This is a genomic window from Desulfamplus magnetovallimortis, assembly GCF_900170035.1.
In the GTDB taxonomy this organism is placed as follows: Bacteria; Desulfobacterota; Desulfobacteria; order Desulfobacterales; family Desulfobacteraceae; genus Desulfamplus; species Desulfamplus magnetovallimortis.
The window spans coordinates 13,226-70,896 of the sequence record NZ_LT828549.1 but is presented as its reverse complement, the minus strand read 5'-3'; the positions used below and the strand labels follow the sequence as shown (position 1 = coordinate 70,896).

51 protein-coding genes (1 of these 51 cut by a window edge) are annotated in these 57,671 nt (G+C 42.3%); 11 read left to right on the top strand and 40 right to left on the bottom strand.

Annotation, left to right across the window (positions count from 1 at the left end):
- Window positions 1-742: the final stretch of a response regulator gene (locus tag MTBBW1_RS16210; RefSeq protein ID WP_080804873.1), read on the top strand. 3,119 nt of this gene lie to the left of the window's left edge; the window shows 742 of its 3,861 coding nt (coding positions 3,120-3,861); its start codon lies off the left edge, out of view; it ends in the stop codon at window positions 740-742.
- Window positions 743-1,374: 632 nt separating this feature from the next.
- Here MTBBW1_RS16210 and MTBBW1_RS16205 read toward each other — a convergent pair.
- Window positions 1,375-3,534, bottom strand: coding sequence for a SulP family inorganic anion transporter (locus tag MTBBW1_RS16205; RefSeq protein ID WP_080804871.1), 2,160 nt, complete (start codon window positions 3,532-3,534; stop codon window positions 1,375-1,377).
- A 440-nt stretch (window positions 3,535-3,974) separates the two neighbouring features.
- On the opposite strand from MTBBW1_RS16205, the gene MTBBW1_RS16200 reads away from it, so the two are divergent.
- Complete coding sequence (locus tag MTBBW1_RS16200) at window positions 3,975-5,210, top strand: MFS transporter (protein ID WP_245809431.1); 1,236 nt, start codon at window positions 3,975-3,977, stop codon at window positions 5,208-5,210.
- A gap of 51 nt (window positions 5,211-5,261) precedes the next feature.
- On the opposite strand, the gene MTBBW1_RS16195 is transcribed toward MTBBW1_RS16200, so the two are convergent.
- A complete protein-coding gene (locus MTBBW1_RS16195) occupies window positions 5,262-6,149 on the bottom strand; it encodes an NAD(P)-dependent oxidoreductase (RefSeq protein ID WP_080804869.1) in 888 nt (295 codons plus the stop codon).
- A gap of 290 nt (window positions 6,150-6,439) precedes the next feature.
- On the opposite strand from MTBBW1_RS16195, the gene nifU reads away from it, so the two are divergent.
- Window positions 6,440-7,015: a Fe-S cluster assembly protein NifU gene (gene nifU / locus MTBBW1_RS16190; protein WP_080804867.1), complete on the top strand. Its 576-nt coding sequence runs from the start codon at window positions 6,440-6,442 to the stop codon at window positions 7,013-7,015.
- A gap of 91 nt (window positions 7,016-7,106) precedes the next feature.
- Window positions 7,107-8,273 (top strand): cysteine desulfurase NifS, encoded by a 1,167-nt coding sequence (nifS, locus tag MTBBW1_RS16185; RefSeq protein WP_186441385.1) that lies wholly within the window; start codon window positions 7,107-7,109, stop codon window positions 8,271-8,273.
- 261 nt (window positions 8,274-8,534) lie between these two features.
- On the opposite strand, the gene cysK is transcribed toward nifS, so the two are convergent.
- The 3 genes from cysK to MTBBW1_RS16170 are packed head-to-tail and all read right to left on the bottom strand — an operon-like array spanning window position 8,535 to window position 10,777.
- Window positions 8,535-9,458 (bottom strand): cysteine synthase A, encoded by a 924-nt coding sequence (cysK, locus tag MTBBW1_RS16180; RefSeq protein WP_080804866.1) that lies wholly within the window; start codon window positions 9,456-9,458, stop codon window positions 8,535-8,537.
- On the bottom strand, window positions 9,442-10,443 hold the full coding sequence (locus MTBBW1_RS16175) for a serine O-acetyltransferase (RefSeq protein ID WP_425430016.1): 1,002 nt from the start codon (window positions 10,441-10,443) through the stop codon (window positions 9,442-9,444). The genes cysK and MTBBW1_RS16175 overlap by 17 nt, the downstream gene beginning before the upstream one ends.
- A gap of 7 nt (window positions 10,444-10,450) precedes the next feature.
- Window positions 10,451-10,777: a two-CW domain-containing protein gene (locus tag MTBBW1_RS16170; RefSeq protein ID WP_080804864.1), complete on the bottom strand. Its 327-nt coding sequence runs from the start codon at window positions 10,775-10,777 to the stop codon at window positions 10,451-10,453.
- Between the two features lie 892 nt (window positions 10,778-11,669).
- Here MTBBW1_RS16170 and MTBBW1_RS16165 point away from each other — a divergent pair.
- Both MTBBW1_RS16165 and MTBBW1_RS28465 read left to right on the top strand, forming a co-directional pair.
- Entirely contained in the window at window positions 11,670-13,322 is a 1,653-nt protein-coding gene (locus tag MTBBW1_RS16165) for a glutamate synthase-related protein (RefSeq protein WP_080804861.1), read from the top strand.
- An 11-nt stretch (window positions 13,323-13,333) separates the two neighbouring features.
- On the top strand, window positions 13,334-13,477 hold the full coding sequence (locus MTBBW1_RS28465) for a hypothetical protein (RefSeq protein WP_186441383.1): 144 nt from the start codon (window positions 13,334-13,336) through the stop codon (window positions 13,475-13,477).
- A gap of 41 nt (window positions 13,478-13,518) precedes the next feature.
- Here MTBBW1_RS28465 and MTBBW1_RS16160 read toward each other — a convergent pair whose 3' ends face one another.
- Window positions 13,519-14,913, bottom strand: a complete 1,395-nt coding sequence (locus MTBBW1_RS16160) for a sigma-54 interaction domain-containing protein (RefSeq protein WP_080804859.1) — start codon at window positions 14,911-14,913, stop codon at window positions 13,519-13,521.
- 279 nt (window positions 14,914-15,192) lie between these two features.
- Between MTBBW1_RS16160 and MTBBW1_RS16155 the strand changes: the two genes are divergently transcribed.
- Entirely contained in the window at window positions 15,193-15,975 is a 783-nt protein-coding gene (locus MTBBW1_RS16155; protein ID WP_080804857.1) for a hypothetical protein, read from the top strand.
- Between the two features lie 355 nt (window positions 15,976-16,330).
- On the top strand, window positions 16,331-17,134 hold the full coding sequence (locus MTBBW1_RS16150) for a LolA family protein (RefSeq protein WP_080804855.1): 804 nt from the start codon (window positions 16,331-16,333) through the stop codon (window positions 17,132-17,134).
- Between the two features lie 552 nt (window positions 17,135-17,686).
- Here the strand turns inward: MTBBW1_RS16150 and MTBBW1_RS16145 are convergent.
- From MTBBW1_RS16145 to MTBBW1_RS16065, 18 genes are all read right to left on the bottom strand, one after another.
- The gene (locus MTBBW1_RS16145) at window positions 17,687-18,283 is read right to left on the bottom strand and encodes a hypothetical protein (protein ID WP_080804853.1); all 597 of its coding nucleotides are present in this window, start codon (window positions 18,281-18,283) and stop codon (window positions 17,687-17,689) included.
- 216 nt (window positions 18,284-18,499) lie between these two features.
- Window positions 18,500-18,703, bottom strand: coding sequence for a 2-hydroxymuconate tautomerase family protein (locus MTBBW1_RS16140; protein WP_080804851.1), 204 nt, complete (start codon window positions 18,701-18,703; stop codon window positions 18,500-18,502).
- 289 nt (window positions 18,704-18,992) lie between these two features.
- Window positions 18,993-19,235 (bottom strand): transposase, encoded by a 243-nt coding sequence (locus MTBBW1_RS16135; protein WP_245809430.1) that lies wholly within the window; start codon window positions 19,233-19,235, stop codon window positions 18,993-18,995.
- A 335-nt stretch (window positions 19,236-19,570) separates the two neighbouring features.
- The gene (locus MTBBW1_RS16130; RefSeq protein ID WP_080804849.1) at window positions 19,571-19,879 is read right to left on the bottom strand and encodes a helix-turn-helix domain-containing protein; all 309 of its coding nucleotides are present in this window, start codon (window positions 19,877-19,879) and stop codon (window positions 19,571-19,573) included.
- Between the two features lie 10 nt (window positions 19,880-19,889).
- Window positions 19,890-20,246 (bottom strand): type II toxin-antitoxin system RelE/ParE family toxin, encoded by a 357-nt coding sequence (locus tag MTBBW1_RS16125; protein ID WP_080804847.1) that lies wholly within the window; start codon window positions 20,244-20,246, stop codon window positions 19,890-19,892.
- Window positions 20,247-20,438: 192 nt separating this feature from the next.
- Complete coding sequence (locus MTBBW1_RS30395) at window positions 20,439-20,657, bottom strand: group II intron maturase-specific domain-containing protein (RefSeq protein ID WP_222424078.1); 219 nt, start codon at window positions 20,655-20,657, stop codon at window positions 20,439-20,441.
- Window positions 20,632-21,615 carry a reverse transcriptase domain-containing protein gene (locus tag MTBBW1_RS16120; RefSeq protein WP_222424077.1) on the bottom strand — a complete coding sequence of 328 codons (984 nt, stop codon included), beginning with the start codon at window positions 21,613-21,615 and terminating at the stop codon, window positions 20,632-20,634. Before MTBBW1_RS16120 ends, MTBBW1_RS30395 begins: the two co-directional genes overlap by 26 nt.
- Window positions 21,616-21,927: 312 nt before the next feature.
- Window positions 21,928-22,479 carry a reverse transcriptase N-terminal domain-containing protein gene (locus MTBBW1_RS16115; protein ID WP_245809429.1) on the bottom strand — a complete coding sequence of 184 codons (552 nt, stop codon included), beginning with the start codon at window positions 22,477-22,479 and terminating at the stop codon, window positions 21,928-21,930.
- A gap of 695 nt (window positions 22,480-23,174) precedes the next feature.
- Window positions 23,175-23,543 carry a toxin-antitoxin system TumE family protein gene (locus tag MTBBW1_RS16110; protein ID WP_080804845.1) on the bottom strand — a complete coding sequence of 123 codons (369 nt, stop codon included), beginning with the start codon at window positions 23,541-23,543 and terminating at the stop codon, window positions 23,175-23,177.
- On the bottom strand, window positions 23,540-23,803 hold the full coding sequence (locus tag MTBBW1_RS16105) for a hypothetical protein (RefSeq protein WP_207688541.1): 264 nt from the start codon (window positions 23,801-23,803) through the stop codon (window positions 23,540-23,542). Before MTBBW1_RS16105 ends, MTBBW1_RS16110 begins: the two co-directional genes overlap by 4 nt.
- Before the next feature lie 405 nt (window positions 23,804-24,208).
- Window positions 24,209-25,840 carry an IS1634 family transposase gene (locus MTBBW1_RS16100; RefSeq protein WP_080805151.1) on the bottom strand — a complete coding sequence of 544 codons (1,632 nt, stop codon included), beginning with the start codon at window positions 25,838-25,840 and terminating at the stop codon, window positions 24,209-24,211.
- Between the two features lie 336 nt (window positions 25,841-26,176).
- Window positions 26,177-26,833 carry an HNH endonuclease gene (locus MTBBW1_RS16095; RefSeq protein WP_080804840.1) on the bottom strand — a complete coding sequence of 219 codons (657 nt, stop codon included), beginning with the start codon at window positions 26,831-26,833 and terminating at the stop codon, window positions 26,177-26,179.
- 144 nt (window positions 26,834-26,977) lie between these two features.
- On the bottom strand, window positions 26,978-27,262 hold the full coding sequence (locus MTBBW1_RS16090) for a hypothetical protein (RefSeq protein WP_080804839.1): 285 nt from the start codon (window positions 27,260-27,262) through the stop codon (window positions 26,978-26,980).
- On the bottom strand, window positions 27,259-27,693 hold the full coding sequence (locus MTBBW1_RS16085; RefSeq protein ID WP_186441381.1) for a transposase: 435 nt from the start codon (window positions 27,691-27,693) through the stop codon (window positions 27,259-27,261). Before MTBBW1_RS16085 ends, MTBBW1_RS16090 begins: the two co-directional genes overlap by 4 nt.
- Before the next feature lie 82 nt (window positions 27,694-27,775).
- Window positions 27,776-28,018: a hypothetical protein gene (locus MTBBW1_RS16080; RefSeq protein ID WP_080804836.1), complete on the bottom strand. Its 243-nt coding sequence runs from the start codon at window positions 28,016-28,018 to the stop codon at window positions 27,776-27,778.
- A gap of 2 nt (window positions 28,019-28,020) precedes the next feature.
- On the bottom strand, window positions 28,021-28,494 hold the full coding sequence (locus tag MTBBW1_RS16075; RefSeq protein ID WP_080804834.1) for a type II toxin-antitoxin system VapC family toxin: 474 nt from the start codon (window positions 28,492-28,494) through the stop codon (window positions 28,021-28,023).
- Between the two features lie 186 nt (window positions 28,495-28,680).
- Window positions 28,681-28,962: a transposase gene (locus MTBBW1_RS16070; protein ID WP_245809428.1), complete on the bottom strand. Its 282-nt coding sequence runs from the start codon at window positions 28,960-28,962 to the stop codon at window positions 28,681-28,683.
- A gap of 245 nt (window positions 28,963-29,207) precedes the next feature.
- Window positions 29,208-29,873, bottom strand: a complete 666-nt coding sequence (locus MTBBW1_RS16065) for a nitroreductase family protein (protein WP_080804832.1) — start codon at window positions 29,871-29,873, stop codon at window positions 29,208-29,210.
- Between the two features lie 535 nt (window positions 29,874-30,408).
- Between MTBBW1_RS16065 and MTBBW1_RS30390 the strand changes: the two genes are divergently transcribed.
- Window positions 30,409-30,561 carry a phage integrase N-terminal SAM-like domain-containing protein gene (locus MTBBW1_RS30390; protein WP_087881784.1) on the top strand — a complete coding sequence of 51 codons (153 nt, stop codon included), beginning with the start codon at window positions 30,409-30,411 and terminating at the stop codon, window positions 30,559-30,561.
- 66 nt (window positions 30,562-30,627) lie between these two features.
- Here the strand turns inward: MTBBW1_RS30390 and MTBBW1_RS16055 are convergent, their stop codons facing one another.
- From MTBBW1_RS16055 to MTBBW1_RS16025, 7 genes are all read right to left on the bottom strand, one after another.
- A complete protein-coding gene (locus MTBBW1_RS16055; protein WP_080804830.1) occupies window positions 30,628-31,323 on the bottom strand; it encodes a peptidoglycan DD-metalloendopeptidase family protein in 696 nt (231 codons plus the stop codon).
- A gap of 266 nt (window positions 31,324-31,589) precedes the next feature.
- Window positions 31,590-34,151, bottom strand: a complete 2,562-nt coding sequence (locus tag MTBBW1_RS16050) for a radical SAM protein (RefSeq protein ID WP_080804828.1) — start codon at window positions 34,149-34,151, stop codon at window positions 31,590-31,592.
- A 241-nt stretch (window positions 34,152-34,392) separates the two neighbouring features.
- A complete protein-coding gene (locus MTBBW1_RS16045; RefSeq protein WP_080804826.1) occupies window positions 34,393-34,737 on the bottom strand; it encodes a hypothetical protein in 345 nt (114 codons plus the stop codon).
- Window positions 34,738-34,803: 66 nt separating this feature from the next.
- Window positions 34,804-35,901 (bottom strand): ABC transporter ATP-binding protein, encoded by a 1,098-nt coding sequence (locus tag MTBBW1_RS16040; protein ID WP_080804824.1) that lies wholly within the window; start codon window positions 35,899-35,901, stop codon window positions 34,804-34,806.
- 95 nt (window positions 35,902-35,996) lie between these two features.
- Window positions 35,997-37,157: an extracellular solute-binding protein gene (locus MTBBW1_RS16035; protein ID WP_080804822.1), complete on the bottom strand. Its 1,161-nt coding sequence runs from the start codon at window positions 37,155-37,157 to the stop codon at window positions 35,997-35,999.
- A gap of 126 nt (window positions 37,158-37,283) precedes the next feature.
- Window positions 37,284-38,084, bottom strand: a complete 801-nt coding sequence (locus tag MTBBW1_RS16030) for an ABC transporter permease (protein ID WP_080804820.1) — start codon at window positions 38,082-38,084, stop codon at window positions 37,284-37,286.
- A gap of 39 nt (window positions 38,085-38,123) precedes the next feature.
- Window positions 38,124-38,990, bottom strand: coding sequence for an ABC transporter permease (locus MTBBW1_RS16025; protein WP_080804818.1), 867 nt, complete (start codon window positions 38,988-38,990; stop codon window positions 38,124-38,126).
- A gap of 466 nt (window positions 38,991-39,456) precedes the next feature.
- On the opposite strand from MTBBW1_RS16025, the gene MTBBW1_RS16020 reads away from it, so the two are divergent.
- Window positions 39,457-39,705 carry an AbrB/MazE/SpoVT family DNA-binding domain-containing protein gene (locus tag MTBBW1_RS16020; protein ID WP_080804816.1) on the top strand — a complete coding sequence of 83 codons (249 nt, stop codon included), beginning with the start codon at window positions 39,457-39,459 and terminating at the stop codon, window positions 39,703-39,705.
- Window positions 39,702-40,097 carry a type II toxin-antitoxin system VapC family toxin gene (locus tag MTBBW1_RS16015; protein ID WP_080804814.1) on the top strand — a complete coding sequence of 132 codons (396 nt, stop codon included), beginning with the start codon at window positions 39,702-39,704 and terminating at the stop codon, window positions 40,095-40,097. The genes MTBBW1_RS16020 and MTBBW1_RS16015 overlap by 4 nt, the downstream gene beginning before the upstream one ends.
- Before the next feature lie 43 nt (window positions 40,098-40,140).
- Here MTBBW1_RS16015 and MTBBW1_RS16010 read toward each other — a convergent pair whose 3' ends face one another.
- The 9 genes from MTBBW1_RS16010 to MTBBW1_RS15970 all read right to left on the bottom strand — a co-directional run.
- Window positions 40,141-41,631, bottom strand: a complete 1,491-nt coding sequence (locus MTBBW1_RS16010) for a sigma-54 interaction domain-containing protein (protein WP_080804812.1) — start codon at window positions 41,629-41,631, stop codon at window positions 40,141-40,143.
- A gap of 138 nt (window positions 41,632-41,769) precedes the next feature.
- The gene (gene trhA / locus MTBBW1_RS16005) at window positions 41,770-42,423 is read right to left on the bottom strand and encodes a PAQR family membrane homeostasis protein TrhA (protein ID WP_080804810.1); all 654 of its coding nucleotides are present in this window, start codon (window positions 42,421-42,423) and stop codon (window positions 41,770-41,772) included.
- Between the two features lie 240 nt (window positions 42,424-42,663).
- Window positions 42,664-44,439, bottom strand: a complete 1,776-nt coding sequence (locus MTBBW1_RS16000) for an amidohydrolase (protein ID WP_080805146.1) — start codon at window positions 44,437-44,439, stop codon at window positions 42,664-42,666.
- Window positions 44,440-44,668: 229 nt separating this feature from the next.
- On the bottom strand, window positions 44,669-45,610 hold the full coding sequence (locus tag MTBBW1_RS15995) for a DUF1573 domain-containing protein (RefSeq protein ID WP_080804807.1): 942 nt from the start codon (window positions 45,608-45,610) through the stop codon (window positions 44,669-44,671).
- A 217-nt stretch (window positions 45,611-45,827) separates the two neighbouring features.
- On the bottom strand, window positions 45,828-48,602 hold the full coding sequence (gene fdhF / locus MTBBW1_RS15990; RefSeq protein WP_080804805.1) for a formate dehydrogenase subunit alpha: 2,775 nt from the start codon (window positions 48,600-48,602) through the stop codon (window positions 45,828-45,830).
- 67 nt (window positions 48,603-48,669) lie between these two features.
- Window positions 48,670-49,113, bottom strand: coding sequence for a hydrogenase iron-sulfur subunit (locus MTBBW1_RS15985; RefSeq protein ID WP_080804803.1), 444 nt, complete (start codon window positions 49,111-49,113; stop codon window positions 48,670-48,672).
- 40 nt (window positions 49,114-49,153) lie between these two features.
- The gene (locus MTBBW1_RS15980; protein ID WP_080804801.1) at window positions 49,154-53,893 is read right to left on the bottom strand and encodes an FAD-dependent oxidoreductase; all 4,740 of its coding nucleotides are present in this window, start codon (window positions 53,891-53,893) and stop codon (window positions 49,154-49,156) included.
- A 1,122-nt stretch (window positions 53,894-55,015) separates the two neighbouring features.
- Entirely contained in the window at window positions 55,016-56,122 is a 1,107-nt protein-coding gene (locus MTBBW1_RS15975) for a proline racemase family protein (protein WP_080804799.1), read from the bottom strand.
- A gap of 246 nt (window positions 56,123-56,368) precedes the next feature.
- Window positions 56,369-57,671: AAA family ATPase (locus MTBBW1_RS15970; protein ID WP_080804797.1), on the bottom strand; the 1,303-nt coding region annotated here is incomplete at its 5' end.

Sequence of the window (57,671 nt, the reverse complement as noted above, 5' to 3'; positions counted from 1 at the left end):
GCATCTCAATAAGCCCATTGATGTCGAAAAACTATTTGCCACACTACTGAAATACATCAGTAAAAAATGCGAGGCAAAAGCAGTGCCCGGTGAAGTGGAACTGGAAGAGGATTCAGACAGTGAAATGAAAGAGAATCCAGACGGTGAAATGAAAGAGAATCCAGACGGTGAAATGAAAGAGAATCCAGACGGTGAACTTAAAGAGAATTCAGACGGTGCAGTGCCTGATATGCTTCCTGATATGATTCATGTCGATACCCGGGCCGGTCTCTCAAGGATCATGGGTGATGCAACTCTTTATAAAAAACTGCTAAGTGATTTTGCTAATAATTATAGCACATTGAAAACATCTCCACAAAAGGAGGATTTTAAGAGACTCATCCACACAATCAAGGGACTCAGTGCCGCCATCGGTGCAGAAAAGCTCAGTGAGATATCTAAAACCTTAGAAGATGATCCCAATGTTGAAAATCTCAACGCCTTTCAGGAACAATTGAGGCTGGTATGTGATGAGATCGTAGGGACAGTTAAGTTCAAAGAAGATGTAAGGATTCAAGAACCTCTTTCCACAGAACGTGAGGTGGAATTGCTGCAGGAACTCAAAACTGCACTGCAATCCAGGCGGAAAAAAACCTATGCGCCCTTGCTTGAAGAACTGGCCGGACACAAGGAGTTAAAAGCGCTGGTCAAACGGTACAAATTTAAAGAAGCATTGGAGATATTGGAAAAGGAAACGAACTGACCCAGGGCAAATGATTGAACATTTACATTTGCAATGGATGCTCGTAAGCCAAAACAAAAAGTTCTGTTTTATTGCATATTGATAGGGATTGTCACAGTACCCTTTATTTTACTACATTGTCGTTTCGGCATTGTTGGCGATTATCCTGAGTGGTAGAGTTTTAATCGATTATGCCTCTTTTTTACCTAAACCACAAAATAAATTAGAATCAGCGTTTTTCAAATCTGTCAAGGGCCTTGAAAAAGAAAAGTTATTTCATGCCCATTTATGAACTCAAAGCCGACACCTATGATCTTTTGAGCCTTGTCAACATTGTCTGAATCAGGATGTCCAAGATTAACAAGATAAGGCAGGATTATTTATTTATCCTGAGCATCCTTTTCATCCTGGTTATCCTGATTCAGACAAATTCAATAACTGCTCAAAAAGCAATAAGGTGTCGATTTTGAGTATGAATAACGACCATGGCAGCTCCCATCTGCCACAACGAAAAGTGAAAGTCCTTAAGCGCCTTAAAATACAGTAGTTTTCTTATAAACCTCCATGTTTTATGACGCATCACAACGAAACATGAAAGTCGTTGTATATCAGCATGTTATGGAGACTTTCTAATAAAAATAGTACAAAATCAATCAGGGAAGATAGATACACTCTTTAAGAGGACAGGTGGTGCAGTCACCCTGATCATGAATCCTGCGATGAATAACCTGAAGCGCTGTTCCTGCATCAGGATAGATATTGTCCTCACCAATTTTTTCAATCAGATGTGTCCTGGTGAGTACATCAATTACACGCTCCTTGACACCACAGAACGAAATCTCCCTGCCACTGCCCCGCACTGTATCAATAAGTATAGACAATGCATCTTCACCTGATGCATCAATGTCATTAATACCACTTGACTCAATGAGAATATGAAGCAGTGCCGGCTTTTCAGTTATATACTCCAGCACCTTATCCTCAAGATATGTGGCATTTGTGAATATAAGAGAGCCATCAAATCTTACAACAGCAATATGGTCACACTCCTGAAGGCCGCATTTTACAGCGCTTTTCAAGGTTTTGTCTTCGCTTCTGGAAAGAAGTGCAACCCTTGGTCTGAGGTTTTTGTAGATAAAAAGTCCAAATGTAAGAGCAACACCTACCATAATGCCCTCCTCAAGGTGAGGGGCAAAGTAGAGGGTGCATACAAATGAAATAACAGAGATGATACCATCGGAACGTTTGGCTTTCCAGGCATGGACAAATCCGTTGGTATTAACAAGCCCTATAACTGCCATCATGATAACAGAGGCAAGAACAGCCTGGGGAAGATGATATAAAAGCGGAGTAAAGAAGAGCAGTGTCAAAGCAACCATAATGCTTGTCACAACCGAAGACATACCGCTTACAGCATTGGCCTGGAGGTTTACAGCAGAACGTGAAAATGATCCGGAAACAGCATAACTCTGCCCAAAGGAACCGATAATATTTGCAAGCCCCTGTCCTATAAGCTCCTGGTTTGGATCAAGCTTCTGGCCTGTTTTTGCTGCCATTGACTTTGCAATTGCAATTGCCTCCATGAAACCGAGCAGGGAGATGATTACTGCAAACGGCAGAAGCTGGATAAAGGCTGCAAAATAGGATGTATTTTCCGGAGCTTTGGGGATACCTACTTTAAGTCCCTTTGGAATCTCTCCCACGATTGCTCCACCACCGATCATATTGATTTTTTTAACGTCAATAACCTTGTTGCCAACCTTGACTCTCCATTTATTTCCGTCTGTTTCAGCACCATCCGGAAGCGAAGGCCCTACGTAAAATTCGGGGGTTTCACCTGGATTGTCGGCTGTGGCAAAATGGATAAGCCTGAGAAGTTCTCTTTTTTCATGGGCAGATGCCTTGGCACGATCAATCTGGGAATTTATCACCACAAGACTGTGTTCAATTTCTATCTGCCTGTCAGACGGGAAGTGATGGCCATTTGCCTTTGACTCCTCAAGGGCGGCCTTCAGCTCGTTGTTAAGCCCTGCCCTTTTTGCACCCAGCTCTTCTATGAGCATAATGTCACTGTTGAACTCTTCAATTGTTTTAACAACTTCCGGATTCTTTATATTTTCAATGGGTACTGTCCGATCATTGTTGAAACCCATAAACAGAGAAAGTGTTGTGGTTACAGCAACTGCAACAAGGACATTTGGTATCCTGGGATTATACCTTTTCAGACCCACCATTATGGCAATGGCAAGCACTCCCATGCCAAGAGTTGGAAAATGGGTATAATGGAAAGCTGATTTGCAGACATTTATAATGGTCTGGTAGTGGTGGGGGGCTTTGTCAACATATACGCCAAACAGCTTTGAAAACTGAGATGAGGCGATAACAATGGCAGCAGCATTTGTAAAACCGTTTACAACCGGATGGGACAGAAGATTTACAACAAGACCCAGTCTGAACACACCAAGAAAAAGCTGAAATGTTCCCACGGTAAATGCCAAAATTATCGCATATGCAATAAACTGGGGACTTCCCGCTGTTGCAAGGGGTTCAAGGGAGGCTGCCGACATAAGCGATACAACCGCAACAGGACCTGTTGCAAGCTGACGGCTGGAGCCGAACAAAGAAGCAACCATGGGTGGCAGAAAAGCTGCATAAAGACCATAATATGCCGGAAGACCTGCAAGCTGAGCATAGGCCATTGATTGAGGAATAAGTACCATTGCCACTGTAATACCGGCAACAAGATCTGCTCTCATTTTCTCCCCGTTGTAATCCTTGAACCAGAGCAGAAACGGAAAAATTTTAGTTAACATTGGATTCTCCCTTTGTTAGTTTGAGGTTCCCGCAAAAGCCAGACTTCAGGATTTTTTGCGCCGCACACCATTGAAATTATGAATAACGATTCCGGCATTTCCAACTGTTTACGAGACCATCAGGTTTGATACATCGATTAATTAAATTTCCAAAAACTCACTTACTTTCAAAAAATACACTTGACTTGTGACTTTATGTGGCCAAGCAACCACTTATATTCAATCTTTAATTGATACAAGTATCAGTAAATATATGAGCTTTGTTTTTTTGTCAATGGTAAGTTAACAAGAGAAGAGTCACATTTATTTCACCAGATATATCATGTAGCTGAAGATCAAAAATCAATGCAATTACCATTTTTTTTAAGGGTCATGCGGAAAAAAGAAATTGAGGTTTTTAATATTGCAAATCCTCTGTAAAGTGGATATATAGAGGCCCCATGGAGCCTGAACTGAATTACATCGGGAGGCTCAGGGACATTATGTCCATGACTATCCCCTCCTCCCACAAAAAAATTTTTCTTACCCTCTTTTTCATCATTTTTTCAACAGTTACAGGTGTTGGAATTGTGGTGCCCCTTCTACCAATCTATGCAAATGATCTTGGAGCTTCAGGAATTTATGTGGGTCTTATTTTCGGCTCTTTTTCATTTTCCCGAACCATTTTGCTTCCATACTTTGGCTCTCTCTCTGACAAAAAAGGACGAAGACCATTTATATTTATCGGTCTTGCAGGATATGTAGTTGTATCAGTTGCCTTTATCATAACATCAAGCGTATCTTCTCTTATAATTATTCGGTTTGTACAGGGAATTGCATCATCCATGATTATGCCTGTTGTCCAGGCATATGTGGGGGAAATTACGCCGGAAGGAAGAGAAGGTTACTCCATGAGCCTGTTTAACATGTCCATGTTTTCCAGCTTAAGTCTTGGCCCCATAATGGGAGGTATAATACATGACATATGGTCATTGGATGCAGCTTTTGCATGTATGGGGATTCTTTCATTTATTGGCATGGGGCTTTGCATATTATTTCTTCCCCCAACTGACCAGGAATTTATAAAACACAGGGACAGGCCACCCATTCCATGGCACTTAATAGCAAGGGAACCGAAGCTTTTCGGCCTTTTTTCGTACAGATTTTCCTACACTGCATGTATCGGGATAATATGGTGCTTTCTTCCAATTTTCGCCCAAAGCCGCGTACCTGAACTTTCAGGCTCTTCAACAGGCATTCTGGTGATGTTAGGGGTCTTTATAAGCGGCATCCTTCAGCTTCCAATGGGATATCTTGCAGATCGCATGAACAAAACCATTCTTGTTGTTACAGGCGGAATAATCTGCGCTGTTTCAATGCTAATGATCTATACATCCACATCTTATTTCAACCTGCTGCTTGCTGTTTCAGTTTTTGGAATCGGCGGGGGGATATCAATGCCTTCACTGATGGCTCTGACAGTAATTCACGGAAATGAAAAGGGAGCTATGGGCTCTGTAATGTCAATTGTTACAGTTGCTCACAGTCTGGGAATGATGGCAGGCTCAATGGGTGCAGGGTTTGCAATGGACTACTTCAGCCTCGACGTTGTATTTCCATGCGGAACCCTGCTTATGGGGGCTGGACTGATTTTTTTCTGGGGAGTTACTTTCCTTTCGTTGAAAAAGCAACAATAGTCTTACAAAAATTTCAAAAACAGAAATCAGACACATCAACCTATCACAATTTTATAATCGCCCTACAACAAGCTTATAAAGTGCCTGGGTGCCGTCATTCTCACATCCTGAAGCTGCGAGTTTTTCGTAAAGTTTTCTGGCAAGTCCAAGACCTGGAAGCTCAAGCCCCATCTCATTTGCTGACTCAATGGCAATTTTCATATCTTTTATAAAGTGTTTGACATAAAATCCAGGTTCAAAATCACCTTTAATTATACGGGGGGCAAGATTTTTGAGCGACCAGCTTTCGGCAGCACCCCCTCCAATACTTTTAAGAACCATATCAGGGTCAAGCCCTGATTTTTCAGCATAGGCAAGGGCTTCGCATACTCCCATCATTGTGGATGCTATGACAATCTGGTTAACCATTTTTGTATGTTGACCGCTTCCTGCTTCTCCCTGAAGAAATATGTTGCTGCCCATAAGCTCCAAAATGGGCATAGCCATGTCAAATGCATCCCTGTCTCCACCTGCCATTATTGAAAGAGTGGCGTTCCTTGCACCGATATCTCCGCCAGAGACAGGTGCATCAAGGGCTCTTATATCCAGCTCAACAGCCTTTTGATGGATTTTGCGTGCAAGTGCAGGGCTTGATGTTGTCATGTCTATTACAAGGGTTCCTGGTGCAGCATTTTCAAGGATTCCTCCATTTTCAAGATATACCTGATTAACATCATCAGGAAATCCAACCATTGTAATGATAACATTGCTTTTTCCTGCAAGATCTGCAATGCTCTCCTCCCAGATAGCACCTTTTTCACATAATGTTTCTGCCCTTGAACGGGTCCGTGTATATAGATGAAGTGGATAGCCGGCTTTTAGAAGGTGTCCGGCCATGCTGTTACCCATAACTCCAGTTCCAATAAATCCTATAATGATACCATCAGATGCCTTGTTCATTATCCCTCCCTTTTACCTGTTAAAGATAAACACATAAGTGGTGAAGAGTTGACAAAATGCCACTATGTAGTATTTTATTTTTCGGCAAACTTTTAAAAAAATCTTTTATTGTATTCATGTGAAATAAAAAAATGGTAAATTAGGAAGCTCTGACTCCCTTAAAGCTGAAACCATGATACACCAATAAACGGACACGATTGCGTATCAATCACCCCCAAGTATAAAAATGATAATCATGTTCACGGTAAAAAAATAACACTCATTAACTTTTTTATTAAGGAGTAAATTATATGTGGGAATACAATGATAAAGTCAAGGATCATTTCCTGAACCCGAGAAACGTTGGAGAAATGACCGAACCAAGTGCAGTGGGGGAAGTTGGCTCTCTCTCATGCGGTGATGCATTAAAACTCTTTCTTAAAATCAATAAAAGTGGACGTATTGTTGATGCAACCTTTATGACATTTGGATGTGCAAGTGCAGTAGCCTCTTCATCTGCCCTGACAGAAATGGTAAAGGGTCTTACACTGGATGAGGCGGAAAAATTAACCAACGATGATATTGCAGACTATCTTGATGGACTTCCAAAGGAAAAAATGCACTGTTCCGTCATGGGACAGGATGCCTTAAGAAAGGCAATCAGATCCTACAAGGGCATTGAAATTCAGGAAAAACCCGGAAATGTGGTATGTGAATGCTTTGGAGTGACAGATCTTGAAATCATTGACACTGTCAAGGATAACAACCTGAAAAATGCCGAAGATGTCACCTTTTATATCAAGGCTGGTGGAGGATGCGGCAAATGCGTTGAAAAGATCGAAAGCATTGTGGAATCTCTCCTTTCAGAAGCTCCTGTAACACAATAAAAGGGCATGACTGTCTATCAATGCCCCCAAGCATAACTACAAATGGATGGAAAATACCTGTAAATAAAAAAATCCCGGGAGAGATAATATAATGAAAATTGTATATACTGACAACAACGCCACAACCCAGGTTGCACCGGAAGTGCTGGAAGAGATGCTGCCATATTTTTCTGAAAATTATGGCAATCCATCAAGTATGCATACTTTTGGTGGCAGTGTGGGGAAAAAGATTCAGGAAGCCAGGGCAAAAACTGCTGCATTGATAAATGCTGAACCCAATGAAATAATTTTTACAAGTTGCGGAACAGAAAGTGACAATGCAGCCATTATGGCAGCCCTTGAAATGAATCCTGAAAAAAAACATCTGATTACATCAGCAGTTGAACATCCTGCAATTCGTAATCTGTATAAATATCTGGAAACAAAAAAAGGATATCAAGTATCTTTTGTTTCTGTAGATGAAAAAGGCATACTTGATCTTGATATGCTATACAGCATCATGACCAACAATACAGCCATTATATCCCTGATGTGGGCAAACAATGAAACAGGGGTAATATTTCCTGTGGAAGAGGTTGCACAAAAAAGCGCTGAAATGGGCATACTTTTTCATACAGACGCTGTTCAGGCAGCAGGTAAAATTCCAATTGATATTAAAAAAACATCAGGCGTTGACATGCTCTCCCTTTCCGGCCACAAAATCCACGCCCCAAAGGGAATTGGCGCTCTTTATGTAAAAAATAGTATCAAATTTCCACCATTTTTAAAGGGAGGGCACCAGGAAAAGGGGCGACGTGGAGGCACCGAAAACACAGCATCAATTGTGGGTCTTGGAAAAGCGTGTGAACTTGCCTCAACCCACCTTGAGGATATGGATCAAAGAGTTCGAGGATTGAGAGATCACCTTCAAAAATCGCTTCTTGAAGCAATTCCTGCATCTTCTGTGAATGGCGATCAGGCTAACCGCCTTCCAAACACTCTAAGTATTGGATTTAATGCAATTGAAGGGGAATCAATACTACTTCTGATGGATCAGGCAGGAATTTGCGCATCATCTGGTTCTGCATGTACATCTGGCTCACTTGATCCTTCCCATGTACTCATGGCCATGAAGGTGCCTTTTGAGTCAGCACATGGAACAATCAGGTTCTCTCTTTCAACATATAATACAAAGGAAGAGATGGACTATATAATTGAGAAGATGCCACCTATTATAAAGCGGCTGAGGGATATGTCTCCGTTTTGGAATAGGCGGTAGTATCTTGTCATGAATTAGTTTAGGACTTGTTTTTTAATAACTTGCCCATTTACCTAACCACCCGAAGCCCCTCTCAATGGCTGGAGAGGGGTGTAAAAACAGAAAATTATTTCGTACCAATTCCTTAAGTACTTTTAGGAATGGGCTTTAAACAACGTGCCCATTTTATTTCTGGGAACGCGGGCGTCTCGCCCGCTTCATGTAAATCAGAATGGAAAAGTTATTTCGTGCTCATTCCTTAGATATCTGGTCTATTCGGGGCTATTTCATGAACAAATCAGTACTTATATATCTCTCCCCTGTATCAGGAAGCACAACAACAATCGTTTTGCCCCTACTCTCCTGCCTTGATGCCACAATCATGGCAGCATGAAGGGCAGCACCGGATGATATCCCGCAGAGAATCCCCTCTTTGCGGGCAAGTTTGCGACCGGCATCCATTGCATCTTCATTGCTTACAGCTATCACTTCATCTATTATATCTATATTTAAAACATCAGGAACAAACCCTGCCCCGATTCCCTGAATTTTATGAGGCCCAGGCTTTCCACCAGAAAGAACAGGAGAGCTTGCAGGCTCCACCGCTACAGCTCTGAACAATGGATTTCGTGCCTTGATAACCTCTGAAATACCGGTAATTGTCCCCCCTGTACCAACGCCAGCTACCAGAATATCTACATTGCCGCCGGTATCACTCCATATCTCCTCAGCGGTTGTTTTTCTGTGTATTTCCGGATTGGCAGGGTTTTTAAACTGGTTTGGCATAAAGGCTTCAGGATTATCTTTGAGAATCTCCTCTGCCTTTCTTATTGAACCTTTCATCCCCTCAGCAGCGGGAGTCAATATGATTTCTGCGCCAAGATGAGCCATCAGGCTGCGCCTTTCAATGCTCATACTCTCCGGCATGGTTAATATAAGCCTGTAACCTCCAGTTGCGGCCGCAAGGGCAAGTCCAAGACCTGTGTTACCGCTTGTTGGCTCAATTATCAATCCACCGTTTTTCAGTACTCCGCGCTTTTTTGCATCATCAACCATGGCAAGCCCTATGCGATCCTTTACGCTGCCCATGGGGTTAAAAAATTCAGCTTTTGCAACTATTTTTCCAGGTAAATCAGGGGCTATTCTTGAAAGAGAAATCAGGGGGGTGTGCCCGCAGGATGTTGTTATGCTATTTAATATGGCCATCGGGAATACCTCCATTTTCATATTTATAGATAAGTTTGGGGATTTCCATAAAAACTTTTGTGTCAGGCGGAACAGAGCTTGTCAGCCAAACATTGCCGCCTATTACAGATCGGGCACCAATAACAGTTTCACCACCAAGTATCGTGGCTCCGGAATATACTATGACATCATCTTCTATTGTGGGATGGCGCTTGGCATCCCGTAGTTTTTCACCAGCTCCTGGGGGTAAAGAGAGCGCACCTATGGTAACATTTTGATAAATACGGACATTGTCACCTATAACGCTTGTCTCGCCAATAACAATACCTGTGCCGTGATCAATAACAAAACGTTTTCCAATTGCAGCTCCCGGATGAATATCTATGCCTGTAATGCTGTGGGCATGTTCTGACATGATTCGCGGCAATTGAGGCACATTAAATCCATGAAGGAGATTGGCAATTCTGTAAACCGTAATGGCGTATATCCCCGGGTAACTGAATATTATCTCATCATGGCTTTTTGCAGCAGGGTCTCCTTCATAGGCACCTTTTACATCCTCTGAAAGTAATCTTCTCAAACGAGGAATTGACTCTATAACCTTAAGAGCTGTTCGATACCCATTTGCTTCGCATTCACTGCATTGCATATCATAACGAAGACAATCGTGTCGTAAGACATGAGTAATCTGGGCTGCAAGAATATCATGAAGCCTTGATATGGTCTGGCCCATTGTGTATTTCAGGTTTGCTCCGTCAAGTTTCTCGTTTGAAAAATAACCCGGAAAAAGTATCTCCCTGAATTTATCAATCATCTCCTTTATTGATGTAGTAAAATGTATAGGTTCATCCCCAATGTGGGCAAAACAGTTCTCATCGTCAATCTGGCCGAGAATACTATCAATGACATCCGGAAGGTTTTTTCTGTGTGCACAGATCATCTCATTGCCATTTTTGCATGTTGCATTCTGTTTTTCCAGCGTGCAGGCTTTTCTGTTTGAATACATAACACCACTACTCCTGATCAAAAAAATGATTAAACACTCTGCAACTCTTGCATAAAGCAATTTTTGTCTTCCAGTCTTTAAGTGGTTTACCGCTGCAAATGGTTCCGTTGATAAACCAGCACATGTCTCCGCAGTTAAATTCCCATGCAGGACAGTTTTCCCGTCTCTCATCAGGACAATCTATGATATCCCAGCATTTTTTAACATCCTGTTTTTCAGGGTCCATTCTTGAAAGAATAAAAAGCAGTTGCCTTTCCACATGATGAGGTATAGTCCTCCAACCCTGTTCATAACTGTGGATTGCTTTCAGGGAAGTACCCAGTATCTGTGCCATCTCTTTCTGGGTTTTACCAAAAGCAGCTCTTATTTTTTAAACTCTATATTGTTCATGATAAAAATTCTTTCTTTTTTTATGGTTGCCTTGATTAATGAGCGACTCCTGCATCTTTCATATCGAAACAAAAGCAACTTACACTCTCAGGATTAAGATTCCCGAAAAATGGGCATGGTATTACGTTAAGGTTAAGCGGCAAATGAAGGATGCCACGGTTCCAAAGAAGTTTCTCATTGAATAACAATTCTTGAAATAAAATTGAAGAAGAGTTGAGCAGGTTGAAAAGTATGCCACAAAATGCGGGTTGTCAATGATAACAATCTCACTTTGTGGTAGTAAAACTGATGTTCGTTTCAGCCCCAGGAGATAGCTTTCATATTTAATACTCAAAATCGACATCTTATTGCTTTTTTGCAGTTGCGGAATTTTCTTATAAAAGGTTACTCATTTTAAAAGAATAATTGACAATCAATAATGATTCTGAAATAGTAACTTCCTGATTCTGGCATGGAAACCTGTTCTGGTTTTTCATGTCAGGCGTGAAGCTCTCCTTAAGGCCATGATGCACCATGCATCGCAATCAAAAAGATGAAAGTCTTTATGGCATTCTTCATATCATCCCAAAAGTACATTACGCTTTTTTCGGGATAGTACACTTTTCTCGGGAAAGAGTTCGCACAAATTGGCATAGTGCCCCGAAAAGTGTAAGGCGGTAAACGAAGGATGCCGTCTTTATATTGTGTTTTCGATTATTTTGAAAATACTATGTTTGGTACTCACAGAGAGATAATTTTTTGACTGATGAGTTTAACATTAGGAAATTACTAATGCTATGCCAGACCCAAAGTGGGTAAATTTCCAGAAACCTCAATTTTAACAAGGATGACAACAAATGAGATTTTCCAAAAAAAACGATGTAATTGGAACTGCCAACCGTGGTGATGCAACTGAATCAAGTCTATGCACTCTATGCCGAGCCGACTGCAAGGGAAAATGCGAAACATGGCTCTCAAGTATGGTAGGACGTAAACTACTCTACCCCAGAAGTTTCGGACTTGTGACAGCAGGGGCAAACAATACAACCCATGTAGGTGTCTCATACAACTCATTGAGAATTCAAGGATATGCATATGGAGCCCAGGGCCTGACAGAAAATCTTACCAACAGCCCCGACGACTGTATCTTTCCAAATGTAAGCCTGGAAACCCAATTTGGCAATCAGGTAAAAACAAAGGTTCGCATGCCCTTGATGACAGGAGCGCTTGGTTCCACATTCATTGCACAGAAATATTGGGATTCATTTGCAATTGGTGGAGCTCTTGTGGGTATTCCTGTTGTAATAGGTGAAAATGTTGTTGGAGTTGATAGAAATTCCCAGATTAATCCAGGCGACAAAAAACAGGGTAAAATTGAAGTAGCTCCTGAGCTTGATCGCAGAATAAATACATACCTGCGCTATTATGACGGCTATGGTGCCATCATTGTTCAGCTCAATGTTGAAGATACCCGTAACGGAGTGGCTGAGTATGTTATTAACAAATATGGAAACAAATGCATAATTGAGCTTAAATGGGGGCAAGGAGCCAAAAATATTGGTGGAGAAATCCAGGTTAGAAGCCTTGACTATGCAAGATTCCTTAAAGACAGAGGCTACGTAGTTGACCCTGATCCATCCATACCTGAAGTTCAAAGGGGTTTTGAGCAGGGTGCAATTAAATCCTTTGCCCGTCACAGCAGACTTGGAGCAACAAACCTCAATTCCGTTGAAAAGGTTCGGGAAGATTTCATGAGTACAGTTGAATATCTCAGAAGCCTGGGTTTTGATAGAATTACCCTCAAGACTGGCTCATATGGAATGGAAGAACTTGCCATGGCCATAAAATTCTCCACAGATGCTTCCCTTGACCTTCTTACAATTGACGGTTCAGGCGGTGGTACCGGCATGAGTCCATGGAATATGATGCAGAGCTGGGGAGTTCCATCAATCAACCTTCACTCCAAGGCATATGAGTATGCCAATGTTATCTCTGCAAAGGGCAAAAGGGTTGTTGACATGTCATTTGCAGGTGGATTTGCACTTGAGGATCACATATTCAAGGCACTTGCACTTGGTGCACCATATACAAAGCTTATATGCATGGGAAGAGCCATCATGGTACCGGGATTCCTTGGTGCAAATATTGAAGGTGCAATCTATCCTGAAAGAAGGGCAAAGGTAAATGGAAACTGGAACGAGCTTCCCAAGACAGTGCTTGAGGTGGGCAAAACCGCAGACGAAATATTTGTTGGATACCACTCACTTGAGGAAAAAATCGGAAAGGATGAGATGAAAAACATTCCTTACGGTGCAATTGCTTTCTACACATTGGCCGACAAGCTGGGATGTGGTTTACAGCAGCTCATGGCAGGGGCCAGAAAATTCTCGCTCAGCCAGATCTCCCGACATGACATCTTTTCAGGAAACAGGGAAACTGCAAGGGAGACCGGTATTCCACATGTTTCTGATGTAAACGATGAATCTGCAAGGAAAATACTGAACTCATAAAGAAGATTGCCTTGTCGGAAGAATGCAATGCTGAACTCATAACGAAAATTGACTGGCCAGAAAAATGCAATGCTGAACTCATAACGAAAATTGACTGGCCAGAAGAATGCAATGCTGAACTCATAACAGAAATGAACTGGCCGGAAAAAGTCTGAAACAGAGATGTCTGTGTTGATTTTCATGTCCAGGCAGAGGCTCAGTAACGATAAACTTCAATATCTCCGGCATCAGGAAATCTGTCCAGAAAACGATACAGGGTTGCCCTACCCACACCAAGGTAACGGGCAGCCCTTGCTTTATTACCGCCTGTAATCTCAAGGGCATTTTTAACCGAATTCCTGTCAAGTTTGCCATGGCTTGCACTTCCTGCCCCACGGTCACTCCTTGAGTGAGGAGTATCGTTGTTTCCCCCATTATGCTCCAAAACCATATTCAAAAGCTCCATGGGCAAATCAGATGGCATTATTTTCTCCTGTTTGCACCTCACTATGGCAAATTGCACTGCATTCTGAAGCTCCCGCACATTGCCCGGCCAGGAATAATCCATCATTATACTCAATGCTTCCTTTGAAAACTCAGGAATCGCATCTTCATGATCATCTCGGGCTACTTCAAGAAAATGAGACACAAGAAGAGGAATATCATTTTTTCTGTCCCTTAAAGGCGGAAGAGTTATGGGAATTACATTAAGCCGATAATAGAGATCCTTTCTGAATGTACCTTTTTTGACCTCTTCTGCAAGATCCTTATTTGTAGCGCTTATGATTCTGACATCCACCTTTATGCTCTTTTCCCCTCCAACCCTTTCAAGGGAGCCCTCCTGCAAAAAACGCAGCAGCTTTACCTGAACCTGCTTGGGAAGCTCTGCTACTTCATCAAGAAAAAGAGTTCCCCTGTGGGCAAGTTCACACCGCCCTTTTCTCTCCTTTACAGCACCTGAAAATGCTCCTTTTACATGTCCAAAAAGTTCACTTTCTACAAGCCCCTCGGGAATTGCACCGCAATTAACAGGAACAAAAAGAGCACCTGCACGCTTACTTTCATTATGAAGAGCTGCTGCAACCCTCTCCTTTCCGGTTCCTGTCTCTCCATTGATATGAACAGGATAGTCATATGGCGCCACATCCCTTATCTGCTGAAAAAGATGAAGCATCTCCCTGTCCCTGCCGATTATGCCGGAAAATGATGTCATCTCCTGTGCTCTTGCAAGTAGAGCATCATGTTCTGTCATATCTCTGAAAGAGGCAATAACTCCCTTGAGAACCCCTTTGTCCATTATACCGGTCACGCACATCTCGATCCGGCGAATCTCTCCATCCTTTGTTGTTATTGCCACAGGATATTCTATCTTTCTGTTAAAATCCGGAAGGCTTTCACTGCTGCAAAAAGAGCATCGTTCTCCGCAGAAAGGAGCTTCAAAGACAAGATGGCAATCTTTTCCAAGAACATCTTTTTTGCTGTAGCCGGTTATTTTTTCCGCCTCCTTGTTGAAAAAAAGAATTCTTCGCTCCATATCATGGGCAATAATACCGTCCCTGAGATTGTCCAGTACCAGTTCGAGATTTTTCCGATCCAGGATGAATGTATCCATATAAATAGTACCCTCCGGATATAATTGTGCAACTCTCTTTTCAGATACAGATGTGTATCACATAAAAAAAGCAATTGCCACAAAATATTTTATCCCGTACTATATGGCTTTTGCCGTGGAAATAGATACAAATTTCCATATTCGGGAGTGACTGAATGCCGACCATGACCATTTACAAAGAAAAAAGTGTCCTTGGGAGGACTTGTCCATACCCACTTGTTTTTGAAGAATAAAAATGGAAATACCTATACCATGAACTTACATAAAGGAGATTTTAAGATGAAAAAATTATTTTTAACTGCAATATCCATGTTTTTAATGACAACAGCAAACATATCCGCCCAGGAGTTTTCAGCAGACATGGAGACAAACTCTTCATTAATGCAGGAGACCGGAAAAATATACCATAAAAACAGTGATATATCCCGAACTGAAATGATGGGAATTATTACCATTATGAAACGCCCAAAGATCTATCAGATTTTTGATGATACAAAAAAATATTATATTTCAGATATTAACGAGGTTAAAAAAAATAACCCGATTGCAAACATGGATATTACTGATTTTAAAACATGGGCAACACATAACAACATGAAAAAAATCGGAAATGAAAAAATTGAAGACTTTTCATGTGACATATTTGAGGGCAATGTCAAATTTGAAGAGAGTCAGCCCCCGGTACACATGAAAGTCTGGTATTCTGACAAACTAAACTACGCATTAAAAACAGTCATGGTTCTGCCAGACCCTGCCGGAACAATCTCAAATCTTGCCAAAAACATCAAAACCGGAAAACAGCCGGATTCTCTTTTTGAACTTCCTGCCGGATATACAATGGCAAAAAGTATGGAAGAGGCAATGGGAATACCTGACATGAGCTCCCTCATGCAAGGAGCCCCAGCCGGCATCATGGAGACTGGTAACATGCCTTCAATGGACGACATCAATTCCATGCAGAAAAAAGGCGGGCAGTCAATTCCCACACCTGAAGAAAGAGAAAAAATGATAAAAAAGATGCAGGAGATGATGAAACAAATGCAGCAGCAACAGCAGCAATGATAGGCTATCTCTGAGAACCTTCAATAAGACAGTTACTTTGTAGTGTTCTTTCAAGGTAGGTTTGATTGTCGGGTAATGTTTCTGACATTTCAAAGGTTCAAAGCGTTTTATACTCAAAGTCGAAACCTATGATCTTATAGGCCTTGTCAACACTGTCTGAATCAGGATTCCAAGATTAACAGGATAAGGCAGGATTACCTATCTTGAACATCTTGGTTATCCTGGTAACCTGATTCAGACAAATGCAATAACTTCTAAAAAAGCAATAAGATGTCGATTTTGAGTTTATACCTGACAATCTTCCTAAATCCTTTTCATCATGGTTCAAAATTTTTAAAAAGAGGAACGAACAGAAATGATAACAAGCTTCATCCGTAAATTTACCATAGTTTTTTATATCTCAATCATGATCTCTTCATATGGAATTTTTTTTCCTCTATACGTGATGGCAGCTCAAAATGAACCTGACACAACAAACATTTCTGTTCTTTCCCAAAAACAGGAAAACAACATGGATTTGCCCCAAGGCAAGGCAAAACAAGATGGTGATCAAAAACTTGTATCAACTTCCTTTTCAAGTGAAAAGGAAGAGGCCATAGTTTCTGCCATTGAAAAGCTCTACTCCAGAAGCAATTTCAGTTGTGCCTATCATCAAAGATCAACCCTTAAAGCACTTGGAATATCAGAAGATGCCTGGGGCCGTGCATTCTTCAGCCACCCTGGAAAAATGCGATGGGAATACAAGGAACCTGAAATACACAAAATAATTTCAGATGGCAGAAATCTATGGATCTACAGGCCGGAGGAAAAACAGGTATTACAAGGCGATGCAGCAGTTTTTTTCAGAGGTGGTGCAGGTGGAGCTTTTCTTTCCGACATAAGTTCAGTGCGGGAGGACTATACGCTGTTTGTCAGTGAAAATAATTTAGATACAACAGCTATTTACCTTACCATGGTACCCAAAAATGAAACCCCGGACATTGCATCCATAAAGATCAGGGTGATAAAGGATAGTTATATTATACAAAAAGTTACCACAACAAATGCATATGGAGATACAACAGAGATAACTTTCAGCGAAATTGAATTTGGTGAGCTGGATGATTCCCTGTTTCACTTCACTGTGCCTGAAGGGGTTGATGTTATCCCTATGGGGTGAGCCACAGTCTAATGCATTGTCAGCACTGAAATTTTAGGGTTACTATCTTCCGGACATTCTCGTCTGACAAGCGCGTTAAAAATCTCACAATCCTAATTTTTAGTTTTAACAATGCACTAAGTCCTGAAGTGCAACAAAGACGCCTTTTATGTAAAGAAGGCACTTTATCACGCTCATGTGGGGAAATTCCTGATTCTAATTTTTTTTGTGCTCAGGTACTACATCCCGACATAGAAGTTAAGATTGGCAAATTATGTAATTTATTTTAATGATAAACAAACCGATTTAACTTGTAAATTGGAGAGGAACTGTTAGCGTTTTGGACGATTATGCCTCGTTTTTGACTAAACCACAAAATAAATTAGAATCAGGATTTTCCGCTTTATGTAATAGAACAAAGGCCAACGCTGAATTCACCTGCCGTAACGGAGCGCAGCGAAGTGGAGGTCAGGTGAAATGGCTGGCCATGTAATTGTTTTTTACAATTGGTTGCATAAAACTACTTACCTACAAATTCAAGCATTTTTTTTGATAAATACCAACCTGCAATTATCAGGCAGTATATGGCCCTGTTTTTGGTTTTTTATGAAAGACGCAATGTAGCGGATTATCTGGATTAATCCACAGGATACACCTACCGCCATCTCCTATTCTTTCATCCAGGAATTGATTCGCTTCTTCTTCTCTACTGCAGGCAACCATCTTTACAATGATGGGCGTTACCTGATACGCTACCCCTTGGTATTCAAACTCACAGAGTATCCTTGATGCCCAGAAAGTATTCCTGATTAAATTACCGTCTGTATCAATATCCTCAAACTCCTGGACTTCCCTATCAATGCATTTTCCTTCAACTGCAACAAATTTCCCGTACAAATCACGCCCTGCAATAAAGCGACTACTCATAAGTAATGCTAATCCTGTCACCATTATGGAAATCCCAACCCATACTGGAAAACGTTGATAACTAAATGTAAAAGGCCCACCGAAAAAGCAGAAAAAACCTGCAATAATTGCAAACCAGGCAAGTGGACTGCCGGGATTATACATCTCCAACTTGCCCTCAGGTTGCCATGGAATATGCTGAATTCTCCAGCCGCTGTTTCTGATGTTATCCTGAATTTTTCTCAGTTTTTTTTCGCCAAACATATTATTTCTTCATCACTATTTGCGAGTATTATTTATGCGTCCGTTCTAACTCGATTATTTTTGGCTTAGGTTTCAACATGTCTCAAATCATAATATTGCCTGTCAGCTTCCCAGAAAGCCGTCAGCTTATTAGATGAAGCGAAAGCTTTGAATTGCGCAACCTGTTGAAAAGGCGAGCTTTCTGGGTCAGCTGCACTGGCTGGTTATGAGCAATATTTATTGTCCTTTATTTCTTCTTACAGTAACACTCTCGCCTCCAATACCCCAGTTGTCTGTATTGACTTCATCAATTACCACAACAGTGGTCTCGGGGTTTTTACCAAGAGTTTTTTGTAGTAATTCTGTAACACCCTTAATCAATATAGATTTTTTTTCAGGGGTTACATTCTCATTGGTAATTTTTATATTCACATAAGGCATTATTTGTTTCCTTTTGACTTAGGAATTGATTTTTAAAAGTTCCTCATAGCATTTCCAAAATCTATTTGTTGTTGATGATTTCATAGTAGATTCAGATCAACCGGAGTTGTTTTACCTCTTCGCTTTTCGTTAATAGCTTTATCTGCGGGTATTATCTGCGGTATCTGCGGGGTCGGGCCACCATAATAACTTGAAATCATTTACAATTAAGTCCAACAGTACATATTTTCAAGGGATATATCTTCTTTTTTAGACCACAAATTGAAGTCATAGGGGTATGTTTCTTCTCTCAGCTCATATTACTCAGGTGTCTCCCACTTTCAATGGCGGCTGCATGGTAACGATATTCCCAATATGCACCTTTGCGTTTTTTTCGAAGATTGTATTCCTGGGCACAACGTCCTGCTGTCAACTGTATGGATTTCGGTATGGTCTCACGGACTCCATCATCGACCACCAAAAGATGAATATGGTTGGAGGTCACCACGTAATTCAAAATGGTCAACCCATAACGTCGTTTGGATTCAAACAAACATTGAATTCATACCCTTTTGTCTTTGGCAAATTTCAAAAGAAATTCTCGTTGGTTACAGCGGTGGTTATGTGCCACAACTGGCCAGGAATATAATGTCTTTTTGCTCGTGCCATTTTCTGATTTCGGTGTCAAAAAGTTCGATATAAGCCCTTTATATTGAGGCAAATAGAGAGATTTCTCAATGATTATGATCTGTTATGATGGCCCGACCCCGCTCTCTCATTAAAACCCGGATTACAAAAAGTGCCTGCGGCTTTTGTCAGGTGCATTTTGGGGTTTGGCATCCGGTTTTTGCCTATTAGTGGCCTAGAATATCTAAGGTCAGCTATGTTTTAAATTATATCTATTCCGGTAATTTTTGACTTTCCTTCTTTAAAAATTGCTTTAATTTCAAGATGTCCTCCTAAAGCTTCAACATAGCGTTGCATTGCATTTAAGGTAATATTAGGACGCCTTTCGAGTTCTGACAATGCCGACTGTGACAATCCCATCGCTTTTGCCAGTTCTTTTTGTGTTATATTATATGATTTTCGAACTTGTTGTAAACGAATTGATGCAATTTTCTCTTTAGATTTCAGCCGTATTTCGGCTCTTTCCTTACTTGAAAAATTTTCTTGAATTATATTATCTAAATTTTTCATAATATCACCATTACTTGTTTTGGAGTGATTTTATATGATTTTCAAAAACAACTTCAGCTTGAGCAATAAGCTGTTTGTAAAATTGATCCTGATTCTTCCCCTTTTTATCTCCACCACTTAACATGATAGCCTTACGTTCTGGATCAAAGGCAAAGAGGCTCCTATAAACATGGCCAGGAACTTTTGTTCGCAATTCTTTTAAATTCTTGAATTTAGAACCCTTAATTTGATCTACGTGAGGCCGCCCAAGCATTGGCCCAATATCTCGCAACACTTCTAAATCTGTTGCGATGGCAACCTTGTGCCTTTGAGGTAACTTTTTGAACCAACTTTCGTATTCCTCGCTGAATAATATTTCCCAAGTCATGAATACAAATATAATGTTTATACGATATTAAGTCAAATAGAACAGCAATTCTAATTTTGGAGTCAGATGCGTTTAAAACCAAGAAAATGATAATTTTCATCAATGTGATTTCAGATAGTTACACGCCAAAGGAATTGATTAAAAGTCATAATTAGAATTGCTGCAAATAGAAAAAACTAGTTGCAATTTTTTTTAATAACTCGTGCACTTTGATTTTGAAAAGCCGAACCCATAAGTGAGCGGTGGCGGGGACAGATTTAATTTAACGAGCATTCTGGCACGCCGTGTCGGATAGCCGGGGAGTGTTACCACTCCCAAGCCTCCTAAATTGGGATGCCTTCTGCGACTCCAACGCCATGTAAAATTCCATATTGCATGATCAATCTTACCAAATACTTCTGAACTGACCACATGACGGTAAATCAAATCCCTCGTCAATATGAGTAATCAGGGTCTTTTCTGCTGACAAAGTCAATCCTCTTTCCTTAAGGAATCGCACCAATAGAGGTTTTACAGCGTATTGAAGCAGTTCTTTGGAGTTTCCGGTTATTACAAAGTCATCCGCATATCTAACCATATGGATTTTCTCTTGTCTCCTGAAGTTGCGTTTCAGCAATTCCTCCATTCCATCAAGTGCCATATTGGCCAGTACAGGTGAAATAATACCACCTTGCGGAGTACCTTCCTTTGTGGGATGAAACATTCCCCTTTCAAGATAACCGGATTTCAGCCATATTTTGAGTTTTTGTTTGTGCATCGGGATGTTATCAAGCATCCATTCATGGGAGATACAATCAAAGCAACTTTTAATATCCCCCTCAAGTACCCAGTCTGCACTGCCTTTACGCCTTAAAGCGTTATAACAGGCTCCCATGGCGTCTTGAGTGGATCTCATTTTACGGAATCCATAAGAGTGACAATCTGCCTTGCATTCTGACACAGGGTCAAGTCCTTGTAATTCCAGGGCTTGCTCCGATCTGTCTTTCATGACAGGAATGCCCAGCGGCCTTTTCTTTCCGCTCTTTTTGGGGATATATACTCGTTTTAATGGCTGGGAGTGATACCCTGCACGGTTTAAAGTTAAAACCTGATGCAGTTTCTTCTTTGCCGAGTCAAGTAGTCGATTATCGACACCTGGTGTCCGCTTACCCTTGTTTTCTGATACCCGTTTTACTGCTAATACTTTAGCTGAAAATGACATGGATAACAGACGTTGCAGGCTGCGAACTTTTTCCTTGCTCCCTTCCTTTACTGCCTTCACGATACGTGCCTGTAAACGATTTACATTGTTTTGCATAGCTTTCCAGTTAATGGATTTCCACGCAAAATCAAAGTTCTTAAGGCCGTCAATGGCTATAGCAGTCATCATCTATCCTCACCATTAAGATACAATCATCCAAACATTTCCCGTGATTCAACACCTGCCGGAAGTCTGCTCACTTTCGTGATAAGGGATAACCCTCTATACGCTACATTACATAACGGCATTTGCTTTCTCCGACCTCCTTTACCCACTTGCCTATGGGCTCACCTTGCGGCTTGCTTTCCATACTTAAATGGAGACAATTGGGCTTACCCTGTTCCACTGATATTACACGATGGGTTAGCGTCCGTCTATCCGCCGGGGGAATTTTAGATCACGTATGATGAAACCCGAGCATCACAACCATACCCCTTACCATCATTGTGCCGATGTTGTACGACCCAGACATATAAAGCATTGCTCCATTGCATCTGCTGTACTTCGGCATTCCCTGAAACCATAAGAATTGGGATCTGCTTCCATTTCGGCTATGGGATCTACCGCTAATTTCCATAGTGCCTGCATGGCTCTATCTTTCATGGTCGGTATCCCAAGCGGCCTTCTTTTACCATTGCTCTTTGGAATATAAATTCTTCTGAGTGGGTTTACTTTGTATCCTTTCTTTCTTAATTCTTGAACCGCTTCTGTTTTCTGTTTTGGGGTATTCCAAAGTTCTCCGTCAATACCCGCTGTTCTTTTGCCTTTGTTTTCTGTTATACGCCTGACTGCCAGGGCACGGCCGCCAAGCGAACAGGTCAGGATATATTGCAAGGCTCTGACAAGCCTGTGCTTCCCTTCCTTAAAAGCCTTCACAATACGCACCTGTAGGCGACGCACGTTTCGATGGGCACAATTCCAGTTGATGGTGTGCCATTCTATTTCCATCGAATTACTCAGGCTCGCGCCAACAGCTTTCATGGCTGTTCCCAATCTACGATTTCCTGTTTCTGTGCCGTTCTCAGGCTATCTTGTGATGAAAGACCATCCGGAAGTCTGCACCCTTTCAGGTTTGGGCAAAGTTTGAACCCATATCCACACCATTACAGCATGGCATTCGCTTCCTCCGAAATCCCATACCCGCTTGCCCATGGCCTCCCCTTACGGTTCGGTTTCCACATCTATTAAGATATGGAGACAATCGGGCTTACCACGTTCCGCATAAATACCTTACAAGTGACTTAGGCTCCACTTTTCGACCGACGGTACTACATCTGCGTCGGGACAAAGCGCACGTCCCGAACCTGACCGCTTACCATTTTGGTTCAGGCATATCAGCACCTTTTGTCTGTTTTAGCTGACGATCTTTATCAGTGATTCACATATGTTAGCCATATCACTCAATCCTGGCTCCCGACCGCATTGGTGCTCGCAGTCGCCACCGCCCCTCACGGTTTGGTGACCATCCGAAGATGAGGCTTCCTCTGTCCCCACGCTCTTTATTCAGTGGGTAGGATACTGATGGCAGAACATCAGGTTATATCATGAAGTTATTCAAGTATAACAAATATTTATGCGACTTCGTGTCGCACACGCTAAGCTAACCGGCGCAAAAGGTTGGAGGGAGCGCTAGCGACCGGAACCCTTTTGCGTCCGAGTTCAGCGCCGGGTTAGCCTGCTGTATTTTGCTATTTTCGTTGAATTCCGGCAATCTCAGTAAGTACGTCAGAAAGTGTAGGTTCACCACTCTCTTTAATCTCTTCTTTTTCATGTTTATGGTGAGGAAAAGTATTAATATTGGAATGATGAGGAGCATTATCATAGCGGAAAATTTGTTCCATTAATTCGTTCATATACTGATAACGGTACTTTATTTTGGATTTTAAATCGGTATTTCTGACTTCTGTAAAATCCAGTCTATAACCGTTTTCAAAGATGACTGATCCTGTAATATACCCCTGCCTGGTATTATAAATCTTTTTCTTCAGAGTAAGAGATCGAATATTCGAAAATTGCTGAATAATATGCTCAAGCTGTAAAAAATATTTTTCGATCATATCAGTTCACTGAGTTTTTTCTCATTTTCACAGAACATTTCATAGATTCCCGACCACACAATAAAATCTTCGTCATCTCCAGATATGCCCTGCTCAAATTTATGATAAAATTCGTCAGATGACATTCTGTATTTTTCTTCGAACTCTTTCATATCCAATCGGAGATTCATTATACCTTTCTGTAATTCCTTAATCTGATATTCAATAATATTCTGAACAAATATTTCCTCATCCTGGGTGTATGTCAGAATTCTTTTCAATCTTTTTTCAGTCTGGGGCTGAATATTCAGTTTTAAATTCAACATATATCACCATACTTTCTTTATATTTTTGGAAGGCTGATCTCAAACTAAAAAATCAGACTTCGTAAGTTATTAACGTTGTTCTGCTTTTCAAATCAAATGATATATTTTGATAGAACATCATTTACCTATATTGAGCAGGTAGCCTCATCCTTTTTCTGAATTGTTCGTTAATTTCTTTTGATAATACATTTGAATATAAATAACCTTTTTAAAATTAAATTTCGACTATCTTATGTATCTCAATCAAACAGGCATTCTTCAATCATAACCATTTAAAATTTAAAAAAATGATAATTTTTTATTTTCAAGATTCGTTGATTAACTTTTGTAATCAAATAGCCACAAAGAGCCATTAACTCTTTACAAAGCCATCTCAACTCGAGGCTTTACTTGATATATTGCTGCAACAGAAGTCCCTAATAATGATAATATTCTTCTGCGTAACTCATTGAGGCCTTCTAACATTACTTTAATCTGCTTCCCCTCCCTTATCACAACATGATTGATCCCCTCCAAAAGTTGAAAAATCCATCTCATAGTAGGACGCTTGCTGGGCTGCTTAATCTGATTGGGAATAGTTTCATCCACGTGATCCAATGCTGTTCTCAAGCGCCTCTGTGCAGTTGTGTAAACAAGTAGAGCTAAAGTCATTACCATTATCAAAGCTTCGATTCTGCTTGCTTTTTCCAGAAAAAATGATGAGGCAAAACATAACGGGCTTTTTATAAATCCGAAACCTTTCTCAACATGATCCTGCCCTTGATAGCCTTGAAGCACTTCAAGATCGTCTAATTCAGTTTGTGGAATATTGCTACCAATTATAAAACAGGCCTTTTCTTTTATGATTTTATCGATTCGTTCCAAATCTTTCTCTACTTTACACTTAATCATATACTCAAGTTCAAATGGACTGTTTTTAGCAGGTCTGCCTGTACTCAAATACTTTTTGTGTTCTTCAATTTCAACCTCTTGCAGAACGTAATATTTCCACGGTTTACATATTTTTTTCAGAGCCTCAAGGGCTTCTGTCTCACTTTTAAAGCGTTGTGCGTGTAAATGATAGAGAGCCTTGTCAATCTTGGTTTTTTCTTTGATACTGGCTTTTTCCACGGTGTTTTCAGAACGATTCAAAGCGGCTTTTGAAAAAACAACAATCCAGCGTTGCCCAATGCCATAATGCTCTATTTCAAAACAGGTGTATTTTCTATTTTCATCCCAAATTACCCAGTTATCCTGATTCAAAGCATCACTAATGGTTGCCTTGGCAGGGGCATTTGTCTCTGGAATTCGAGTGATAAAATTCAACGATTTCAAATTGATAGCATTGTTTTGGGTATAGCCCTTTGAATCCATAATAAGGTATCGTGGATTTTCCGCATCCTTCCAGGCTTCTATCAGCTCTTTGGCTCGATGCTGGAAAATACTATTATCATCAGCATTGCCACTCCAGCATTTCATTAAAAGTGGAATTCCCCCATCTTGAGAAACCATCAGCTCCAGGACGACTTGTTTCAAATCAGGCCTGTGATCTTTGGAATATCCATGGGTGATCGTGATCGCCCCAATATCTTCATCAGGCAAATGTTCACCGGTAGTGGAAAAACTCGTCGTGTCCTCGCACCCAAAACTACAATCTACTTGTTCCTGACGACACACTGATGCAGCAAGGAGACCAAATAGTGCTTCACACCCATAAGCATGAACGCTGTCCAGAGTACGCCCAAGTTTAAAACGATTGAAATGTTCCGCCCGAACTCCCGGACGAAATAGTAGCTCCAGCGGTTTGTTTTCAAAAAATTGAGGGGTTAAGGAAATCGGTCGGTCTGTAAAACCAAGACCATTGAGAATCATACCGGCAATGGCTTCTCCATGGCTGATCTCCGACTGTTCATGGACTCCCAGCAGGTTATCTATTTGTTCTACCAGCTTCAGATCTTTGATAACACCGGCAACGATACCATAGTGATCTAATCGACTTATTTCTAATTCCATCTTCATCTTTATCGCTTTCTCTGTAGTGGTTTAAAGACAGTGAGATTGTAAATCATTTTTTTATAAACGGAATGGCTGTGACTCAGCCACCCCCGAATATGAAAATTTGTGTATCCATTTTCACGGTAAAAATCACCTGCTCAATGTGGGATTTATATTAAAAACTCAAGATTAAAACAAAAAACTGAGCTTAAAAATTGCAGCTTATACAGGATTAACAGAATGATATTAAAGATAAATCTGTTAATTCAATAGATTAAGCAGGCTAACGGAAAGCTCACCGGCGGCAATGGAGCTTAGCGGAATTGCCGTCCGGTGCAGCGCCTGGTTAGTTGTTTAGATTCTGTTCCCTTTCGATAGGTTACAGCGTTCACAAAGCAGCTGAAGGTTTCGGACGGTGTTACTTCCGCCTTTTGAAAAAGGCACTATATGGTCGAAACATAGCTTTGCTTTTGAATTACATTCGACGCACTGACCACCATCTCTTTGCCAAACCTCTCTTTGGACTGCGCGAGGTATGGCTTCCCTCCTAGGTTTTTTCGGCTTAGGTTTTGGCATAGCCGCTATATCGACACGAATCAAACTATCTTCTGAAACGGGCTCCGTTGATTCTTCAGGAGAAGGGATAGCTTTAAACTCTGGAAGTGGGCCAAAGGTTTTGAATGCCTTTATATAACTTATTAAATCATCGAGTTCTTCATCACTGGTTACGATCAGTTTTAATGCGGGTCTTCCCCTTTCAAGGCCTGGTGATGGGTATGTGTTGCTGTGGCGACCTGATTCAGCGGCATACTCAAGGGCGATTTCTGGTAAGGATTCTGAATCTGGCGGGTACGGTAACCATACAAATGCCTGATTTTCTTTGTTTGGCTGGTCTGTTTGTACCACCACACCCAGGTCTTCCCCTACATCCCAAGCTGTAACTTTCACAGTTTCTCTAGCTGGGCTTCCAAACTCTTTTGTTATTCTTTCGATAACCTGGTTCTTAAACATTTGCCTTCCTTTGACAACCTGATACAGCTAACGTTGAGTACACAGAACGTTGAGTACACAGTCAGCCGCAAAAGCCTGGGATACATCCACAGCCCTAATCGGCTGACTGTGGTACGATTTGTTATATGAAGCCGAATTTTATCTTCAGCCCCCGCAAATCAATGTTTTTCCCATCAGTGGCACATTGTTTGCTAATAGAAAAACTATATTTCCTGTACTATCCAATGCACAGCCCGTCAACAAATTCCGGCATGAATTCGGCTTTTCCATGCTCATTTTGTCCGGAAAACCTGCAAAATCAGGGGCAATCCCCATCCGGATATGCTTTCTCTCATTGAAAATTGCCTTTGAACTAACACCACCCCATTCACTTTCACGACATCGTGAAGATGCTCCGGGATTGTACATGACTGATGGCTGTCCAATCATGATGAATTCATCACCTCCACAGTTTTCCTGACGTAATTTTGCTGCCTTTCCCTTCTGATTTCAATGAACTCTTCGGCATCTCCATTGAGGATGTTACCGCACCCGTCCATGGAGGCCAGCTCTTCCGGAAAGTTCAACTCGCCCCGGCAAAAGGCATCTTCCAGCCCGGAAATGAATTTACCACGGAAAACCCTGGACAGTGCCTTGACCGGATAGAGAAAATTGTTGCGCTCATACTTGTGATGAATCCACTCTCCGGTGGCTTCATCATAGGCTCCGCCGGGGATCACGCAATGAATATGAGGATGCACAGGGCTGCTGACCCCAGGTGTGAAGCACCATGAAAAACCGATTTTTCCTCCAGCCCATTTTGGCTCATGTCCAAATGCTAGCAGGGTGTCTGCAACGCTTCTGAACAACAGATCGTACACCACCTTCTGATTGAAAAGACAAAAAGGAAAAATCCGGTTGGGAAGTGTGAACACACAATGAAAGTACGGTACCACGGCAAGCTCAGGTGTGCCGCCCACAGCTTTCGCGGGAACCGCTCCCGTTCTCAGCGTCCCCTGGAGTGCCTTGTTGTGCAACATTATGTACTATAATTTTTGTTCTTGCGGGAAAAGAGAACAACTTCTTTCCTGGAACACTTTGTCTTTTCATAATATCCTTAAATATAGCATCTGGATCATTATTAAATTTATTTGCGTATTGCTCTCGTAATGCACGTGTTTCAGCAACTATAGGATCTTGCCACATTTTTAACTCTCCATTAATTCATCTGGTGTACATATTAAGGCAGGCTCATAACCCATTGCTCTGCAAGTTAATTCAATTTTTGGACGCATATGAGCATTGGCTATTTGAGTGCAATTCCATGTAAGCAGGTATTCAATTCCATTTACAGTTGCAACAGCCACATGGTAGGCATCAATTTTAGCTTTTATGGGTAAGGCTTCGGATTTCAAAAGCTCATTCCCAAGTATTTTAACATCATTAGTCACCTTGAGTTCCATAATATTTTCCAATACTGCAAGGCGACGTTTTGATGCTTCAGGGTCTCCCAAACTGGCTTCAGCAATAACGAATTCAGAGATTACAAGATCGTATTTCTTACGCTGCGTATCCCACCACTCAGCAGTAGCATTTTGTCTTGCCATAGCACGGAGGTCATTACTTGGTCGTGCTGTTAAATAACTTACTACCGATGTTTCAATATAAACTTTAGGCTTCAATGTTATCCCTTCTGTTTTCCAGAGCTCAACGGTTTCAGTGGAATCTCCAATTTTTTTTTATCTGCGGGGTCGGGCCACCATAATAACTTGAAATCATTTACAATTAAGTCCAACAGTACATATTTCCAAGGGATATATCTTCTTTTTTAGACCACAAATTGAAGTCATAGGGGTATGTTTCTTCTCTCAGCTCATATTACTCAGGTGTCTCCCACTTTCAATGGCGGCTGCATGGTAACGATATTCCCAATATGCACCTTTGCGGTTTTTTCGAAGATTGTATTCCTGGGCACAACGTCCTGCTGTCAACTGTATGGGTTTCGGTATGGTCTCACGGACTCCATTATCGACCACCAAAAGATGAATATGGTTGGAGGTCACCACGTAATTCAAAATGGTCAACCCATAACGTCGTTTGGATTCAAACAACCATTGAATCCATACCCTTTTGTCTTTGGCAAATTTCAAAAGAAATTCTCGTTGGTTACAGCGGTGGTTATGTGCCACAACTGGCCAGGAATATAATGTCTTTTTACTCGTGCCATTTTCTGATTTCGGTGTCAAAAAGTTCGATATAAGCCCTTTATATTGAGGCAAATAGAGAGATTTCTCAATGATTATGATCTGTTATGATGGCCCGACCCCGCTCTCTACCATATATGGTGTTTCTACTTTCCGTATCTTTTGATCTGTCCAAGATCATGATAAAATTCTTATTTTGGATATCCAACACTTTGAGCAAGAATGATCTTCTGGTCTTCTCTAAGATTAATTTTTGCTGCAAGTGATGGTCTATCAATCCAGTCACGCACGACTGTTCCCAAGCCAAAAGCAACACAATAAAGATACACGTTCTGGCTTATGAATCCGGTATCTGCGGCTGAATAAAACATTTTCTTGTCATTATTTTTGTTTCCTAATTTCGAGAAATCAGCAACATAGATTAGATTCAGTGGAGCGTGCGCTACGAAGCCTTGTGTTCCACAAAAGCTACGGATATCTTCAGTTGAAAGTTGCACCAGCTGATGAAAACGGGCATCATACAAAAATAGCCCATTTACTGTGACCACATATATTTCAATTTCTTGACTGCTCATGGGTGAAGGTGCAGTTCGATCTCCTGTTTCCGGTCGGTTGACTCCAAAAGCTGCCCAGAGAAGATCAGACAAAACTTGTTGAGGCAATGGTTTATTACTGAATGATCGTGTGGATTTGAGGTTTTTCAATGCAGACATCAATGATTTACTTCCACCGATTGAAGGTGACGGCAATATTTCAAATTCTTTTTGTGCTGCAAAAAGCCCTGATGGTTTTAATACAACCAAGGCTGTACTGCTCGCCGCCGCACTGAGAAATTTTCTTCTGGTTACATCAGACATTGTGTTACCTTAATTTGTGGTTTTGTTGACCTGTGAAATTATTGATACTTGTATAATTCACAAACCTCGGCAATATCAATAGTATTTATAGCCGTTTATAATTTCAAACCAAACGTTGAGTACACCGTCAGCCGCAAAAGCCTACGATACATCCACAGCCCTAATCGGCTGGCGGTGGTACGACTGGTTATATGAAGCCGAATTTTATCTTCAGCCCCCGCAAATCAATGTTTTTCCCATCAGTGGCACATTGTTTGCTAATAGAAAAACTATATTTCCTGTACTATCCAATGCACAGCCCGTCAACAAATTCCGGCATGAATCCGGCTTTTCCATGCTCATTTTGTCTGGAAAACCTGCAAAATCAGGGGCAATCCCCATCCGGATATGCAATCTGTCATTGAAAAATGCCTTTGAGAAAACAATTATTACGCTCTTACTTGTGATAATACAAAGAATAAACTAATGGCTTAAATATAAAAACAAATAGTATTGTTACTCTTTTATGACAAATAACTAAAAAACTCCATATCAAATGAATCATACCATATCAACAGAAAATAAACCCAAATTATTAGATGAAATCAGAGCCATAATGAGGGTACGCAGATACTCCATTCATACAGAAAGAAGTTACTGCGACTGGATCAAACGTTATATTAATTTCCATAAACCGAGGAAGTTATAAAAGAATAAAGCCGATGCAATTGTCGGCCTTGTCTTCCCAAAATACCGGTATATCTTCTGAAAAACTCTAAGTCTTGAAGAGTAACAAAGGAGATGGACATAGGGTGTCAATCACTTTAAGATCTTCGGCAGAACAGTATCCCTTAGAGACAAACCCCTGCTCATAGCCCTTTTGTGTAATAACCTGAAGATGGGTATGGTAGAACCAGTTACCGTTCTCATGAAAATCACCGATAAAGGCAAATGCCTCCCCTGCCCTGAAACTATCGCCGGGTGCAGGAAGCCTCTCCCGATTCAGATGGCCGTAGAGACTGTAAAATGTCTCAAAAAATGGACTTTCATGCATCAAAAGGACATTACCGCCATAATTGCCCTCCCCTTCCTCATATCCGCTCTCCTTTACAACAGCATCAAGGGGGGCATAAAGGGGAACTCCGCATCCAACTATAATATCAAGACCGAGATGAAAATAGCGCTGCTCTTCTTTCATCTGGGGATACTTGTATAAAAGGGGTTCGCGGTTTTCAAGGTATGAGGCAACACCCCATTTATGTAAAGGAGGCACTTGATCACGCCTATGTGGGGAATTTCTATCTATTTTTTTATCAAGCCACTCCTGAAAAGCTCTCTGATTCAAAAGATCCACCTGGTCATACAAATCAGAACCGGCAGCCATGCTAATAACAAAAGGCTCTCCTGTCAGCCACTTGAAGAGGGGATGAACAGTTACCTTATCACTGTATGCAATATAAGGATATCTCATTTTTTCAATTAACTCCCACAGTTTTCACCCAAAAAACAAAATAGAGACGCAATGCATTGCGTCTCTACCGTTCTACCGTTCGGTTATTTTTACCATTGGCAAGATGCTCAAAGACGATACCTATGATCTTTTGAACCTTGTCAATACTGACTGAATCAGGATATCCAAGATTAACAAAGATAAGGCAGGATTGTCTATCCTGAACATCCTATCCATCCTGGTTATCCTGATTCAGACAAATTCAATATTTACTTCGTGTGATTCTGTCAGGAAACAGGAAAGTCATTTGTTTTTATAAGGCCGGTTATTTCAACAACAGGGTTTCCATCTTCATCTATTTCCACACCATCCGGTAATGAAAATTCCACGCCGTCAGGAAATAGAGCTTTTCCCTCTACTTCTTTATTATAAGCAAGACCCTTATAGTAACTCTCATCATAACATGAAAGTTTTAATTTAAGTGGACTTTCGCCATTTAAAGTATTGGAATCAATTATAAACTTTGATGTTAAACCATAATCGACCTCTCCAAGGGGTGTCATTATTATATATCTTGGAATCTCCCTTCCGGAACCTTCCCTTCTTACCTTTGTGGCAATCTGTACAATATCGTATGAATCAACAGGGCGGCGTCTGTTCCATTCGCTCTGGATGGGAAGCCCAGCCACATAGAGATGATGAAACTCGATTTTTGTTTTGCGAAGCACATATGCCATATCATGAATTGCACTGTCTGTATCATTAACACCGCCCAGAAGCGGTACATTACAATAAACAGTGATTCCTTTATTATTAAGCTTTCGTACAACTTCAGCATGGGCATCGGTTATATCACAAGCCTTGAGAAACCATGTCTCTATCTCAAGACGAAGGGGATTGACAACAGAAAGACGGTTAAAATCTCCCAATGTATTGATTACACCACGGGTAAATGATTCAGGTTCAACTGAAAATTTCATGGATCTAAGCCTTACTGCATTTACATGCTCAATCTCACTGAGCTGCTTTACCAGCCGGTTGATTTCATACAAAGATTCAATGGCATCGCCCATTCCTGGAACAACAAAGTCTCCTGCGGTTGAAAAAGGTGCCACCACCACATCGGTTATCCTGTGATCATCCTTTATATAGGCTATCTCCTTTGCTCCTACTCCAAAAGGGTCAATGAGCACCCGTGTTTCATGAAGCCGTTTTAAAGAAGGGATACCCGTTGGCACAATGGATTCAACTGTCTGGCATGTATAAACAAGTTGTTGTCGGAGGCTTGAGATTTCGGCATCAGATGCCGTGTTGTTTGCAGGTGCTTTTTTAGGCGGCCTGTTGCCAATGAGAAAAGATTCATCCCCCATTTTGGCCATGTACTGGATATCAATTGTCCCTTCGGCATTAACCCTTATGTTGGTCAACTCATTTGCAAGTGGGGCAAAAGCCTTAAAATATTCAGGAGTGTAGGGAGTTCTTATCCATATGAAATTTTCATTATCGGCAACTTTTTCCACAGCCCAGCCACTGCTGTGCCAGTCCATCTTGCCTATGGGTGTGGCAGTGCATATCCTTGGTATCACTCGATCGGAAAGATGCGCCCGAAGGTGCAAAGCCACATTAATCCCGTCGGAAAGAGGTTTCCAGTAGATGGAATTTCCATGAATGGGACTGCATGGGATATATATATAATGAAGCTCGGCTCCTGCCCCTCTCAACAGGCCGAAAAGCCTTACAAGTTCAGGTCCGGTATCGTTGCAGTCACTTAAAAACGGGGTCTGGATATAGACAGCAATCCCGTTTTGCACAAGATCCGATATGATATCAAGGCTTTCCGGCGATATCTCGTCAGGATGGATAAAATGGGTTGCAACCTCCATGCGTTTGCCATTTTGCTGAAGCTCAAGGTTTTTCTGTTTCAGATACTTAAGATACGCAGAGTCGTTTTCCAGAAAAAGGTCAGGATAATAGGCAACCGATCTTGTGGCAAGGCGCAGGGTTTGGACATGATCCACTGTCATGAGACCGTCAATTGTGGCTGCCATGTTTTTCCGATTCATGAAGGGATCTCCACCAGTTACAACAATCTCCTTTATGGATGGTGAATTTCTGACATGCTCAACCGCTGCCATCACTTCCTTTGGTGTTGGGTTTTTTTCGTTCCTGGACTCTTTATGCTTTCTGAAACAGAAGCGGCAATAGACAGGGCAGCTCATGTTGAGAAGAAAAATAACGCGATTCTGATACATCTGCTCAAGAAGTCCCTCATGGAACTGGCCAATCCAGGTATTGGTATGCCCCACGGAATCAAGCTCTTCAACAAAAGGCATGTATTGATAGGCAACATCCCGGGATACCATCATCTGACGTATTGTATGGCGGGAGAGGCGAACTGGATATTTATCCATCACCTTCTTGAGATCAAGACGCTGATTATCCGGAATATTTAGGTTTGTGGCTATTTCAAGCTCTTCTGTATCTCTTATGGAGAGATATCCGTGACCAGGAACCACCTTCTCCAGAATGGCCACAAGGAGAATATGTGGCAATGTAATCCGGTTAAGTGTCAGCGATTGTGCATCTGATCTGCCGATGGCCTCTAATACCCTTGTAAAAAAACTTTTTGGATCACCCTGATATCCTGTAATCCGCAAAAGCTCTGCAAATTTTGTACGGCCATTGCCATTCCCTGTCATTTTTGCAAATTCACGACCGCAGAACTGGGAGTTTCCGTATAGCTCCAAAAATTCAATAACTCCGTCCGTCAATACAGACAGTGGCACTTCAAGCTCTTTTTTTGAATACTCAAAAAAGACCGGCAGCTTTATATCTCTGTTCTCTTTCATTTAAACCACCAAATTATCCATTACATTATAACCAACATGGCGGTTCACCGCCACAATTGAAGTGTTGAAAGTCTTTATAAAAACAGCCATTTGCGGGGACTTTCATATAACGTACATGGCGGATATCCGCCACAATCGAAGGAGTGAAAGTCATTTTTAAAACAGGCTGTTACAGAGACTTTCATATAAAACGTACATGGCGCCATTACCGCCACAATCGAAGTATAAGCCCATGATATGTTTATGCTTTTTTATACAAATAATAAACAGTCTCTTCTGGAAAACCATAACCCAGAACCCTGCCGAGTACCTTCTCTTCGTTTCCTGGCGGAATACGGATAACCAGAAACTCACATTCCCGCTCCTCATCAAAAACTTTCAGCCATCCATACTCCTCCCTTGCAAGGGATGCATAAAATATACAGTCAGAATCAAATATGGATGATTTCAAGCTGTTTTCTCTTCTCTTAAGGCTGTTTTCAAAAACAATATAGCTCCATTCAGGATCAAGGTTCTGCTTGATCCACAAAAAGCTCTTTTTTTCAGGTAGTGAGCTGTTTTCAGAGCTTGAATGTAAAAATTTCAAAACATATATCCCGTATTCCGCACTTAAGAAAAAATCAAATTGAATTGAATTGACAATTTACTCAACTCACATCTTTAACAATCTGCAATGGTAAGGATCAACAGTTATCACCACTTCGTCGCCCCTTCGGTATGGACTCCTTTTGACAAAGTTGATCACATGAAGTACCTGTTTCCCCGGCAGTTGGACAAAATAGCTAACCTCACCACCCATATAACTTCTGTCCACAACCGTTCCTGAGAAAAAGTTCATCTTCTCTTCACTGTTGTGATTTCTGCTGTACTCAAGTTTCATTTTCTGTGCACGAATCACAATTTCAGCCTTTTCTCCGGATGCAAAATCACCTGAAGGAGTAACAAGAGCACTACTTCCATCTTCAAGGCGCACCCTTAGAAAATCGTTTTCTCTATCCTCAACAACAGCGTTAAGAAAATTGGAGTGCCCCAGAAAATCTGCAACAAAATGGTTTGCGGAATTATTATAAACCTCCTCGGGAACGCCTTCCTGCTGTATGAAACCATCCTTCATGACAACAACCTTGTCGGACATGGAGAGGGCTTCCCGCTGATCATGGGTCACAAAAATGGTTGTCACTCCCAGCTCCTGCTGAAGATTGTCTATCTCCCTTCTCATATCTTCACGAAGGTTCTCATCCAGTGCCGACAAAGGTTCATCCATCAGAAGGACATCAGGTTCAATGACAATGGCCCTGGCAAGAGCTATGCGCTGCTGCTGTCCTCCGGAAAGCTGGGATGGCATCCGGTTTCCCACGCCCGGAAGACGTACCGTCTCCAGGGCTTTTTCCACCTTTTCCCTTATATTTGCCTTTGGAACATCTCTGTATTTTAATCCAAAGGCAACATTGTCAAAAATGGTCTTATGGGGGAAAAGGGCATAATTCTGAAATATCATACCAAGATTGCGCTTGTGTATGGGAGTATCGTTAATACGTTTGCCTTTGATGAAGATATCCCCGCTTGTAGGGTTCTCAAGGCCCGCAAGCATTCTCAGCAGAGTGGTTTTCCCACATCCGGAGGGGCCAAGCAGCGTCACAAATGAGCCTTCCGGAATATCCAAATCCATCTTCTTCACAGCCACTACCTTGCCAAAACGCTTTTCAATTCCCTGGAATTTTACAAATGCGGGGTCTTTTTCCTGTGCCAAACCACTATTCTCCATTTTATCGGAATTTATGCCTTTTCAACTCTGTCATTACCTATTAAACCATCATTCCTAAATCTCTGGTTTAATTCACATTTTCAGCCTGCCATTACACGATCCCATTTCTCTGCCCAATCGATCTGATGGCTATTCCAATAGGCAGGATCAGCAAAAAGGTAACCATCAAGTTTTCCAGTGGGATCAAAAGCCGGAAGTTTTTTAACTTCATCCGGCATGGGAACCTTTGTGGGATCAAGGCTTGTGGGATAGTTCTGCCCCTTTGCAACAGCAATGGCAGCATCTGGTTCCAGCATGAAATTGAGAAGTTTCTGGGCAACTTCAAGATCGGTACCCTTCAACACATACATGTACTCCATCCAGGAATATGTGCCATCAGGCGCAAGATATCCTATGGGGTGTCCCTGCTCCTGAAGTGCAGCCACACGACCCGACCATGCCACAGTTGCATATATATCTCCATTGGCCAGAAGACTCATAAGTTCAGAGCCGGATGCCCAGTATTTTTTAATAAGTCCGCGCTGTTCTGCAAGTGCATCCCACACAGCCTTGACATCCTTGATATCATTTGGGCTTTGACCTGTATGAAGGGCTGCATACCACATGTTTGTCCTGAAATCTCCGCCCCATGAACCAAGTTTGCCTTTAAGCTCCTTGTCAAAAAGAAGGGATGCACCCAGTTTCTCTGCCTTTTCTTTTGATATTTTTTCGGTATTATATGCAATACCTGTCTGTCCAAGATCATAGGGAACAGCAGACAGGGTTCCTTTGGATATAGATTTAAGGGTACTTGTCATCTTGGTCATGACATTGGCAAGATTTGGAATTTTGCTCTCATCAAGGGCAACGCCAAAACCTAAATCTGTATAACGTGCATAGTCATAGACCGCACTTAAATGTGCAATATTGAACTCGCCTCCAGGGGGAATTGAGGCTTTGACCTGGGTGAGAAAAGCATCCATTCCGGTAAAAGCTGCATCAATTACCTCAATGCCGGTGGCTTTGGTAAATGGATCAAAGGCGAATTTGCGCAATGCTTCAGATGTTGTACCGCCCCATGAATGACATGTAATTGACTTGCCGCCGGAAAAGGCCTTATTCACAAGGCCAAACGGTCCGCCAGCAATACCGAGGGATGCACCGGTAATTCCTAAAAATTTCACAAAATCCCTTCTGGTTATATTGCCTTCTTTGTAATTTTCGTACACATCATCCAGTTTTCTTTCCAGATCTTTTCCCATTCTTCTCTCCTTTATTTGTGTTGATTGATATTTATTAGAAAGTCTCAATAACATACTGATATATCATGACTTTCATGCATCGTTGTGATGCCCTCGTAATCATGAGGGTTTATTTATGGGCATCTTTCATTTTCCAGCTTTCCCTGCAAACCTACGCGAGAGATATCCAGCCATAAGGGGTATTGATATAGTCAGGACAATCATGACTGCTCCAAGGGCGTTGATCTCCGGACTTATGGAATTTCTCAACATGCCGAATATTTTTACAGGCACGGTCTGATTCTGGGCAGTTGCCCAGAAAAGAGTTGCTGTCACATCATCAAACGAAATGGTAAAGGCAAAGAGCATTCCTGCAAAAACAGCCGGAGCAAGCAGAGGAAATGTTATCTCCCTGAATGTTTGAAAAGGGCTTGCACCAAGTGACATGGCTGCCTCTTCATACTCTTTTCTGATTCCCACAAGTCTTGCCTGAACTATCAAAAGTACATATGGAAGAGTCAGAACCACATGCCCCACAAGAAGAAGCACAAAGCTTTTTGGCTGCTGCAACCACCTTATAAAAAGCAGAAGAGCCACCCCAAGAACAACTTCCGGAATCATGATGGGTGCTATAAGAAGCGTATTCAAAAACTCCTTACCCTTAAAATCGTAACGGATAAATGCCATTGCAGCAGGGACACCTATGGCCGTTGAAAAAACAGCCGTAAGGGAGCCAAGCACCAGAGAATTTTTAAAAGCATCCAGAATAGTTGAATTGTGGGAAAGCTTTACAAACCACTTGAAACTGAATCCCTCCATTGGAAATGTTCCAAACTGCTGGGGATTGAATGCAAGAATTACAACAGCCACAATTGGCGTGAACATCCAGACATATATAAAAACTGTGTATAACTTGATAAGAGTCCATCCGGAAATCATGTTTTTCATAACTTTTCACTTCCTGATTCTTTGGAGTTGGATGAAAGACTATCCATTACTCAGGGATTTAAAAATCTGGTTAATCCCCATATAGCGGTTATATGTATAGACAATGATAATTAAAAGAAACAGCAATATGGCACTTATGGCAGAACCAAATGGCCAGTCAAGGGTACCTATGACGCGTTTAAAAATCAGATTAGCTATCATTTCGTTCCCAGGCCCTCCAAGTATCATGGGAGGCAGATATGTTCCGCATGTCAGTACAAAAACAAGCAGACATCCTGCACTGACGCCAGGAAGGCTCAAGGGAAGAGTCACCTCCCTGAAAGCCTGCCATTCCGTGCATCCAAGGCTCTTAGCCGCTTCTGTGAGACTTCTGTCAATACCATCAAGGCTTACATAGATATTAAGGATCATAAAGGGCAAAAGGTATTGCAGCAATCCCATTATCACAGCGCCTTCATTGTAAAGCATTGCAAAGGGTGTTGTAATAATTCCTGCTTTCATCAAAAGGTGGTTGATAAGACCGGCATCCCCAAGAATATTGATCCAGCTCAGGGTACGTATGATAAAACTTATCCAGAAAGGCAGCATTACCAGAATCATGAGAAAAGGCTTTAGTTTTGATTCTGTTCTGTAAAAAAAGTAGGCAGGTATATACCCCATAACAAGACATAGAATAACTGTCTCAAGGGCAACTCTCAAGGTTTTGAGCAATATGGATGGGTAAAAGAAATCTGCAAAAAATTTTGCATAGTTTCCAAACTGAAAGGCGGGAATATCCTGACCGGTCGGTGCCCTAAGCCAGAAGCTGTAAACAACCACAAAACATACAGGAACAACAAGAAGAAGAAAAACAGCCATTAGTGAAGGTGATAAAAGAAGCCAGGGTTTCCAGTTTTTTTCTTGCATATCAATATCCTGTGGTAATGTAATGATTTTTCAAGGCTTTGCTGTGTGGTATTTAAACAGCATATTTCCTGAATTTTACTGATACAATGCTTATGTAATGAATACAATTACTGTGCCACAAAATATCATTTTTTATCAAATAGCCGAAATTAAAAGAATATCAATTCAAAAACAAAAAGAAATACTACCTTATAATGCCATCTTGATTCACAATCAAATCAAATAATATCGAATCAAAATACTTAAATTATTAAATAATTTTATTGATGCAATATCAAATCAAAAATTTTTTTTAAAAAATCAAATTAATATCAGTATCTTGAACAACAAATTGATTCATAATCAAATCAGAAATATCATTATTGCAACAAATTCTTGACAACTTTTCTTAAACATCTTACCTATAAGTAAGATATTAAATTAAGTAAGATATTAAATTAAGTAAGAAACAAAGAAGGAAAGCATTATGCCATTAGCTACCATTACTACAAAAGGACAAGTCACTATTCCTAAAGTAATAAGAAATGCCATGGGAATAAATACTGGTGATAAAATAGAAATCATTATGACTAAAGAGAGAGAGGCGACAATAAGGCCGATATCCAAAAAAGTAGATGATATTTTTTGCAAGCTGCATAAATCAGATCAAAAAACAGTATCTATTGATGTGATGAATGATGCTATTAAAAATCGAATGGAAAATAAATTCAAATGAAAGCTATTGATACAAATATTTTAATTCGATTTTTAACTGGTGATGACGAACTACAGGCTAAAAAAGTCTATTCAATTTTTAAAAAAGCTGAATCAGATAAAGAAGAGCTTTTTGTTCCATTGCTTGTCATGCTGGAAGTCATATGGGTGTTGGAGTCAGTGTATGAAGTGCAACGTCATGATATACTCGATGCTGTAAGTGATATTTTACTAATGCCAATTTTAAAATTTGAACAGCACTCTGTACTGCAAGAATGGAGTTTTTCAGCACAAAAAAATAACTGTGATCTTTCTGATCTTCTAATAGCTCATTCAGCTAAATATGTTGGATGTGATTCTGTGCTGACATTTGATAAAAAAGCCTCAAAATATGAATTGTTTGAACTCATATAAGACAGTGCGCTACTAAATAAATAATCTCATACGGCTGCACAGATTATCTATTTTTTATAACAATATCATGCTTTTGCATCTTGCGAACAACACTTGGCTGGCTGATTCCAAGAAAAACGGCTGCCTCTCGGGTGGTACGACATTGAGCTGCTGCCTGCATTAGAAGTTCATGCTCCAGAGCAAAAAGTCTCTCCGGAAGTTTAGAGCTGCTGTCACCTTTGGGAATAGATGGGGAGCTAATTGGCGTGGAGTCTGATAATGACAATGTTGAAGCATTCCCTGAAGTGTCTGTCAAAGGGTTAGGTAACGGAGTGATGGTATGAATAATATAATCATCCAGAACCCTTCGTTCCGACATAACTACCGCCTGTTTGATTATATTCACAAGCTCTCTTACATTGCCTGGAAAGGAGTGTGCTTTAAGAGCCTCAAATCCCCTCTGTCCCAAATGTGCCCTTCTACTGTATTGTTTATTGCACTTTTTAAGAGTTATGGCCACAAGTTCAAGAATATCTTCAGGTCTCTCCCTTAAAGGGGGAATGGATATGGTGAAGGTGTTTAAACGATGAAGAAGATCAAGTCTGAACTTCCTTTTAAGAACTCTCTGTTCAAGATTTCGGTTGGTGGCTGCAATTATTGAGCAGTCAACTTTTTTTGCCATTGTGCCCCCTATGGGCATTATCTCGTGGTCATCAAGGCATTTGAGAAGTTTTGCCTGTATTGCCGGAGTAAGTTCTGCTATTTCATCCAGAAAAAGGGTACCCCCTGAAGAGAGCTGGAAAAGACCGGGTTTGCCTGTCTCCCTTGCCCCTGTAAAAGCGCCCCTTTCATATCCAAAGAGTTCTGCCTCAAGAAGATTTTCCGGAAGAGCCGCGCAGTTTATCTGTATAAAAGGCTCTTTATTCCTCGGACCATGCTTGTGAATGAATTTTGCCAGCAACCCCTTGCCTGTTCCGGACTCTCCCTGGATAAGGATATTGGAAGCATCAATTCCGGCAAGTTTTAGGGCAAGTCCAATTGTATGTTTCATGGAGCTGCTCTGGGCAACAATATCATTTTCCTTAAGTTCCAGCAGTGTAAGTTCAGTCAGCCGGCTTTTTATCTCTTCTGACTCCCTGCGTGCCCTTGCAAGCTCCTGCCGCATGTTTTCAATAAGGGATATATCACGCTCATTTACAACTACATATTCAATTTCATTTTTGCTGTCAAAAACAGGAGTTCCAGTCACAAGAAGCGTATAGTCTGAACCAGGGGTTGCCTGGACAACACTTACCTGGCGGCCTGTCTCCAGAACCTCCTGGGTTGCAGATCTGTCAATATGCCCCTCCTGGACAAGTCTTCTTACATCTTTTCCCAGAACCTCGGATGCTTTGACTCCATTTAGCCTTTCAGCACTTTTGTTCATCTTGAGAATTCTTCCAAATCTGTCGCATATCAAAAGCCCATCAGCAGATTTGTCAAAAATAGCTTCAAGGTAAATAATTTCAAGTTTTCCGGCATTCAGATAATTATCCGACTTTATTGAATCATTCATGGTGACACGCCATATAGTTACGAAATAATGATCACAAAATCACTGTTCCTTTTAAAAAGCAGAGATAAATTTTAAACCTGTACCCAAAATAGATGAGCCTGTAAAAAACCCGGAATGACAAACTCACTATAAGTAATTTCAGCATGTTACAACATAAAATAATATTGAAAAAAAATGAAGTACACTACCGGCCAAAACAAACAGATGCCATATTGCATGGTTATAGGCAAGCTTCTTCCAAACATAGAAAATAACTCCGAAAGAATAGCAAAGACCGCCTCCAAGCAGAAGGATAAGACCACCCGCTTCCACTGAATCCAACATAGGTTTAGTAGCAATCAGGATAATCCAGCCTAAACCCAAGTATAAACCTAACGAAAGACGCTTGTAACGCTTTTTGCTTACAATTTCCAAAACCACGCCCAAAATGGAAATCCCCCAGACCAGGCAAAAAAGAGTCCACCCCCAATTCCCACGCAAGCTAACCAGGACGAAAGGTGTATATGTGCCGGCAATTAGAAGAAAAATTGCGGCATGGTCGAGTCTGCGAAGCAGCTGCTTTGCCCTGGAGTAAGGAATACCATGGTAAAGAGAGGATGCGGTATAAAGCAGGATCAGTGTTGTTCCATATATGCTGGTACTGGTTATATGCCAGACATCACCATTCAGGGAAGAAAAAGCAACCAGTATAGCAAGGGCAGTAATACTCAAAAGTATGCCTACACCATGGGTTGCCACATTGGCAATCTCTTCCTCAAAGCTGTATCTATTCTGGTTCTTTTCCACCTGCATTGTTAGTTCCTTGTTGTTTTTTGTTCGTGCACACCCTATTCTTATTTACCATGAAAATGGATACAAATTCATATCTTTAGAAACACTGAATCGCAGCCATGCCCGCTTAGGAGCTTATCTGCACACCATCGAGAAAGTTTTGTCGATATGAAATTGTCGATCATTGCCCCTCAGGAGCCACTTTTTCCAGGCGGAGTCCTGGAAAAAGCGTAGTCCCTTATAAAAGAGTCCTTCATAAAATCATTCATGGCGAGTATATACTACATTCCCGTCAAAAATAGTTATATCAACTTTTGTTTTTGCAATCTTTTCAGGAACACATTTAAATATATCCTGATCAAGAACTACCATATCCGCAAGTTTCCCTTTTGATATACTGCCAAGCCTATCGCCCTGCCCTGTTGCCATAGCAGGCGTAAGGGTGTAGCCTTTTACTGCCTCAAGAATACTTAAAGCCTGTCTGGGGTACCATCCTTCTTCAGGAGTACCATCCATACGTTTTCGTGTAACAGCAGAGTAAATTCCTGCAAAAGGGTTGGGGTCAGCCACAGGAGCGTCGGAACTCAGCATCATTGGAACCCCTGTTTCAAGAATACTTTTAAGGGCATAGGCATACTTTCCCCTTTTTCCGGCGCACTGTTCAATCATTGAGATATCAATACTCATGTTGTTGGGCTGACACGAAACAGCAATGTTTTCAAGCAAAGACAATGCCTTGAGATCTTCAGGAAGAATCATCTGCACATGCTCAATGCGATGGGGGATATGCAGAGAGGGAAACAATACAGCTTCGGATTCCTGCTTATGAGCTATACCATTGGGACTTTGTCTATTCAAAAGCCTGTTTCCATTCTCAATATCTGCAAACATACGAATAACCTCCCTGCAGGCTCTGTCCCCGACAGCATGAACCATGCATGAAAGTCCTGCTCTGTCAGCTTTTAAGGCTGCTTCCCTGATATCCTCAATGGGAGTTAAAGGCATGCCAAATTCACCATCAAGATATTTTTCAGTTACCCAGGCTGTCCTTGCCCCCATACCGCCGTCTGAAAAGAATTTCAAATGCCCGACTCTGAGATAATCGTCCCCAAATCCTGTACGCAATCCCAATGCTACAGCATGATCCGTCATATCTCCTGGCAGTGTCACATGGCATCGAATTTTAAGTTTGCCGCTACTTCGCAGAGTCTGCCATGCACCAAGGGCATCGGCTCCTTCTGCTCCTCCCATCAGGCGAACATCATGAATACCTGTTAAACCAAGGGAGTGAGCATGGGCAATTGCCTTTTCCATGTTTTTCAGAAGATGAGCTTCGGAAAGGGGAGGAATAACACGCTTTATCATATTGGGAGCAAGCTCTTTCAAAACTCCTGTGGGAATGCCGCTTTCATCCCTGTCAATAACATAATCGGAAGATCCGGAAAAACCGGAAGCAAGGGCAGAAGGCTCAGAGAAACTTCCAATACCTGCAAGGCCGAGTGCCATTGAGTTTGCCACAGCAAGATGAAGATCACAACGCCAGATACATACGGGATTGTCAGGCGCAACAATGTCAAGATCGATTCTGTGGGGCATTCGATTTTCCGGCCAGTCTGACTCATTGAACCCCTGACCAATAATCCATTGACCAGGCTTCAAAAGAGCAGCTCTTTGAACAATGGCTTTTTGCAGTTCTGAAAAAGATTTTAAATTAGCCAGATCAAGATTGTCATAATTAAGTGCCCACTCATAAAAATGAAAATGGGTATCTGTAAATCCCGGTAGCACAAGGCGATTTTCAAGGTCAATTTTTCGGGTATCAGTGCCTGACATTGCAAGAATTGTCCTGTCATCCCCAACAGCCCGAATCCTTCTGCCGTATATGGCAACTGCTGTTGGACAGGTAATTGAATCTTGGGAGCATTGCTCCCGGGAATAAAAAGCTCTTTTTCTTATACTGGAATCTATAAGGCAGGTTTGATCAAGTGTATGAATCTTTCCATTAAAAAGGATAAGGTCGGCGCATAAGTTTTCCATTGTCACTGTTCCCGTTTTTTTTACTCCCGGTGTTATTTTACTCAAAATGACACCTTGTTGGCCTTTTTGGCATTTATTGAATTTGTCTGAATCAGGATAAGCAGGATTTATAGGATGCTCAGGATTTTTATCCTGTAAATCCTGCTTATCCTGGGCATCCTGATTCAGACAGTATTGACAAGGCTCAAAAGCTCATAGGTGCCGATTTTGAGTATTTTAACGCTTTAGCTCATTCAGTATCCTGAACTGACGCTGCACTATGAGTGGAAGTCTCATCACTATTGATGCCGGTTGTGTTCTGTTTCTGCATTTTTTGAATGATTTCAAGAAAATTATTTACGTTGTTGTTTCCATTGGACTCATTAACCATCTTTTCTCCTGTCATGAGCGCATTTGTAGAAGTATTGGCAGAGAGATTAGCATCCATGAGTTTTGTCATTACATTAATTTTTATTTCAGGCTGAATCTTGCTGTCAGTTTTCAATATCAGTACATCATAATAGGAGCCAGCTTCTTTCTTAACATTCTCCACCGTAATTGCATACTCTTTTTCTCCGGAATCGGCGGTATTTTCATTGAGTTCGTATTTGATATTTGTTCGGTCCTGGGCGCTGATACCTGTAATTGAAAATGGGTATTTGCTTTCCGGTACAATTTTAACAACTGATTTAACCGTTTCCCCCGCTTTACCGGTAAGCCGCAAAAACCGCGGGATTATGGTGACAAAATTTTCTATCATACCCGACACCGTAAGGGTGACGTTGGGAGTCATGATGTCATTTGTCATAACAGTGATGGTTTTGCTCAGTTTTCTTCCGCCATACCCTCTGGTATTCACCTTCATGGAGATTATGCCCTCTCCACCCGGAGGAATCTCCTTTGAATAAGAGACAGTGGTACACCCACAAGAGGTCTTCACCTTCTGAACCAAAAGAACACCTGTTCCTTTATTCATGATCACAAAATCGTGGAGAATCTCTTCGCCCTCGATCATCCGGTCAAATTCAAAACGAGGTGCAGGGAAAAAAACAGCAGGTGCTTTTTCAGCATCTTTGCTTTCCTTGGTTGCGCTGGTGTTAGCAGTGTCGGTACTTAAACAAGGAGATACCGCACACAGACAAAAAATCAAACTCACAAAAACAGACACAAAAGCCTTAAAAACTCCATTCATAATTCAATTTCTCCTTTATAACTCGTCAGTCATAAGTTTTTTCAATAGCCACCACCAAAAGTGTTTTTAAGGTAAATAAAACCACAATATATGGTGGCAGCTTTGAGAACTCATGACTCTTGAGTTTATAAATAATTTGTTTTTTAAAGTGGCAATATATAAAAAAGAGGCTCAAAGTCCTGACTTGCAAAGGTCTCAAGCCTCTTTACGTTATCGGTTACGCTGTTTTCCCTATTGTGACGGCACACACCTTCAACTCCGGTATTTTAGCCACAGGATCAATCTTTGCGTTGGTAAGCCGGTTGGCGGCGGCCTGTGCAAAATGAAAGGGTATAAACAAGGTGCCATCCACAGCTTTTGTCGATACCGCAAGCTTTGCCTTGATTTTTCCCCTTCTGGAGAAGATATTCACCATCTCTCCATTACTGATATTAAGTTTTGCCGCATCATTGGATGAAATCTCCACAAAGCATTCCGGCGACATCTCATTCAATCCAAGGGATTTCATTGTCATGGTTCCGGTATGGTAATGATAAATCACCCTTCCGGTTGTGAGCATGAATGGATAGGCAGCATCTGGAACTTCTGCCGGTGGCTGATATTCGATGGCGTGGAACAGTCCCTTACCCCTTGTGAATTGGGTTGTATGCAGTATCGGGGTGCCAGGATGGTCACGGGTTGGGCATGGCCAGTGGATAGCTTCGTTTTCAAGCCTTGCCCATGTGATACCTGCATAGGATGGTGTTACCTCTCTCATCTCATCAAAGATCTCAACTGAACTTTCATAGTGAATCGGTGTGCCCATTTTCGTAGCGATCTCACATGTGATCTGCCAGTCCTGTCTTGCAAACCCTGGAGCTTCGACTGCCTTTCTCACCCGTTGTACACGCCGTTCCGTATTGGTGAAGGTACCCTCTTTCTCTGCAAAACAGAAGGATGGTAGTACGACATCAGCAAACTGTGCCGTTTCTGTCAGAAAAATATCCTGAACCACAAGGAACTCAAGTGCTTTTAAAGCCTTTTCCGCATGGTTGAGATCAGGATCTGAGACCAATGGATTCTCTCCGATAATGTATAAAGATTTCAAATCCCCCTCTTCTGCCTTTTGAATCATCTCTGTCACCGTAAGACCCGGCTTGCCGGAAAGTCCCACTGTACCCCAGGCGATTTCGTGTTTTTTAAGGGCATCGGGATCATCCACCTTCCGGTAACCGGAAAAGACATTGGGAAGCCCTCCCATATCACAGGCTCCCTGTACATTGTTCTGCCCCCTCAGAGGATTGACACCTGTACCGGCTTTTCCAAGATGACCGCAGAGCATGGAGAGGTTGGCAAGGGATTTTACGTTGTCAGTACCGCAGGTGTGCTGGGTGATGCCCATGCAATAGCAGATGCTCGCCTTGTCGGCCTTTGCAAAGAGCCGGGCGGTCTCGATTATATCGCTTGCAGGAATCCCTGTAATCCTCTCCACATATGCAGGGGTATATTTTTTCACGGTTTCAACAATCTGTTGAAACCCTTCGGTTCTCTCTTGTATGAATGCCTTGTCATGAAGATTCTCCTCCATGATCACATGCATCAGCCCATTGATCCAGGCAATGTCCGTACCCAGCTCCGGCCTGAGCCATTTTCCTGCATGTTCCGTCAGCTTGATTTTTCTGGGATCTACCACAATCAAGGTTTTTCCCTTTAGTGCAGCTCTCTTTATAAAGGTTGAAAATACCGGATGAGTCTCGGTTGTGTTGGAGCCGGTCACCAGAATAAGATCCGAGGTTTCAATATCTGCAAAGGTGTTTGTCATTGCACCGCTTCCAAAGGATGCCGCCAGCCCCGCAACTGTAGATGCGTGGCAAAGACGGGCACAGTGGTCGATATTGTTGGTTTTAAGAACTGCCCGGGTAAATTTCTGGGCAATATAGTTTTCCTCGTTTGTCACCCTTGCGGATGTGAGAACCCCCATACGGTCGGAACCCTCTTTCTCTTTGATCTCCATGAACTTCCCTGCCACAAGGGTAATTGCCTCGTCCCAGGTTGACGGTTCAAATTTTCCGTTTCTTTTGATAAGCGGGGTGGTGAGCCGCTCCGGTGATGCCACAAAATCATAGCCGTAACGTCCTTTGACGCAAAGGCTGCCGTGATTGGGTTCTGCATCTTCGGCACCGTTGATCTGAACAATTTTATTATCCTGAACCGTGAGATCCATCTGACACCCCACACCGCAATAGGAACAGGTGGTTCTCACTTTTACAGTTTTTTTAAATCGTGTTTTATTCCCAAAAATCTCTTTTGGTATTAGGGCGCCCACAGGGCAGACCTGTACGCACTCTCCGCAGAAGACACAGTCGGAATCCTTGAGCGCCACATCCGCACCTGCCACGATTTTTGTGGAAGCGCCTCTGTATCCGAAATCTATGGCATTGTTCACCTGGATTTCACGGCACGCCCGGACACATTTGCCACACAGGATACACCTTGAAAAATCCCGGATAATAAAGGGATTGACAGTTTCCACGGGATATTTAGATGCAGAGGGCGGAATGGCTTTTGTGGTGACCTGGTAGCGGTATGCCAGATCCTGGAGCTGGCACGAGCCCCATACCGGGCAAAGATCATTGTGGTTGTCATCCTTGAGTACGTTGAGGTGAAAGGATGTCCACTCATCCGGAGTAAAGTCCCGGATGGCACAGTTGTGGTTACCGGATGAGAGCATCAGGCGGATGATCTCCTTCCTCGCTCTGATCACCTCCGGAGATTCACTGTGTACCACCATTCCGGAAGCGGCGGGTGTGGCACAGGAGGGGAGAAGATCTCGGGCGCCTTTTACCTCCACAACGCATATCCGGCACGCACCGGTTGTAGTGGTACCTTTTAGATGGCACAGGGTGGGAATAAAAATGTTATTGCGTTGCGCAACCTCAAGGATGGTCTCCTCTGATTGAAAGGGCAATTTTTTATTGTTGATGATTATAATATTCATATTCTCGTTATCCATAGGGAATTCCTTAATATATTCGCAGGTCTTGGATAAAACCCGCTTCGTTCTGGCGTTAACTTTGATTTCAACCTGCAAGTTTTATCTTTTCCTCATTTCTCAATCTCACCTTGCTCGGGCCTATTTTACGTATGATTTCTGTCATTTCAGTTGCAATCTCGGCAAATCTCGCTCCCATGGCAGAGGAGAGGTTGAACATTGCGACACGTTCCGGCTCGATGCCAATTTGTTCAAGAATACGCTTAACAGAACCGATCCGTTTCTTTGCCTTGAGGTTACCGGTAAGAAAATGACACTCCCCCTCCAGGCAGCCTGCCACCATAACGCCGTCCGCGCCCTCTTCAAGGGCTCTCAGAATATGGATAACATCGATCCTTCCGGTACAGGGCACCTGTATGATCTTGATACTTTCAGGGTAGGAGAGTCTCATGGAGCCAGCCAGATCTGCGGCTGCATAGGCGCAAAATCTGCAACAGAAACCCACTATCTGAGGTTCAAATTGATCAGTCATTATTTTTATTTCTCCTTAATGTTTTATGCTCTCTCTTGTATCAGGCGGCAGATTCTGCAAACAGTGCGGTTGCTTTTCCAATAATCTGCGGGTCAGTGAAATGGTGCAGGGTGATCACCTTTGCAGGGCACTCGGCAGCACAGACACCGCAGCCGTGACAACGGGCAGGCTCAATAAAGGCATGGCCTTCCTTTACCCTGGGGACTTCGTAGGGGCAGCTTCTGACACAGACAAGGCAACAGGCACAGTGTTGGGGATCCGCCACTTCAGCCACAGCCCCTCCCACCGAGATGACATCCTTTGACAGAACCACAAGTGCTCGCGAAAGTGCGGCTGTTGACTGTGCAATGGTTTCGTCAAGGGACTTTGGATAGTGGACAAGACCGGCAAGAAAAAGACCTTCCGAAGCAAAATCTACAGGGCGCAGTTTTGCATGGGCTTCAACAAGAAATCCGTCACTGTTGACAGGTACCCTGAACAGCTCGAACAGCTCTTTGTTCTCATTTGGAAGAATTGCAGAGGCAAGCACCACAATATCGGGTTCGAGGAGAATTTTTTGTTTGAGAATATGTTCCATGACTGTAATTTTCAATTTACCGGGGCTGGCATTCCCGTTACCATCGCCATCATCAGCAAGGTTGTCACTATCCAGCGCCTTGTTATCCAATGCATCACCAGCCAGTGCATCATTATCCGGCACAATTGTAAGTTCCGGGGGATTATCTTCGTCGTACCTGATGAATATGATCCCTTTTTCCCTTGCCTCTGTGTATAATGCTTCCCGAAACCCGTAGGTTCGGATGTCCCTGTATAGAATGAAAATATCCGTATCAGGATTGTTATCCTTGATCTTCAAAGCCTTTTTAATGGAATTGGTGCAACAGATCCTGCTGCAGTAGTCTCTCTCCTTAGACCTTGACCCCACGCACTGTATAAACACCACTGTCCCCGCATCTGTTATTATTGTATCTATCTGGGCAGGTTTCTCTCCCAGGTTATCAAACAATTCATCTGTCTCTACACACGTTTCTTCTGTTTCTGCACACCCTTCGTCTGTCTCGGCACAAGCTTCATCTATCCCGGCAAACTCTTCTTCTATAGAACCAAACTTCCTTTTCTTATGACGTAACCATTCTTCCTGTTCAAACAGGTTTTCCAGATCAAGATGGGTCAAAATACCGGGATGTGCCCCATAGTGATATTCCCGGGGCTTATACTCATCTCCTCCTGTTGCAAGGATGGTTGCTCCGTGTTTAACTTTTGTGGTGTAGGCCTGCTCGTTCACAGATATAATTTCGGTTTCAAAATTGCCCAGAATGCCCGTCGTTCCAACAGCTTCGCTGCCCATGAACAAGCGGACAAGTTTATGTTCCATTATGTTGTGGATGAGATTCTCAAGGTAAGGCCGGATCTTCTCTCCCTGGACAGTGGTATGAAGATGCCTTGCAACCCCTCCAAGTTCCCTTTCACGCTCCACCAGATAGACCTGAAATCCCTGATTCGCGGCACCCAGTGCTGCTTCCATGCCGGCCACGCCTCCACCGATGACCAGAAGGGCTTTTGTCACCCCAAGCAGGGTTTCATGGAGTGGTACAACCCGGGAGGCTTTTGCAACAGCCATTCTAACCAGATCAATTGCTTTGGCAGTAGCCCCAAGCCTGTCCTCCATATGAACCCATGTATTCTGGTCTCTTATATTGGCCATTTCAAAGAGATATTTGTTTAACCCGGCTTCCCTGATGGTCTCCTGAAAAAGCGGTTCATGGGTTCTTGGGGAACACGATGCCACAACAACCCTGTTGATGTCGTGTTCGACAATCACCTGCTTCATCTTGTCCTGGGTATCCTGGGAACATGTAAAAAGGTTGTCTTCCACATGCACCACATGGGGCAGTGTGGCAGCATAGTCTCTTATGGCAGGCACATCTGCCACGCCACCGATATTGATGCCGCAGTTACAGACAAATACCCCGATCCTCGGCTGCTGACTGCTGACATTGATCTCCGGAGGCAACTCTTTTTTCCGGATCAATGTCCCCCTGACAGACGAGATCTCTCCGGATGCCGCTGCCGCAGCTGCCGAAGCCTCCATGACCGACTGGGGTATGTCCTTGGGACTCTGAAAGGCGCCGCATACATAGATCCCCTTTCTTGAAGTCGAGACTGGAGAAAGATCATTGCTCTTCACAAATCTGTAACGGTTCAGCTCTATACCAAGCTTTCGAGCCAGGACAAGGGAATCATGGTCGGGGATCATACCCACTGACAGAACGACCATATCAAAGCTTTCTGTTTTCGGTTTTCCGAAATCAGTGGCATAGGTCAGCTTGAGGTTGCCGTTCTTTTCTTCTTCAACAGTGTGGATCCTTGAACGGATAAACCTCACACCATATTCATCCCTGGCTCTCATATAGTATCTGTCAAAATCTTTGCCAAAGGTTCTCATGTCCATATAAAATATGGCTGTATCCAGCTCTTTTTCACTGTGCTCCTTTGCAATCACACTTTGCTTGACCGCATACATGCAGCAGACAGAGGAACAGTAACCATTGTCGCAGGTATTTATATCCCTGGAACCGACACATTGAAGCCAGGCTATGCGTCCTGGTTCCTTTCCATCGGAGGGGCGAAGCAGATGTCCCTGACAGGGGCCGGAAGCAGACAGGATTCTTTCAAATTCAAGACTTGTAAGCACATTGGGATGGGATGCGTAGTTGTACTGGGCATGGGGTGAGGGATCAAAAGGGCTAAACCCAGAGGCAATGATGACGGCTCCGACCTCCACGATTTCGCTCTGGTGCGTCATGGTGTGATCAATGGCTCCGGCAATGCACGCCTCAACACACTGAAAGCATTCGGAACATATGCCGCACGAGAGGCACCGGTCAGCCTCCTGACGAATATCATCCTCATTGAGGGCAAAGGTAATCTCGTCGAAATTGCCCTCTCTTTGTTCAACCGAAAGTTTGACGGGTTTGGCTCTTTTTTTCAGCGGGACACCGGAGGTGTCGGGCTTTTCGACTAAAAATTGCCGTTCCCGTCCTGCGGCAAGATCTGTCCCACGGAGAAATCTGTGAATGCTTTCCGCAGCTTCCTTGCCGCAAGCAACCGCATCCACAACCGATTTTGGACCGTAAAAGGCATCCCCGCCCGCAAATACCCATGGAATGGAGGTTTGAAGGGTAAGCGGATCTGCCGCAAGCCCGCCATGGTTTGTCACGGGTATGGACTGTGTCTGTGCAAATTCCAGCTCTCCTGTCTGGCCGATTGCGACAATGACATGATCCGTTTCGATTGTGATCAGATCAGCAGGGTCATATTGGGGATTGAACCGTCCATTTTCGTCAAACACCGATGTACATCTTTTAAATTCAACACCGAAAATAGCCCCGTTTTTTTCAATAAAGCGGGCAGGGCCAAGACCATTTTCAATTTTGACTTTCTCTTCCAGTGCCTCTTCCACTTCATAATCCCAGGCCGGCATCTCGTGCCGTCCCTCAAGGCAGACCATGGTGACATCTGCCGAGCCAAGCCGCCTGGCAGTCAATGCCACATCGACTGCCACATTTCCGCCGCCGATCACCACCACCCTGCCTTTAATGGAACGAATCTTCCCAAGTGCCGTTTCCCTGAGAAAATGAACGCCCTGGAGTACACCCTCAAGGTTTTCACCCTCAACACCGAGGCTTCGGCTTCCATGGAGCCCGGTTGCAATAAAAAGGGCAGCATAGCCTTCTTGCTGCAGCCCATGAAGTGTTATTTCCTTCCCCAACGCCATATGGGTGAGTATCCGGACACCCATCTTCTCGACCACAGCGATCTCTTTTTCAAGCTCCTTTTGAGGAAGCCTGTACTCGGGTATGCCCACCGCCATCATGCCGCCCTTGACCGGAAGCTTCTCAAAGACAGTCACGTCATATCCATCTTTGGCAAGAAAATATGCCGCTGTCAGCCCCGCCGGACCCGATCCCGCCACAGCCACTTTTTCATCTCTTTTATCCCCTGTTTCAGGGATATAGGGATCATTTTGTGCAAAATCCATATCTGCCAGCACCCTGTGCAGGTGCTGGACAGCAAGGGCGTCATCCACCTCGCATCGGGTGCATTCCGACTCACAGGGGTGATGGCAGACCCTGCCACAGACACCCGGAAATGGGTGTTCATCTTTAAAAAGCTTGATGGCCTCACGGAACTTTCCCTGTTTCATCAGGGCGATAAAACCCTGGATACCGACATGGGCGGGGCAGGTTGCCTTGCAAGGAGCCGTGCCTCTCTTGTCCACCGCAAACCCGCCGGGCATGCCCTGGGGATAGAGCTTAAACACGGCCTTGCGATCCCTCAATCCCTGGTCGAACATATTGGGCACATCAACCGGGCAGACCTTGGCGCATTCTCCGCAAGCCGTACACTTTTCAAGATCCACATACCGGGCTTTTTTCCTGAGCGTCACCTTGAAATTGCCAGCTTCACCGCTGATCTGATCTACCTCTGTCATGGTATGCAGATCAATATTCAGATGCCTTCCAGCCTCCACAAGCTTTGGCGAAATGACGCACATAGCACAGTCATTTGTGGGAAAGGTCTTGTCCAACTGAGCCATGACCCCGCCTATCTGAGGTTTCCTGTCCACCAGATGTACCAGAAATCCTGAGTCTGCAAGATCAAGGGATGCCTGAATACCGGCAATTCCACCGCCGACAACCATAACCGAACCAATGACCTTTTTGTGTTTCACACAATTACCTGCAGTTATGTTCTTAGTTGCTCTGTTTTGATCCATTTTCCCTTCCTTATCCTGGTAATGAATCATAACCGTTAATCCGCAGGACAAAACAAGTGCCGTGCAGAACACCTGTGAGTTGAATCAACGGGTTCGACTCATTACACATTTATTGCCAGACCGGAACAGGTAAAGAACGCCCTCCGGATATGACTTACACCGTGAATGGAAATGGATAGCGACTGCACTATCAATACTTATCCTTGAGGTTGATAGGTTAATATATTTAATATTTTCAATATATTAATCTCAATGATTCGGACAGTTTTTATCCCCTGAAATCAAGGGATTCCAGATATACAGCTATTTATTCGCACCTCAACCCACAGGTTGAGTTTTAAATAATTATCTGTTGTCTCGAAATCCCTTGATAATAGGGCTTTTCGAGTTTTCAAAAACTGTCCGAAGTATTGTAATCTATCAACCATCAATATCAGCATTGACGAGCGATATTTTTTAGAAAACAAAGGGTATGAAAAGGCAGGGAAATCAGAGAGAGGAGATATTCACACCGTCAATTTTCCGAAAAAACCTGTCCGCCAACCCGTGACGGCATAAGACAAATTGTTCAGGTAAATCCGGAAAAAAGAATGTGAATCATTAATAGACCTTTATCGTGGGAATGTTTAATATTTACTCAAAATCGACACCTATGAGCTTTTGAGCCTTGTAAATACTGTCTGAATCAGGATACCCAGGATTTACAGGATAATAATCCTGAGCATCTTGTAAATCCTGGTTATCCTGATTCAGACAAATTCAATAAATACCAAAAAGGTGTCGATTCTTAGTATATATATCCAATTTTGGAACTCAAGAGTCATAAATGCTCAAACACGACACCCAATATTGTGTTTTCATTTATCTTAAAAATACTTTGTATGGTGGCTAAGGAAAGAATTTATGACTGACAAGTTTGGAACAATCAAATGTTTATGCTTATCATATTTGTTTACGGTTTATCAAATTGATAATATTAATATTTTTCTTGTTTTGCATTGCCGGAAAGTTTCGAGGCTTATATTTACAACCTCAAGAATGATTAGTTGTCATGGTGTCATGGCCGAATAAGATCAACCCAGGCTATATTTTCAACAGTAGAAAGCATTTCTCTTTCATAGGTCAAATCAAAAATCCATCCTGAAAAGGATCAGAGCTGTCAATCACAAAATTATGAAATCCTGTAATCCACGCCCTCCCCTGAATTCGTGTAACCAAAGCCTCTTTATCGCCTATCATGGTCTTTTCCACAAGTTTTGCCTGCAATGATGTTCCGAGGGGGCTATAGTTGATATAGGGCAGATTCATTTCAAGGCGGTTCTTATGGTAAAGCAGTGCAAGCTTGGCGGCGGTACCTGTTCCACATGGAGAACGATCCATATGCGATTCCCCGTAAACCACCACTCCCCTGCCCTGCTTTACACCACTTTTTACATCACTATTGTAAAATTCCGTTACATCAACAGTTTTGACATCCGGCCTCAAAGGGTGACTTATCTCAAGCTGTTCATTGGCAGCATCTATTATTTTCATACCAAGATCCACAAGAACCTCCCTGTTTTCAATAACAGGTTCAATGCCGATAGAATCAGAGTCAACCATTGCAAAAAAGCCCCCTGTACATACAATATCAACATTAATATTGCCAAAACCTTTAACATCAACAGATTGATCTGTGGCAAAAACAAAAGAGGGTACCATATTAATGGCAACAGAAATAAGATTCCCATCCCTTACAGCGGCTCTTGCATCCATTATTCCGGACGGCGTATCAACAAGAACTCTGTTTTCACCATCATTGAAATTTAAGGCACCTGCATGAAAAAGAGATGTAACAGCACCAATGGTTGCATGGCCGCAAAGATATGGATAGCGCTTTGCATCCATGTAAATCAGACCAAAGGCAGCATCAGGGGATACATTTTCCGTAACAACGGCAGCAAGGATTTCCCTGGAACCACGAGGCTCTCTTGTGAGCATACATCGAATATTATCGTAAGAGGATTTAAAAAATGAAAGTTTCTCCATCATGGTGCTGCCAAATATTTCTCCGATCCCATCCACAACAAGACGGGTGGTTTCACCTTCGGTATGGGAATCTATAGTGGTAACAGGGGCGGGGAAACGGTTATAGATTAAAGAGAAATCACATAAGGGGATGGAGTTGCTGTTACTCCCTGATGGGCTTATTAAACGGTCATTGTCCTTTTTGACAGATTTGATTTTCATAATATCCCTTTTATTTATTGAGAGATTTTAAAATAGAGCAACGTATTCTTGTGTAGATACTCAAAATCGACATGTTGTTGGCATTTATGGCATTTGTCTGAATCAGGATAACCAGGATTTACAGGATACTCAAGATTTTTATCCTGTAAATCCTGGTTATCCTGGGCATCCTGATTCAGACAATATTGACAAGCTTCAAAAGCTCATAGGTGTCGTTTTTGAGTAGATATAAAAGATGCCTCAAAATCAAGTCAATTTCCTGAAACACACCCGATCAAACCCAAGAGCCACCACCACAAATTTCTGGAGCCTGAGATTGCCATACTTTTCATCAAGATGATTTCCATATTGAATAACCTGTTTTTCTCCCTCTTCAAAGGCTTTTTTTATGGGGGGCAGTTCATGGAGAGAATCCTTAGGTAAGGCCTTTGCTTCCTCCCCTGTGATACCGGCACTCTTTAACGTCACAAACTTGAACTCAATCAAAATATCAAATATTTTAAACCTTCGCTTGTCCGGCCGTATTATCATTGTTAGATCAGCATACTGACGCCGCAGCTCCGGCTCGGAATCCATTATAAATAAAATATCGTTGTAAAGAAGGGTCAGAAATGCGGTTTTAAGGGTCAATTCATTGGCCCATCGGTAATCCCTGTTCTTGAACACAGCAAAATAACGATTTTCAATAAAATCAGATAGCTGTTCCATATCTCCCTTTTGATAAACCTGCTTTGCAGCAAAGATTCCATCATCCCTCTCAGAAGGCTCCGGCAACAGCATTCTTTGCACCCGTTCCACATAAAGACCCTGCATCACAAGGTTGGGAACCTTTAAAATCAACTCTCCCTCGTCTGTCTCACCAGCAAGGGTCAGTACTCCAAAATAGTAGAGAAAAGAGACAATAAACATATTGTTTTTAAAACTTTCGTCCAGCATCTCCCTTATGCCGAAACGGTCAGAGAGATCTCCAACCTCAAGATGATTATCCCTCTCCATCATTGAGACAATAATTTCACGCCCCATGGGAATTTGTGCAACGTACTCAAGTTTTGATTCATCGGTGGCAAGGTTGGAATCAAGCATCTTCCTTGGGTAGTCGCACATTTCTTGAAATTGTTTGAAGAAATAGAGGCAGAGGGTAGGATTGTAGATATATTGATTCAATTTAGGCACAAAGCAGTAGCCGTTGTAGTATGTTTTCATGATATCAAGTGCTTCATTGAGCTCTTCACTGTTGAGACTGCACTGTTCAACAATATCTTCAAGAGCAGAGAGCACTTCACTTTCTGTGAAACCACAAAGATCATTGAGTTTAGAGTGAGAATAGATATTTTCCGCAATATTGTACCCGCTGGTGATGTCACTCAACACAACTGGAGATACTCCGGTTATAAACACACGGTCAAAACGTGAACCAGATGTGGATGATTTCACAGCTTTAAAAAGAGTTCGCAAAATACCTTCATCATGCACCAGAGCGTTGTATCTCTCTTTATCGTTATGGATACCCATCATGACGGTATTGGCAAAGTTATCATATTCATCTATC

Coding starts and splice junctions, on each gene's coding strand:
- MTBBW1_RS16010 (WP_080804812.1), bottom strand. CDS start 41,631: ATGAATGATTCAATAAAGTCGGATAATTATCTGAATGCCGGAAAACTT.
- MTBBW1_RS16025 (WP_080804818.1), bottom strand. CDS start 38,990: ATGCAAGAAAAAAACTGGAAACCCTGGCTTCTTTTATCACCTTCACTA.
- MTBBW1_RS16035 (WP_080804822.1), bottom strand. CDS start 37,157: ATGGGAAAAGATCTGGAAAGAAAACTGGATGATGTGTACGAAAATTAC.
- MTBBW1_RS16160 (WP_080804859.1), bottom strand. CDS start 14,913: ATGGATACATTCATCCTGGATCGGAAAAATCTCGAACTGGTACTGGAC.
- MTBBW1_RS16095 (WP_080804840.1), bottom strand. CDS start 26,833: ATGTTTAAGAACCAGGTTATCGAAAGAATAACAAAAGAGTTTGGAAGC.
- MTBBW1_RS16195 (WP_080804869.1), bottom strand. CDS start 6,149: ATGAACAAGGCATCTGATGGTATCATTATAGGATTTATTGGAACTGGA.
- MTBBW1_RS15995 (WP_080804807.1), bottom strand. CDS start 45,610: ATGAATGGAGTTTTTAAGGCTTTTGTGTCTGTTTTTGTGAGTTTGATT.
- MTBBW1_RS30390 (WP_087881784.1), top strand. CDS start 30,409: ATGAATCATACCATATCAACAGAAAATAAACCCAAATTATTAGATGAA.
- MTBBW1_RS16200 (WP_245809431.1), top strand. CDS start 3,975: ATGGAGCCTGAACTGAATTACATCGGGAGGCTCAGGGACATTATGTCC.
- MTBBW1_RS16125 (WP_080804847.1), bottom strand. CDS start 20,246: ATGACTTGGGAAATATTATTCAGCGAGGAATACGAAAGTTGGTTCAAA.
- nifS (WP_186441385.1), top strand. CDS start 7,107: ATGAAAATTGTATATACTGACAACAACGCCACAACCCAGGTTGCACCG.
- MTBBW1_RS16030 (WP_080804820.1), bottom strand. CDS start 38,084: ATGAAAAACATGATTTCCGGATGGACTCTTATCAAGTTATACACAGTT.
- MTBBW1_RS16050 (WP_080804828.1), bottom strand. CDS start 34,151: ATGAAAGAGAACAGAGATATAAAGCTGCCGGTCTTTTTTGAGTATTCA.
- MTBBW1_RS16110 (WP_080804845.1), bottom strand. CDS start 23,543: ATGATCGAAAAATATTTTTTACAGCTTGAGCATATTATTCAGCAATTT.
- MTBBW1_RS15980 (WP_080804801.1), bottom strand. CDS start 53,893: ATGGATCAAAACAGAGCAACTAAGAACATAACTGCAGGTAATTGTGTG.
- MTBBW1_RS16020 (WP_080804816.1), top strand. CDS start 39,457: ATGCCATTAGCTACCATTACTACAAAAGGACAAGTCACTATTCCTAAA.
- MTBBW1_RS16080 (WP_080804836.1), bottom strand. CDS start 28,018: ATGTGGCAAGATCCTATAGTTGCTGAAACACGTGCATTACGAGAGCAA.
- trhA (WP_080804810.1), bottom strand. CDS start 42,423: ATGCAGGTGGAAAAGAACCAGAATAGATACAGCTTTGAGGAAGAGATT.
- MTBBW1_RS16175 (WP_425430016.1), bottom strand. CDS start 10,443: ATGTATTCAAACAGAAAAGCCTGCACGCTGGAAAAACAGAATGCAACA.
- MTBBW1_RS16205 (WP_080804871.1), bottom strand. CDS start 3,534: ATGTTAACTAAAATTTTTCCGTTTCTGCTCTGGTTCAAGGATTACAAC.
- MTBBW1_RS16065 (WP_080804832.1), bottom strand. CDS start 29,873: ATGTCTGATGTAACCAGAAGAAAATTTCTCAGTGCGGCGGCGAGCAGT.
- MTBBW1_RS15985 (WP_080804803.1), bottom strand. CDS start 49,113: ATGACTGATCAATTTGAACCTCAGATAGTGGGTTTCTGTTGCAGATTT.
- nifU (WP_080804867.1), top strand. CDS start 6,440: ATGTGGGAATACAATGATAAAGTCAAGGATCATTTCCTGAACCCGAGA.
- cysK (WP_080804866.1), bottom strand. CDS start 9,458: ATGGCCATATTAAATAGCATAACAACATCCTGCGGGCACACCCCCCTG.
- MTBBW1_RS16170 (WP_080804864.1), bottom strand. CDS start 10,777: ATGGCACAGATACTGGGTACTTCCCTGAAAGCAATCCACAGTTATGAA.
- MTBBW1_RS16055 (WP_080804830.1), bottom strand. CDS start 31,323: ATGAGATATCCTTATATTGCATACAGTGATAAGGTAACTGTTCATCCC.
- MTBBW1_RS15975 (WP_080804799.1), bottom strand. CDS start 56,122: ATGAAAATCAAATCTGTCAAAAAGGACAATGACCGTTTAATAAGCCCA.
- fdhF (WP_080804805.1), bottom strand. CDS start 48,602: ATGGATAACGAGAATATGAATATTATAATCATCAACAATAAAAAATTG.
- MTBBW1_RS16120 (WP_222424077.1), bottom strand. CDS start 21,615: ATGATGACTGCTATAGCCATTGACGGCCTTAAGAACTTTGATTTTGCG.
- MTBBW1_RS16015 (WP_080804814.1), top strand. CDS start 39,702: ATGAAAGCTATTGATACAAATATTTTAATTCGATTTTTAACTGGTGAT.
- MTBBW1_RS16090 (WP_080804839.1), bottom strand. CDS start 27,262: ATGATTGGACAGCCATCAGTCATGTACAATCCCGGAGCATCTTCACGA.
- MTBBW1_RS16140 (WP_080804851.1), bottom strand. CDS start 18,703: ATGCCTTATGTGAATATAAAAATTACCAATGAGAATGTAACCCCTGAA.
- MTBBW1_RS16000 (WP_080805146.1), bottom strand. CDS start 44,439: ATGGAAAACTTATGCGCCGACCTTATCCTTTTTAATGGAAAGATTCAT.
- MTBBW1_RS16145 (WP_080804853.1), bottom strand. CDS start 18,283: ATGTTTGGCGAAAAAAAACTGAGAAAAATTCAGGATAACATCAGAAAC.
- MTBBW1_RS16130 (WP_080804849.1), bottom strand. CDS start 19,879: ATGAAAAATTTAGATAATATAATTCAAGAAAATTTTTCAAGTAAGGAA.
- MTBBW1_RS16100 (WP_080805151.1), bottom strand. CDS start 25,840: ATGGAATTAGAAATAAGTCGATTAGATCACTATGGTATCGTTGCCGGT.
- MTBBW1_RS16150 (WP_080804855.1), top strand. CDS start 16,331: ATGATAACAAGCTTCATCCGTAAATTTACCATAGTTTTTTATATCTCA.
- MTBBW1_RS16165 (WP_080804861.1), top strand. CDS start 11,670: ATGAGATTTTCCAAAAAAAACGATGTAATTGGAACTGCCAACCGTGGT.
- MTBBW1_RS16155 (WP_080804857.1), top strand. CDS start 15,193: ATGAAAAAATTATTTTTAACTGCAATATCCATGTTTTTAATGACAACA.